Genomic DNA, 57,671 nt, shown 5'->3' on the forward strand with positions numbered 1-57,671 from the left:
GTTCGGGCCGTCGAAGCCGCCACCGATCGCGACCCAGCTGATGTTGAGCGGCCCGGTGTAGACACCGCGACGCACCAGCCGTTCCACGGTTTCGAGTTGGGCGCTGTGGGCGAGCTGGAAATGCGGTTGGATACCGGCCGCACGCAGTCGCTTGAGGTGTTCCTCGACCCAGGCGGGTTCGGCGGGGACGACCATGTTACGGAACGCCTCGTGCAGTGCGGGTCGTTCGAAGGAGGTGCCGGCGATGTCGTCGGCGGTCATCAACTCCACGATGTTCATCTGGCTGGTGTTGATGGCGATGGTGACCTGATCCGGGGCCGGGTCGAGGGTGGTCAGCAGGTGCCGGGCCTCGTCCTCGAGCCACTTGGCGGCCTCACCGTCGTTCTCCGGGGTGAACGAGATCGAGCCGCCGATCTGCAAAATCATGTCGGGTACGGCGTCGCGCAGCCGGCCGAGCAACTCGTTGAACATCGACATCCGCTTCGAGCCCTTGCCGTTGAGCTCACGAACGTGGATGTGCAGGACGGTGGCGCCGGCGTTGTAGCAGTCGACCGCGGCCTGAACCTGCTGGTCCATGGTGACCGGGATGTCCTCGGGGAAGTCGCCCGGCTCCCATTCCGGCCCGTAGGGAGCCGCGGTGATGACCAGCTTCTCCTGGGTTTCCGGCCACAGTGAATCGTCATGGAAATGCATGAGGGGGGTCTCCTGTCCAAGGGGGGAGGGAGGGGGTTTAGAATGTTTTGTCGCCGATGACCCCGGCGCGTTCCATCTTGCGGACGGCGGGCCAGTAGTCCTGTACGGCGTAGTGCTGGGTGCTGCGGTTGTCCCAGATCGCGAAGCTGTTGCGCGTCCACCGCCAGCGCACCTGATACTCCGGTACGGCGGCCTGACGGATCAGATAGTTGAGCAGTTCACTGCCGCCGGGGGTGTAGTCGAACCCGAACCGCACGTTCGCCGGCGTGTGGAAGTTGGTGAAATGCGTGGTGAACGCGTTGACGAACAGCACCTTCTCCCCGGTCTCCGGATGCGTGCGGACCACCGGATGTTCGGCCTCGGGGAACCGCTGGTGCAGGGCGAGACGCTGCTCGATCGGCATGTTCGCCCCGAAGGACGCCTCGATGCTGTGCCGCGCCCGCAACCCCTCGATCCGGGCCTTCACCTCGTCGGGCAGCCGCCGATAGGCCTCGGCCATGTTCACCCAGATCGTGTCACCACCCACCGGCGGGCCTTCGACCATCCGCAGCACACAACCCAGCGGCGGGGCTTCCCGCCAGGTCGCATCACAGTGGTAGGCGTTCTCGTAGTGTTCGGCCGGGCTGTCCAGGTCCTTGTAGATACGCACCAGACCGGGATGGTCCGGGTCGCTGCCGGCCACCGGATGGTCCTCCAGGGGCCCGAACCGTTCCGCCAAAGCCACATGCTCGGCCCGGCTGATGTCCTGATCACGGACGAACAACACCTTGTACCGCAGCAGCAGCGACCGGAGCTCGGCGAACAGTTCGTCGCTGCGCGAGACCTCGGCCAGATCCACGCCGCGCAGCTCAGCGCCGATGTGCACCGTCAGCGGATGCACCTCGAACGGGCTCTCGGGCGCTGCCACCGGCTCGACGGCCGCGGCGATGGTGTCCTGCATGGAATTCCTCCGATGTCAGTCGACGGTGAAGACCGAGGAGCCGATGCTGCGACCGGCCTCGAGGTCCCGGTGGGCGGCGACGGCGTCCTCCAACCGGAACCGCTGATTGATCTGGATCTTGATCCGGCCGGACGCGACGTGGTCGAACAGTTCGCCGGCGAGTTCGGCCCGCTCGCTCTCGTCCGCGATGTAGTCCGCCAGCGCCGGCCGGGTGACGAACACCGAGCCGTGGATCGCCAGCTGCATCGCGTCGATCGGCGGCACCGGGCCGGACGAGGTACCGAAACACACCAGCAGCCCGCGGCGCCGCAACGACCTCAGCGACTGGTGGAACGTGGTCGCGCCGATGCTGTCGTAGACCACCGGCACACCGGCGCCGTCGGTCAGTTCGCGGACCCGGGCGGCCACATCCTCACGCGGGTAGACGATGGTGTGCGCGCAACCGTGCGCCCGGGCGACCGCGGCCTTCTCATCGGTGGAGACCGTGCCGATCACGTTGATACCGAGCAGACTCGCCCACTGCGTGAAGATCAGACCGACACCACCGGCCGCCGCGTGCAGCAGCACCGTGTCACCCGGCGCCAACGTGGCGATACGCCGCAGCAGATAGGCCGAGGTCAGGCCACGCATGGTCATCGCGGCCGCGGTCTCGAACGAGATCGCATCCGGCAGCCTGATCAACGAAGCCGCCGGCATAACCCGGCTGGTGCTGTACGCACCGAGCGGACTACCGGTATAGGTCACCCGATCACCGACCGCGAAGGCCGCGACACCGGGCCCGACCGCCTCGACGACACCGGCCGCCTCCACACCCAGACCGGCGGGCAGTACGGCCGGGTAGAGCCCACTGCGGAAGTAGGTGTCGGCGAAATTGAGACCGACCGCGTGATGCCGTACCCGAACCTCACCCGGACCCGGCTCACCCACCTCCACCGACTCCCACCGCATGACCTCCGGCCCGCCGGACCGGTAGAAGCGGATGGCCTTCGCCACGGATTACCTCCAGGGGTAGCGTGCCGCCCACAGCAGCTGCGGTTGGACTCACAAACGGCGCTCGCAAGGGGCGAACGTCCTGTGACACCGGCAACAGTAGGCGTGACGCTCACCACATGCTTTACTCAGCGGGACATATTTCTTGCCCTACCGGGACACCACGGAGGGATGTTTGCGACCTTCTCTCAGATACGCGACATTGAGTGGCTATCTACAGCTCGCTCAGGCGTTTGACATCGATCCCGATGCCCTGATGCTCGCCGTCGACCTCGATCCGGCGGATCTGGCCACCCCTGACAAATGGGTGCCGGCAGTCCGTGTCGCCCGCCTGCTGGAGCTGTCCGCCCGAGCTTGCGGGCACGCCGATTTCGGGCTCAGGCTGGCCGAGTACCGCCGGCTGTCGACGCTGGGCCCGCTGAGTCTCGCCCTGCGCGGGGAGAGCACCCTGCGGGACGCGCTCAGTCTGCTGATCCGCTACGAGCACAGCTACAACGAGGCGATCCGCATCCGGCTCGTGGAGGCGGAAGGGCTCGCGTCCGTACGCCTGTGGTTCGAAATGGGTGAGCCGGCGCCGTCGGCGCAGGCCGAGGAACTCGCGGTCGGCGCCCTGCACGGCATCGTCCGCGAGGTCATCGGATCCCGATGGCAACCGCTGGCGGCGTGTTTCACGCACGACGCACCGGAGAACGTCGACACCTACCACCGGCTGTTCGGCGGGCGTGTGCATTTCGGCCACGACTTCACCGGCCTGGTCTTCTACGCCAAGGACCTCGGCTCGGCGAACATACTCGCCGGCGCGGAACCGGTCAGCCGCCATGACGGAATGTTCGATTCGCTGGCCGCTCCACGAGGTGTCACCACCACGGACCGGGTCAGGGACCTGGTGGAGGTGTTGTTGCCGACCGGCCGCTGTGGCGCCGAACAGGTAGCTCACAGCCTGGGCATGGACCGGCGGACCCTGCACCGGCATCTGGCCGCCACCGGGGAGACCTTCACCTCGACAGTGGACCTGGTCCGGGCCGGACTGGCCGAACGCTACCTGTCCAACAAGCGCTACCGTCTCACCGAGATCTCCGACCTGCTGGGCTTCGCCGCCCCCAGTGCCTTCACCCGCTGGTTCCGCCGCCGGTTCGGCGACAGCCCGAGCAAATGGCGGGCCCGCCGAACGGAGCTGCCGGCCGGCTGAAGAGCGACCAGCGGCTGCGAACATAAGGAAAAATCTTGCCAAAAGTGGCATCATCCGGTACGTGGCTGAGGAGCTGCTGTACCTGAGCGACCGGACACAGGTGACCCGCCACACCCCGTCCGACGGTCCCGCCGTGGTCTGCAAACACGCCACCGGGACCGGCGCGGCCCGTCGCATCGAGCATGAACGTGCCGTACTGGAAAAGCTCGCCGGCCTGCCCGGCGTCCCCCGCCTCGCCGCGAACCAGGCGCGCCGGACCCTGGTCATACAGGATGACGGCGGCGCTCCACCGCCGGCCGGGCCGATGCCCCTGCCCGACCTGGTCCGTACCGCACACGCCCTGGCCACCACGATCGCCGCGGTCCACCGTGCCGGCGTCCTGCACCGCGACATCGCCCCGGCCAACGTCGTGCTGCGCCCAGACGCTCCTCCGCTGCTCATCGACTTCGACCTGGCGCTCACCGGCGCCCCTGAACCGGACGAGGGCCCCGTCGGCACTCTCGGGTTCCTGGCGCCCGAACAGACCGGCCGTACCGGCCTGAGCACCGACCGTCGCGCCGACCTCTACGGCCTCGGCGCCACCCTGTACACCCTCGCCACCGGCACTCCCCCGGTCACCGGCCACGACCCTCTGGAGCTGGTACGCGGCACCCTGGTCGGCACCCCGTCCGCCTCGGGCCTGCCACCACGGCTGGGCGACATCATCATGCGGCTGCTGGAGAAGGACCCGGACCGGCGCTATCAGAGCGCCGAGGGCCTGGCCTACGATCTCGCCCGCTGGACGGCCGACCCGGACGGCGACTGGACGCCGGGCGACCGGGACTTCCCGCTGTTCCTGCCGGCGCCGCCGATCCTGGTCGGCCGGGACCCGCAGATCGGCGCACTGGTCACGGCCCTGGACCGGGCGCTGGCCGGCGACGGCCGGGCCGTGCTGGTCAGCGGGCCGGCCGGAATCGGCAAGAGCGCCCTGATACAAACGCTGCGACCGCTGATCGCCGCTCGCGGCGGCTGGTTTCTCGCCGGCAAGTATGAGCAGTTCCGCACCGGTGTCGACGCCGACGGCACGAGCCAGGTGATCAGAAACCTGGCCAGGCTGCTGCTCGCCCTGCCGGAGGCGGAACTGGCCGGCCACCGGGAACGGCTGGTCGCCGCGCTGAATCCGGTCGGCAAGGTGTTGTCCGGCGCGGTGCCCGAGCTGGACATACTTCTCGGCGGGCAGGAGGCGGCCGAGCCGCTGGACCTGGTCACCCCGCCGACCTGGGCCAGCGGGACCTCGGTCACGCTGCTGCGCACCGTGGCGGCGCACCGCCCCCTGGTCATGGTGGTCGACGACCTGCAATGGGCGACCAGCACATCGCTGCGGGTGCTGGACGGCCTGGTGACCGCTGGGCCGGTCCCCGGGCTGCTGGTCGTGTGCGCCTACCGGGACGAGAAAAGCGACGCCGGCCGTCCGCTCGCCGGCCTCACCTCGCGCTGGGAACGCGACGGACTCGCCGATCCGCCGTTGCGGCTGGCCGGGCTGGATCGGACCGGGCTGGCCGAGCTGACCGGGACGGTGCTGCGTCTGGAGCCCTCGGCCGCGGAGTCGCTCGCCGACCTGATCGGCACGGCGACCTCCGGGAATCCGTACGCCACGGTGGCACTGATCAACGGCCTCCGCGCAGAGGGTCTGCTGACACCGGCGGAAGGCGGCTGGGACTGGGACCCTGATCCGGTACGGAATTTCGTCACCCGCCACCGCCTGCCGCAACTGCTCACCGCCCGCCTGGAGCAACAGCCGGAGACGACCCGGCGCCTACTGGTCGCGCTGACCTGTCTCGGCAGCGACGTCCCCCCGGAGCTGCTCGCCACCGCCACCGCGACCCCGCCCGGAACCCTCCCGGCACACCTCGCTCCCGCCGTCACCGATGGCCTGATCAGCGCGGACAAAACCGTCAAGTTCTGCCACGACCTGGTCCTGCAGGCGGCCCGGGATCTGCTTCCGGCCGCCGAGATGGATCGATCGCGGCTTTCCATGGCCCGCCTCCTGGCCGCACACGGCGACTACGAACAGCAGGCCGCCGAGCAGTACCTCGCGGTCACCGGCCTCATCCGCGACGACGGCGAGCGCCGGACCGCATCGGCTGTGCTGCACCAGGCCGGCCGCCACGCCGCGCGGATGACCAACTATCCGAGTGCCGACGAACTGCTGACCGCCGCCGACCGGGTCCTCGCCCCCGGCGCCGCCGCGGACCGCGACGCGATCGCCGTGGACCGGCACACCGCGCTCTTCTGCCTGGGCCGGCACGCCGAGGCCGACCGGATCTACCACGATCTCGCCGCTCGCACCCCGGACCCACTCGTCCTGGCCACGGCCACCGCCGTACAGATCAACAGTCTGACCCAGCGCGACGAGTGCCACGCGGCGATCGCTCTCGGGCTCGACGCGCTGCGGCGGTTCGGCATCGCCCCGCCGGCCGATCTGGAAGCGGACAACCAGCGCGCCGTGCTCGAGCTCCGGGACTGGGTGGCCGACCGCGGACCGGCCTACCCGACGAGGGAGTCCACCGATCCGCGGATCATCGCGGTGGCCCGAATTCTGCAGCGGATGCTCGTGCCCACCTTCGTGGCCGACCCGAACCTCCACGCCTGGCTGGTGCTACGGACACACGTGCTGTGGCAACAGAACGGGGTGTGCTCGCCGCTGACCGGCACCCTCGGCGGGGCCATCCGGGTGACGAGCTGGCTCCTCGACGACCACCGCACCGGATACCTGCTGACCGGTCACGCGCTGCGGGCCGCTCGCGAGCACGGTTACCACGCGGCGGCGGCGGTGGCCGCCTACCAGCACCTGATGCTGGCCGCGCCCTGGTTCGAACCGCTCGAAGAGGTCGTCGAGGGCTGCTGGCAGGCCCGCGACGAGCTTCTCGCGGTCGGCGACGTGCAGATCGCCGGATGGCACTGGGCGCGGCTGCTGGTCCTGCTGATGGAGACCGAGGACTCGTTGCAGACCTGCGCCGAGGAGACCGCGGCGGTGCTGGCCTTCGCGGAGCAGACCGGCAACTGGTACGCCCGGATGATCGTTCTCGGACACCGGCAGCTGATCCGGGTGTTGCGTGGGCAACCCGCTGTGCCGGGACCGTTCGACGGCGAGGGCTTCGACGAGGCGGCCTACCTGGACGAAATCGGCGAAAACTCGGCCCTGGTGGCCGGCCATCACCTGGACCAGGCGCTGGCCGCGCTGCTCAGCGACGACACCGAGGCCCTGGAGAAGCACTCGGCCGCGGCGATGGCGCACTGCAAGGCGATCCGCGGGTTCTACGCCAGTGCGCTCGCCCGGGTCACCCGCTGCCTCAGCGACCCCTCCCCCGCAACGGCCGACGCTCGGGACTGGCTGGCCCGGCGGGCCGCCGACACGCCCCGCAACTTCCGGCCGCTGCTACTGCTCGTGGACGCCGAGATCGCCCGGGCCGGTGGCGACGCCGTCGCCGCGATCCGCCTGTTCGACGAGGGCCTGAACGAGGTGACGGGCCGCCCGTGGCATCACGCCCTGCTCGCCGAGCGGGCCGCCCGCCTGCATCTGGAGCAGGGGCTGACCCACGCCGGGCGCCGGCTGCTGGTCGAGGCGCGCGACGCGTACCAGGCGTGGGGTGCCGGCGGCCCGGTCGCACGCCTCGAGGCCGAGCACCCGTTCCTGCGGAACATGGCAGGCATCGGCCCGGGCAGCGGCGCCGACCGCCTGGACCTGAGGGCGATCCTGCGCGCGTCGCGGGCGCTCAGCTCGAAGACCACCCTCGCCGGACTGACCACGCAGGTGATCGATGTGCTGTGCGCGATGACCGGGGCCACCGACGTGCACCTGTCGCTGCGGGACCGCACCGTCTCCGGCTCCTCCACCAACGGCCTGCCGTCGTCCGCCGTCCGTTACGTCCAGCGCACCCACCAGCCGCTGCTGGTCGCCGACGCGACCCGGGACGACCGGTTCTCGCAAGATCCGTACCTGAACGGTCTCGAGGTCTGCAGCCTGCTGGTCATCCCGGTGCCCTGCCAGAGCACCAAGGACGCCGTCCTGGTCCTCGCCAACCACCGGCAGCCCGGTGTCTTCTCCACCGGCCGCCTGGAGACCGTCGAGCTGATCGCCGGCCAGCTGGCCGTCTCCCTGGACAACGCCCTGCACTACGACTCCCTGGAGAGCGAGGTCCGGGCCCGCACCGCGGAGATCGCCGACCGCAACCACGAGCTGGAGGCCGCCAACCAGCTCAAGGCCGACCTGATCGGCATACTCGGCCACGAGATCAACAATCCCCTGGCCACGATCCTCGGCATCCTCGACCTGGTCCTGACCGGCGATCCCCTGCCGCCGTCGGCCGAGCAACTGCTCGGCCGGATGCAGGGCGCCACCCGGCGGCTGGCCGGCATCGTCGAGGAGGTACTCGCCCTCGTCAGCATCGACGCCGGCCGACTCACCGCGACCCCGCGCCCGGTCCGGGTAGCCGACCACATCGAGGCCGTACTCGGCGCCACCGCCACCACCGCGGTCACCGTCTCCTGCCCGCCCGACCTCGTCGCCGCCGTCCAGCCCGGCCACCTCGACCAGATCCTCACCAACCTGATCAGCAACGCGGACAAGTACGGCGGCGGCGTCGAGACGATCGACGTGCACGGCTCCAACGGCGGCCCCGTGACCATCGACGTAGCCGACCGGGGCCCAGGCGTGCCGCCGGAGTTCCGCGACCGGCTGTTCGACCGTTTCGCACGCGCCGAGAGCACCGCCGGAAAGGTCGCCGGCACCGGCCTGGGCCTGTACATCGTCCGCGAACTGGCTCGCGCCAACGGCGGCGACATCCGCTATCGCCACTCACCCGAGCACGGATCGACTTTCGTCGTCTCCCTGCCACCGGCAACCGTCGTCACGGCGGGAACTCACCCGGACACGAACCGCCCCTGACCTCAGACGGCCAACGGCCCCTTTGCGGCGTGGTTCGAACCGGCCGAAGTCGTTGGCGCTGCTGGGCTCGGGCGCCATAACGTCGATGGACGGCTCGATACACGCCGCCGTAGCCACCATCGCAAGTGGACCTGACCCCGACGTGAACGCCCGCTACGGCGAGCTCGAGAACGGCACCCACGCTCGGATCACCAGGACCGATCAGTCTGGTCGCCTCCTGGGCGCGTCTGGTTGCCATCCGGGCTGAGGCATCCCAGAGCCGCCCGGTCCAGGGCGGGCAGCCCTGGCCGCCGGAGGCTTTCCCCGGGTGCAGGGCCGGGAGGTCCTGCCCGCCGGAGACACGGCTCTTGTCACTGATCACGCGAAGCCCCGGACGTTCCCGAGTGCGAACGTTCGGGCTTCGGCGTGTCCAGCGGTCGTCGCGCGGCTGGATGCCGGCTCGCGCTGTGGCCGCCCGCGGCCTAAAGCGCGAACGGCCGGCAGATCCCGGCTGGCGTGCGGGCCGAAGGCCCGCCTTGAAGATGTAGAGAAAAGTTCTCACCGTAGCGGCGATCCGTGCCCGCCCAGAAGAATGGCGAGGAACGAGGGGCAGGGTGTTCGGCCGCCGCGGTGGACTCCGAAGATCCCTGGTCAGGCCGCTGGCCGGTTCCTCGTCCTATAGGCAACCAATTCGGACTCGTCTGGGCGATCCTCGTAGTACGAGACCTGGACCGATTGGAAGCCCCCGGCAGGAGCACCGTTGATCGTGAAGCTGAAACCTCTGGTGGTGTCAATCGCAGTCCGGCACTCACTGTCCGCTCCGACCGGAATTCCTTCGCCGGTAGCATTCGGTCCGAAGTACGCGACAACGCAGGCGCGGGTTGTGACGTTACCGCCTGAAGCACAACAGAGGTCTTTGACCCAGCCGCTGATGCCAACCGAGCGGTTGTACCAAGTGACCTGAACCTGGTTGGAGCCCCAGGGGCCGCCAAACTCCGGGAACAGGGTGACCGGGTAGGCGGCGAGCGCAGGCTGTGCGGAAGTGGCCAACACTGCGACAGTGCTGATGGCTGCGGCGGTCACCGACCGTAGCATTTTCACGCGAGTCTCCCTTGTGTAGCGTCGAGATCATGATCATCGTATGTGAATGCTCCGATCTCTGCTGCCCCGTCGATTCGTTTCGTGCGCGGTAACGGGGCTGTCTACTGCCAATCCTCGGCGATCAGCTGCACCCCGTCATGGAGGCGAACCGCGACATTGGTGGTGTCCAGCGCGTCCAGGACGCGGACGGCGAATGTCTCGCTCATGTGCTCGGTGACCTCGTCGGCGGTCCACCAGGCGACGGCGGCGCTCTCGTCGGTGGGGCCGGGTTTGCCGCTGACGACTCGGGCGCGGAAGACCAGGGCAACAACGCCAAGCCGGAGGTTCTTGTAGACGCCGGTCAGGCACTCCGGCTCGATGCTGACGCCGGTTTCCTCCTCAACCTCCCGGCGTACGCCTGCGGGCACGGACTCGTTCAGTTCGAGGATGCCGCCGGGGATCTCCCACTTGCCGGTGTCGCGCCGCTGGACGACGAGTACCCGGGAAGCCTCGTCGGTGATGACTGCGGCGACGCTGACGGAGTGCCGTGGACGATCCACCTGAGTCATAGGTCGGGTCCGATCAAGAGGGCGCGGAGATGGCTCGCTGGAACAGGGCACCAGATCCGCGGTGCGGCAGGTCAATCGTCCGCACGTGCCGGAACCCGTGGCCTAGGTAGTAGGCGTGTAGGTGCGGGTTCGTGCGCCACGCGTCCAGCCGAAGCCAGTGCCGCCCCGCCTCGGCGGCTTTCTCTGACACCCACGCGAGCAGCTTGCCGCCAATGCCCAGTCCGGCATGGCTGCGCGCCACGATCATCCGAGGTACGTATAACGCATCACTACGTATAACGCATCACCGGGATCGTCCACGTCCAGCCAGAACTCCGGGTCGCCCGGTGGCGGATGAGTCAGGGTTCGCCGGTGGCCGTGCTGGATCGGCTGCTCCGCGCGGAAGATCGTCTCCCAGATTTCTCCCGAACGGGTGGGAGAAACAATTCAGGACCGGTCCGCGTTTCCGCGATACCGGCCCTGACCTGCTGATTTAATCGTCGGGCTGACAGGATTTGAACATGCGACCCCTTGACCCCCAGGCCGTTGGAGTCGACGTTTGCGCACGTCAAGCGCGATGCGCATCGTTCAAACGGGTGTCGAGTGTGGAGGTCCGTGTGCTGCCGCGCTTACCGTGTGGTCCCCAGATGGTTCCAGGCGGTTTCGAGAGGGCCAACGAGTGCAAACCGAACCCAGCCGCTCACGCCGATCGCGGCCGGACCTCAACGCCGGGGGTGGTAGAAGTCGTCCGCCGGCAGCAGCGAGAGCAGCCCTCGGGGATTCACCACATACCCACGCCGCCGCACCCCCGCTACAGTCGGCTACCGAAAGAGAGCGGAGCGTCCGCGGTGCATCTCTAAGCCGTACTACGAGCGAAGGACCCCAGGGCCCCGGCAAAGTCCTAAATGAGGCCGAGGAGTGTCAACGGGCGGTTGCTGTCGCGGGCGTGATGGCGGGTGGCGGCGGCGATGTTGGTGGTTCCGGCTGCCCGTAATGCGCTGATGGCAGCGTCGCGGAGGGCGGCCATGACGTGTGGTCCGGTGCCGGTACGGATTTGGCTGCGGTCTTCTGCGTAGGTGACGTCGCGAACCCAGTGGATCTTGTTTTCGATGGTCCAGTGCCCGCGGATCCAGGCTGCCAGTTGGGCAGGTTTTGCCTGGTGGACGTGTAGGTCGGTGATGGCGTAGACGGTTTGGGTGGTGAAGCGCCGTGGCTGGTCGAGGCGGCGTCTACGACGGCGGATCTGCAGGGCTTGGACGGCATGCGGGAAGTCGATGCCTGCGGCGACGGTCACGATCCTCAGGGTGCGGATCTCCCGGCGGCCGTGGCCGCGGTCATCCTGGCGGGCAGCTTGCGGGACTTGCCGCCAGGGCAGACGGGAGAGCTGTTTGTGCAGGTGCGGTTGGTTGCCTTTGACGGTCAGGATCCAATGGGCGCCCCGTTCGGCGAGGTAGTCGACGTGTTCGCGCTGGCAGTGCATCGCGTCGGCGGTGATCACGGCGTCTCGTAGGTCGCCGATCTGGTCCAGCAGAGGCGCGAATCGGGTGATCTCATTGGTCTTGCTGTCGATATCGGTGCTGGCCAGGACCATGCCGGCGTTCTGATCGCAGGCGGCCAGCAGGTGCCGGGCGGTGCTGTCGCCGGTGCGGGATCCGCGCAGTGTCTTGCCGTCGACCGCGATGGCCTGCCGGCTTGTCGAGGTCTCGGCCCGGCCTACGAGCCAGACAGCGATCGCCGTGGTCAGCAGCTGCGCATCGAGGGCCTGCAGCAATCGGCGGATCATCGCTTCAGAGGGGCGCCGGTCAGGGGCGATACCCAGGGCGAGAGCTGTCGAGGCCGGAACGTCGGCGACCCATTCGGCGATCGCCGTATAGGAACGGCAGCCGGCGATCACGGCACAGACTGCTGCGATCACTACCGCCGTCAACCGGTGCCGGACCCCACGACGTGCCCGCGGATCAGGCAGGCAATCGAGCACTGCCACCAGGCCGCCAGCGGTTTCGGGCACGGTCAGAGCCGGTGCGCAGGACAAAGAGGAGATCAGCGATGATGGCAGTGCGGGCATGACTCACTTCGGATAGATCATCGTGGCGTAGGAACCTTGATGATCTTTCGAACCGGTCATGCCCGTCTTGCTACACCCAACAGCGGCGCTTCTACTCCAGATCCCCCAAGTCGGACACCGTCACGACTTTGCCGGGGCCCTGCGAAGGACCCCGTATGACTACAGCGGCGAGGATCCCACTCCCCCCAGATGTTCTGAGCTACATACGAGAGGTGTTCGCCACCGCGAACGAGCGGGTCACCTCCCGCCTCGACCGAATGCCCACCACACACGAGGAAACTCTCGACTTCGCCTTCATCGACGCCTTGGTCGAAGCCAGGGGGCCGCACCTGACGATGTCTGGAACGGTGGTCGATATTGACGCCCACTTCGTGGGGGGCGGTTGGCACTGGCAGCGGTGGGAGATCGCCGACCTGGGCCTAATCATCAACTTCCGGCAAAGGGGCAACCTCCTGCGCACAAAGGTCGTTCTCCTGCAAAGCAAACGCCTGTATCCACGTGAAGCCGAATTTACAGAAGACTTAGGACTGGCCCGCCCTGGCGGATTTGGCTCCTTGATGGCGAAATCCCTGCCTGCCACGGTTGGCCCTCGAGTCTTCCGCTTCGATGATTCGTGTCGCTACCGCGCCCTGCAGGTGGGGGACGACCAATGGCAATCTATCGCGAAATACGAGACGACATTTGGACTGCCGATTCACTACATGCTATATCACCCTCGCGCAATGCCATCTCAGTCATCTATTCCCGTTCAGCTACCCTTCAATCCACCTACCATTCCGCTGGTGACAGGATCGCGAGTAATGTCCGCGAGCGCCATACGCGCATCAACCTCACATTTCAGTAGGAACTACGCGCCGGCTTTCGGTGAGCTTCGAGGCGGAAGTGCCGCACCAGGTGCTCCCATTCAAGACTTCATCGTGGACGAAGTACTCGCCTGCCACGAGGGGTATGTTGTAGATGACGGTGCTGAAAATGAGGGCCTAGTTCGCGTCTTCAGCCAACGTGGCGCGCCTATTGCAGCAGCGGTCCGCATCGACATCGACCTTCCGGGCTAGGAGCGCAGCGCCTCACTGTAGAACTCGCTAACCGTTTAAACGGCGTCGAGCATGATGCTCGAGTCCGCCGAACGCATGACCGACGCTGCTTGACCCGCGGTCAAGGTGCAGTACCGCGTAGCGCACTTGACCATCGCGGTCCCCAAGACACGCAGTATGCCGGCCCTGGAACCGGACCGGCATACTGACCTGCATCTTTGCACTGTCGGGCTGACAGGATTTGAACCTGCAACCGCTTGTTACCGACCACGACGATCCGAAGCTTGTCATCCATTGCCGAAACTTGCGGTTGACCTGCACCAATACCGTCAACCAGCGGTCATATTTGTCACTCGATGTCACTAGTCGGACGTAGTTTTCGAGGGGTAACCGGGGGCCAGATCGGCCGCCAATCGAACAACGACGGGAACTACCGGCCGTGACCAATGCCCATGCGGCCAACGGCAGGACCCGCACGGCCGAGGCCCGTTGGAGTCCGCGCTTCCGCACGTCAAGCCCGATGCGCGCTGTTCACCCCGATGCCAAGCGTGTAGACCAACGCAGTGCCGCGCATGGCGTGTGGTCTCCACATGGTCCCCACCACCTGCTCAGCCGCCGAACGAGGCCTAGTCTGACAGCCCTGTCCGCCTGTCACACACCGTTCCCGCAGGTGAGACGCCAGAGCAAAGTTTGCGCTTCACGAATGACCGTACTCAATACCGCCGAGTCGACCAACGGACAAATGATCGCCAAACTGAATGATTGCCGGTTCGAATCAGGGAGAAAGGCGCCTCATCGGCTCCGTCCCAGATAGCGAACCACCGTGAAATACCGAAGTCATCGTCGGCAACCTCACGCGCCAGTCGCTGGCAAACTTTCGCCTCATTTGATCCCGCCAGCACCTCTTCCGCGGCATATGCGAGCCTTCGAATTACACGGGAACGCCCCTCTTCGGCCGCCTCCGTCGAAAGAGTCTTTATAATTTTCAAAGTCTCCACTGCTCGTGGATCGAGCGTGCCACCAAGGTCCCTCTCAACGACTACACCGGTAGCTGTATCAAGAAACAGGAAGCGCCACGGATCACACCATGTTGGATTAATAAGTAGCGGCTTACCGAGGCTATCTACAGGGAATTTGTTGGACTTATATCTATTGCAGCCCGTACAGACATAGAGAAAGTTCTTCCACTTAAAAGCTTCTTCAGAATATCCCACAATGGGCTTGAAGTGTTCAATGTCTGTCCCCCGCGAGTCGCTACAGTAGTAGCAACGAGCGCGCGTACCGGCCATAAAAGCTAGCCTTTCGGCTACAGCATTTCCAGCAACCGTCTTTCTAAAATTTTCCCATTCCTTTGCGACGTCGCCCGTTGCCGCAGCTTGGATCTGTCGGCGAAATAACGCCTCGGTCAATGGTCGTGCGAGCTCTTCACGATGGATGAATCTCACGATCACACCGTCGTAAATAGTGACAACTGCTCCATCTCCTGCTCTTCCCCCTCGCTAAGCCTGCGCATACGCGCTTTCGCTCTGAGTTGAGCATGCCTCCGCCGAGACTCCACTGCCCGCGGCGACCGTGTATGCTCTAGCCCAAAAGCAGGAGTCAATAGGATCTCATCAGCCTTCCCTGCGATCACCTTATTGAATTCATCTTCAGTTAGGATGAACGGCTCGCCTACTCCAGGCTGCGGCAAGTGATAGATTCGACCGTTGTCCGCCGCCTGACAAACTAGAGGGCTGTGCGTAGTTACAATGAATTGAATCAACGGGAAGTGGCGCTTGAGCCAAAAGCCAATCTCACGCTGCCAAGCAGGGTGCAAATGTGCGTCCACTTCGTCGATAATGACCACTCCGGGCCTGCGGAGAAAGACGCCATTTGGCCCTTCCTCAAGAAGACCATCGGGTCCATACACATCCACCATATGGCGAAAAATATCCATCAGCATAGCCAGAGCCGAGCGATACCCTTCGCTCATATCGGTCAATGACATCCGGCGGCCGGCCTGATCCAGCAGCCAAATTCCATCCGAATTTACGTCCTTGATCGTCATCCCCTGCCGAAGGAAGTCATCCCTCAATAGAGTTAGAAGCATGTCGAGGGTTTTGCGCTCATGCTCACGCTGCTCAAGCTTGCGGTACATGAGCTGCTTCGCCCACTCTTCCACCTCACCGAGAGTGGCGTCTTCTTTGAACAGGGTGGCAAATCTTGGGATTCTACCGGGAATTACCATCAATCGCTGCGCATCCGGCGAGCTCCCATACAACCGCCGAAAAGGGCCGTACCCTAATGCAAACCACCCATTGGTTGACAACGACCATGGCCCAGTGAAAGCACCTTTCTTCTTATTGCGAAAGATATCTGTCGGCGCAAGGTCCCACGTCGGCCCATTCCGGGTCACTTCGACTTCAGCCCAGAAGGTCCCCTGTACAGGATTTCCCCCGCGAACCGTTTTGTCCCACTCGTGATTTGGCTTAATTTCTACCGAAATACTTCCAGACTCCTGCCCTTCGGTTACCCATCCTCGTAGGTCAGGGACAATACTCCTTGCCTGGTCGGGACCCAGGATCGCCAGCGAAATTGCCTTGATGAATGCAGTCTTACCAGCGCCATTGTCGCCTGTGACGACAGCCCAGCCGGGATACTCGTCGCCGTCCGGGCACAGGTCGATATCCGCCTGTTCAAAACCTTTGATGTTATTGAGAACCACGCGCTTTATATACATGTGCCCCTCGCTTGATCCGGGTCCTGTAAGAGTAAAGCAGCCGCAAACTGCTGGGAACCCTCCGACAACTCAGGTACTCCCCGGCTCGCAGAACATCCTGCTCCTTGAGTAGATCCTTGGCTTCGGAGGATCTGGCGCCTCAGCGCTTCCGCTATTTCCCTCATGGAGGTTACTACCGCATCGGCACCAGCAAGGGCTTCGACCTTCCAGAGCCGGTGAGAACCGATGCCGACGTCTGCCGCCAGAGCCGCCCCGATATCCGAAAGCAGGTCGCCGATCAGGGTGCAGGAGGAGGCGTGGACGGTTCAGCATCCTGGCAGCAGGCAAGGCAAGTTCTGACATGTGCCCGTGACGACGACATGTGAGCGGGGTCGCTGACGGGGTACAGCGGCGCGCCTATTCGGTCAGGCCGGCTGAACTCGCCCTGGTTACAATCAGTCGCAACGCCCCGCCGCCGTCGCTTGCGACACGTAGCGACGTCGGAGAATAGCCCGGACACAGGGCGCTTTGGCCCCGACGACGCAACGCGTGCTACGGGGCGACCTTGGGATGGCCTTGCCTGTCTCCACCCTGGACTGACGCGGCTGGCGGCCGAACAGCACTGCGGGTGCCGAAAGCTTCATCCGCCCTGGTCACGGCCACCCTGGTCGCCGACGCGTGCGACCGGGGCCGCAGCGGACACCAGCGGCAAGACCGCGACGGTGATCTCTGCAGAGCATTCCGTGAGGATGTTCTGTTGTGCTGCTGCGACTGACATACCTCGGCGTGACTAGGCCGTATCTGGCGGATCATGGACGTCGGTCGTTATACGAGTCGTGGCGCGTTTCGATCTGACGGACGACGAGTGGGCGATCTTGGAGCCGTTGCTGCCTCAGGGTGGTAAACGAGGAGGTCGTTGGCGTGATCACCGGCAGGTGATCAACGGGATCTGCTGAGTGAAACGGACCGGGTCGCCGTGGGCGGACATGCCGGAGCGGTACGGGCCTCACCAGACTGCTTATGACCGGTTCGCCAAATGGCGCGACGACGGCACCTGGGCCCGGCTTAAGCAAGCGGTGATCGCGTTGGCCGAGGCCGACGAGGACATCGACTGGAACGCGCAGGTCGATTCGACGGTCGTGCGCGCGCATCAGCACGCCGCGGGCGCCCGTAAAGAGGGCTGGACGCGAAGGAGTCGCAGGTACGTCAAGGTCTGGGTCGCTCCCGCGGGGGACTGACCACGAAGGTGCACACTATCGGCGATGGCCGGGGCCGGTCGCTCGCCACGCGTATCACCCCGGGTCAGGCTGCCGACACCAAGCAGCTCAAGCCGTTGCTCGACGATGTCGCGGTCCGGCGTCCTGGTGGGGTCGGTCGTCCTCGTAAGCGCCCGGACTCGGTCAGCGCGGACAAGGCGTACTCCAGCAAGGCCAACCGTGCTGACCTGCGCCGCCGGAGGATCACGACGGTGATCCCGGAGCGTAAGGATCAGCAGGCCAACCGGGCGAAGAAGGGTTCCGCCGGCGGGCGGCCGCCGAACTTCGACGCCGAGGCGTACAAGAAACGCAACCAGATCGAGCGGGGCTTCAGCCGGCGCAAGCAGTGGCGTGGGGTAGCGACCCGGTATGACAAGCGCGGTGATTCGTACAAGGCAGTCCTGGACCTTGCTGAAACCCTCGACTGGCTACGAGCCAAACCGGATCGCACCCGTTGATCCACCAGATACGGCCTAACACTCTTGCTCTGCTACGGCTGCCGCCGATGAACGACCGCGACAAGGACACCGAGATCCTCGCGTTGCGGCATCAGATCATGGTCCTGCATCGGCAGCTGCACGGCGATCGGGCCGGTTCACCTCGATCGACCGGGCCTGGCCAGCGGCCCTGCTGCACCCGCTACCACGAACCGTGCTGAACCAACTGCGGCTGCTCGTACGCCCGGAGACCGTACTGCGCTGGCACCGCGATCTGATCGCCCGCCGGCACGCCCGACAGCCCGTCCCGGACGGCCGCCGACGAACCGATCGATCCGCGCGCTGGTACTGCGCCTAGCATCGGAGAACACCGGCTGGAGATACCGGCGCATCCACGGCGAACTCGTCGTCCTCGGTGCGAAGGTCGCCGCCTCGACCATCTGAGAGATCCTCAAAGACGCCGGGATCGACCCGAGACGACACGGACCGTGGACGTATCACGCAGGTGGGTCCCAGGTACGGCATATCGATTCGTCGGTGAGCGTGGCTGGCCCGACCTCGACAAGCCGGGCTGCGCCATCCAGTGGGCGTATAAACCTGTGAATCAGGTCGACGCTGGGCAGCGTCGAATACGCGATCGTGCGGGTGTTTCCCGCAGACCGGTGGCAGGCTCAATCGGCTAGACCAGTCTTTGGATGTTGGGGTCAGCATCAAATTTTGAGGCGCCTGTATCCGATCAGGTGACAAGGCTATTTTGGTTCCGTGCCCCCAAGTTGCCCCCAAACAAGAAAGGGGCCTTACCCAGTGACTACCGGGAAAGACCCTCTGACCTGCGTCGGGCTGACAGGATTTGAACCTGCGACCCCTTGACCCCCAGCAGCTGAAAGGCCCAGCGACGTGCTCGACAACGTTTTACCAGGTCACCGATAAGCATACCAGGGCGAGTTAAGGTGTCGCTACCAGAAGCCTCGACCGCGCTCCAAACAAGGCATTCTAGCTGCGGTTATGCAGAGTGGATTCTCAGAGCGGCGATTCTCATAGATTATCAGCACGTTCCGGTGCCACCCTGCCACCTGACTCAACGGGGGCGAGCGGCGGGCTAGAAAGTTGATCAGTAGAACCCTAGGCCCGGGCCGTCCCCATAAGGCATATCTCCTCTATTTAGAGAACCAATATTTTGATGAGAATGTACCCTTTGAAGCTCCTCATTGACTCTCAAACAGGACCTCGGGATTCGGTTCCCAATCCCGGCCGCTCGATTCCGTGCGCGCTTTGTTCGATGCGTTATACGGCCATACGGAACCGGCGGCATCCTGTTGTACCGCTCCGGCGACATGCTCAGGCCGCGAGATGTCGTGTCGGTGGCGCCACCAAGTCGGCGATCTCGTGGGCGACTTGCAGGCGTCGAGCGGCGTCGACGCAGACATAGCAACGAATCAGGGTTGCGGCGTCGTGGCCGAGCCGTTCGGCGACCTCGTGGATGCCGCGCCCAGCGTCGATCAGGTTCGACGCGATCGAATGCTGGACCTGATGGGGGACGAGCTGCTCGATCATCACTGATCAAGCGGTCGACATCCAGGATCCCTATCCGACATTTCGCTACATAAACGGCAATCGGTCCGGCGCAAACCACATCCCGTTCCGTTCGGCAGCAGATCATTGAAGGGGCCGAGGTCGAGGCCGGTCGCAAACCTGCCGTCGCCAGTCAAACCGAAACGGGTCAATTGCTGAGCCGATCTCCCGTCGCCTATAGCGGTGAGCAACCTTGCCCAGGCGAATCCTGCACCTCGGTCACCCAGGTCTACGGCGCGCAGGTACATGGCCATAGCACCTGCCGGATCCCCTGCCTCTACCCGAACCTCAGCCAGCTCGTGGAGGGCATCCATGTCGCCATGATCGGCGGCAAGCAGACGTAGCTCATCGGCGCCGACATCGTCACCACTCCCCTCGCGCAGCCCAGCCAGCCAGAACAGCAAATGCGGCTGACCTCGGTGCGCAGCTTCCCGGCAGACCTCTTCGACGCCGGCCATATCTCCCGCGTCGAGCATCAGCCGTGCCAGTGGTCGCCAGGCCTTACCGGAACCGAGGTCGACTGCCTGGCGATACAGGTTGGTGGCCCCGTCGACGTCGCCGATCTCGGCATGCATCCTGGCTAAAGCGATCACCGCATCTGGCATGCCGTATATCGCAGCCTGACGGTAGTAGGCCTCAGCGCCCATGAAGTCATCGCACCGTTCCCGAAGGCCAGCCCAGACCATCCATGCCTCGCTAGACCCGCGCGCCGTGTAGGTCCGACACAGGCTCTCGGCTCCGGCAAGGTCTTCGCGCATCACACGACGGTGGACGAGAAATTGCAGTGCAAATGTCTCACCAGCGTCGGCACCCTGTTCCAGCAGGGCCTCACAAGCTGCATCGTCCCCGAGCCGATCACGGATACCCGCCAGCGCGAGTAGCCCACCGCTGACACGACGGTCAACTGCTTGTCGGCAAAGCGCTTCGGCACCGGTCAGATCGCCCGCGTTACGGCACAGGTCGGCGGCACGCAGCAGCGACGCTCCATCGCCGCGAGTAGCCGCCCGCTGGTACAACACCATCGCATCGTCAAGGTTCCCCGCACGTTCACACCGCTGGGCAAGCGCCACCGCTGCACTGACAGATCCGCCGTCGAGCGCAAGCTGATACAGCCGCTCGGCGCCAACTGTCTCTCCCGCGCCCTCGAGCACTCCGGCAATGCTGGTCAGGGCATCGGCATCGCCCAGGTCGGCCGCTTTGAGATACAGCCGGATCGCTTCCTGCAAGCGCAGCCGTGATCCCGCCTGATTGCCCAGCCGCCGTAGCACAACCGGGTCCACAGTGGCAGCCGGGTCAATGTCGGTGGTGCTGAACGCCTGCCACAGGCTGTCAGGCGGGTACACGCTGGCGCGCTCAGTGCGGCCAAGTTGTTCGAGGTAGTCGGCCAGCCGGTAGCAGGGCTGCCCGCCCGCCGACGGCGGTTCGCCGTGGCGGGGCCGGATCCGGGTCAGCGGACTGCGGGCGCCTTTGCACGGCTGGGCGGTGTAGGCCAGCGCCTGCTCGAGCCAGTCATCTCCGCATGCGTCCCAGTCGTGATCGGTGAGGTAGCCGGGGGCCGCCTGTTCCAGCAGAGCGTGCGGTAACGCGACCGGGTAACCGAGGCGGCGGGCGTCGATGGCCACCTGCAGGATCGCCCGGGCCGCTGGTGGTGCGGTGCGGTAACGATCTTCCAAGGCGGGAGCACCAGCCAAATACTGCGTAATCCGGCCGCTCTCGGCCTGCTTGGCGGCGTACCGCAGCCGCACGTCGACGCCTGGGCCAACCAGTCCCGCGAGTTCGGCGGGGGTGAACGTGTCGCCGAGGTCAACCTTGACGCTGAGGGCCAATAGCTCCCGGACCTGCCCATACACATCCGCTCCCGGCTCGGAAGGCCGGCTGGTCAGGGTATTCCAATAGTCCGTCCACATGGTGGACAGGACTAGCACCGGGCCCCGGCTCGGCTCGGTCAACAAGGTCCGTAACCCTGCGGCGATCCGCTCCCCCAGGGCGGTGTCGGGAGGCATCAGATAGTCCTGGGCCTCGTTCAGCCACACGATCGTCTCCGGGCCCGCATTCGCCAGATTCGCCAGGGCCGCCTGCGGGCGGGTCGGATCGAACGGATGCCACAACCGCCACCTGCCCGGCCGCTGGTTCTTCAAATACTGGGCCAGCTCCCAGCCGGTCCGGGTCTTGCCTGTCGACGACCCACCCACCAATGTCACCAGCCGCGACCGGCCATCGGCCAGCATCCCGTCGACCAACTCCCGCAGCCGTCCATCGTGGGCCCTCGGCATGTAACGGGGCAGCACATCGGCCGTAACCTCCCAGGGGACCTGGATCGCCGGGTGTACCCCCAACACGAGGGGGTCGCATTCACCGATCGGCCAGCCCAGCCGATCATAAGTCGTCGCGGAAGGCTCGGCCGTGGCGGCGGCTATCCACAGCTGGCGGACCTGCTCCGCGACATGCGCAACATCCCGGCACCCGGCGGCCCAGGCCAAAACGGTCGCGACAGTCACCGTGTCCTGCTGGCCCGCTAACCCGTCGCCACTGATGATTTTGCCGATCAGATCCTTGCCCGGCGAACCGGGTAGATCATTGTCCTCGGCGATCTTTCGGGCGAGTTCGGCCAACTGCGGCCGATCTGCCTCCGCGTACAACCGGTAGACCGCGTCTCGCAGGTCCCGGGCCAGCCCGGCAGGCAGCGGCTTCTTCTCCACGGGCCTCGCACGGCGGCCCGACAGCGGTCGGGACTCATCGGCACTCATCGCCGACCAGGATGCCCGAACCGACCCCGCCAGCACACCAATCGACACTCATCGGCACCAAGAATCGCCCATCAGGAAGGGATCGACCCTGGGATGCACAGCCGCGCTACCTCCCACATCCCAAGCACAGCAACCTGACGGAGCAACCCGATGACCCAGATCCAACAGACCCCTAACGGCCCGCAGAGAAACCGGATCCGCATCGCCCTGGCTGCCCTTACCGGCGTCCTTGCCGGCGCCAGCCGCGCGATCACTGACTGGCTACTGCACCACCTCGACACGTAACTCGCAGGGGCGGACCACCCAGGGTCGGGTCGCCCGAAGGGATTTCACCTCCGGGCTCCCACGGAACGGAGCGTGACAGTCTCCCGTCACTCCGCTCGTACCACCCTGGCCATCATCAGAGGATTACGGACCCAGGCCCAGTGTGCGAAGTAGCGCGGGTGTTGCGAGATGATGCGTTCCCACACGACTCGTGCCTTGCGTCGGGGTCGTAGCCGCCGGTACTTCTTGCGGATCCAGCGCACCAGGTAGGAATTGATACGCGCCAGGAAGGTGTAGAGCGCGGAGCGGTAGAACCGTCCGTAGTAGCTCATCCACCCGCGTACGACCGGGTTGATCATCTCGGCGAGTTCGGCCCAGCTCAGGTCCAACCGGCGGTGGATCTGCCAGCGCAGGACGGTACGGCTGAGTCGCTTGAGAGCGTCCTTGCTGACCGCCGGGAGGAATGCGATAAACAGCTCTCCATGGCGGTCCTTGGCCCCGCGCGGACGGAACGTGTATCCGAGGAACGTGAACGAGGTGTCCGGGTGGATGCCTCGCCGGTTGGTGTCCTTGCAATACACGATCTTGGTCTTGTCCGGGTGCAAACGCAGCCCGACCTCAACCATCCTGTCCTCGATCGCCTGGCGCACCACGTGCGCCTGGCGTTCGCTGGCGCAGTGCACCACCGCGTCGTCGGCGTAACGTTCGAACGGCACGGACGGAAACGTCCGGACCATCCAGGTGTCGAACGCGTAGTGCAGGAACAGGTTCGCCAGCACGGGTGAGACCGCGGACCCTTGCGGGGTTCCCCGGTCTCGGGGTTGCAGGCTGCCGTCGGGCTGCTGCATCGGGGCGGTGAGCCACCGCTTGACGTACAGCAGCACCCAGGGCAGGTCGGTGTTCGCCTCCACCGCTTTGATCATGAGGTCGTGGTCGATGCTGTCGAAGAACGCCTGGACGTCCAGATCGACGACCCAGTCGTAACGCCAGCACCGTTGCCGGCATGCCGCTACCGCGTCCAGCGCCGACCGTCGCGGCCAGTAGCCGTAGGAGTCGGGGTGGAAGATCGGTTCGACCTTCTCCTCGATCCTGCGGGCCACCACGGTCTGCGCCACTCGATCACCCACAGTGGGCACACCGAGTGTTCTGACCCCACCCTGCGATTTCGGTATCTGCACCGCTTTCACCAGAGGCGGGAAGTAGCTGCCCTTGGGTTCCTGGTCGGTGCGCGAGGTGTCACCCGGCCCGTCCCAGTCCGAACGCTGCCCCGATGGATGCCCTTGTGTGCTTGGGTCATTTTCGGGCCGCCCTCGGCGCGTGGGGCATCGAGGGCGGTCGGGCAGCATGGCCGTCGTTCAGCTGGCGATGATTCCGGCGGCGATGAGGATGAGCAGGATGATCAGTCCGGCGATGAGCAGCGAGGCATCGTCGCCGTCGCCGGTAGGGGTGGACTGGCTTGTGGTGACGGTGCGTTGGTGGCTGCGGACGTAGGTGCCGTCACTGCGGTAGTGGGCGCGGACGCGGGTGGTTCCGGCCGTTTTGGGTGTGGTGCGTCGGGTGTGTGGGCGGACGTAGCTGCCGTTTCGTCGGTAGTGGCCTCGGACGTGGGTCATGATCACCCTTCTGTGATCAACTTGTTACTTTCCGCCCAAGATGGTTACACCTACCTCCGACATGAACTGCGGCATGAAACTGAGTCGATCAATGCATTTACGGCTTCTGGTGCGCTCCTTGACGTTTCGTCACTCTGCGCACGGCCGACGACCGAACTGGTCGCCTACCGGCGAGCCCCGTGTTGGGAAGTGAGTGATGTCTCCCACCGACAACGTGCGGGACGGCCGCCTGGTCCGGCTACTCCGGTTTGGGCGTAGCAGCGCCAAAAGAAGCCCTGCCGGATGGTGCGGTGCAGCACGAGGGTGGCGTTCCCGCAGGCGCCGCATGTCGGTGGAGCGGAGATGGCGCGGGCTTGTTCATGGTCGAGCAGTTTGCGGGCGAAGTGTTCGCCTTCCATGACGAGCATGACTTCGCGGCTGCTGCTCTGCGACAGTGCGTTGAGGCTGCCGAAGAGCACGATGCGTTCGTCGATGACGATGATCTTCTGGTGCATCTTGAACACTTCCACCACGGCAGGCACGACCGTCCGAAGGACGGTGACCTGTTGTTGATATAGGGGTTGTCCTTGGTTGTGGTCGCTGGAGTCGCGGACGAAGACGACCGTCTTGACGCCGCGGCTGGCTACGTCGGCGATCGCCGGTAGGACTTTCGTAAGTCGGCTGGCGGTCCAGGTGGCCCAGATCCATAGGCTGTGCTGGGCGGATCGCAGGTGGGTAGTGAACGTTTCGTAGAACTGGCGCTCGTCCTGGATCGCGGTGATGCGCACGTGTTGGGCGAGGATGTCCGCGAGGTCCTTGCCGACCAGGCCCAGGCTGGCCTGTCGGCGTGTGTCGCGCGGGTCTGCTGGCAGACCGAGTAGGAGGCGGGCGGGGACGGTCCGCACGGTTGTGCCGAGAGCGGCAATGGCGCCGAGCGCGGTGCCGGGTGCGGCGTCGATGATGAGGTTGCGGCTACCGATCAGGTAGAGGCGGTGTTTGGTGCGGGTGATCGCGACGGTGAACAATCGCAGGCCGTCTCGGCCGAAGGAGCCTTCATGGGGGCCGGCTGCGGCCATCCAGCGGGGAGTGGTGCCGTCTTCGACGAGGTCGAAGACGGCGATATCGAACTGGCGGCCTTGGAAGCGGTGGGCGGTGCCGACGTCGGTGGGGTTGTTGTCGTCGTGTTCGCGGTCGCGGAAGGCTTCAAGGGTTGCTTCGGCCTGGTGCTTGTACGGGGTGAGGACGCCGACGTCCTCGCCTTGGCCGCGGTGGTAGTCGGCGAGAACCCGGGCGATGAGTACTCCGATCGGCCACCATCCGGTCCTGGGTCCGGTGGGTCGGACTTCGGCGAGGTCGTCAATGTCGTCGGTGTCGATCAGGACGATTTCGGGGTCGTTGGGGTCGTGGTCGCGGATCTCGTCGCCGGCGGTGAGTTGCCCGTCGTAGGCGATGGTGTTGGCCAGGTTCATGATCTGTGGGCCGAAGCGATGCTGGATGTCCAGGGTGGTGCAGCCGGGGTGGGCGCGTGCTTCGGCAGGGACGGTGATGCCGGTCAGGGCGAAGACGTCGCGGAACAGCCACCGGCGTACGTCGGGGTCTTTCGTGTTCTTGATGGGGCCGGTGATCACGGCGCCGAGTTGCAGGAAATCCCCCAGTAGGATTGCGGTCGTGCGGGCGCGAGAGACGGCGAGCAGGACTTCGGGCAAGGTAGCGGCGCCGACCTCGTCGATGAGGACGACGTCGTAGGGGCCGTCGAGCAGCGTTTTGCTGGTCCGCATTCGTGCGAGGGTGGTGGCTACCACGGTGGCTTTTTTGATCAGTTCGGTCTCGGCGTCGCGGCGTAGCCGGTCGAATTCGTCCTGGGCCTCGGCGTATTGCTGTTCGAGGCGTTGACGGCTGGCTTCGGCGGTGGCGGCATCGGCACGCATGATCAGCAGTTGTTCGTGCCGGCGTGGCAGGTCGTCACGGGCGGCGCGTTCAACGGCGGCGCGTTCGGCGTCGGTGGGTGGTGGTGTGGCTTCGGCTGCGGTCAGCTCGGCTTCGGCCGCGCGCAGGCGTTCGTCGAGGCCGGCTTCCTGGTCGGCGATGGCGTCGCGGTAGGCGCGTGCTTTTGCCAGAGCGGCATGCTTCTGGGAGATCTGTTCGTCGGTGTAGCGCACTCGCTGGCGCAGATTGGTGATCTGTTCTTCGGTCGATATGCGGACGCGGGCAAGAACCTCGCGATTGTGCTGGTCGCGGCGTTCGGCCTCGTCGGCGAGGCTGCGTTGAGTGCGTACGCCGGCCTCGAGAGCGGTAATGGTGTTGCGATTGCGCCATCGCTGCAGCTTGGTGCCGGCCATGGCGGCGCGTAGTTCACCGGCAAGGCGGTCGGCTTCAGCACGGGAGGTCATGGCGGTGACGCTGATCTGATCGCCTGCGTTCTGGGTAGCTGTCCATTCGCGGTTCAGGTCGGCGATAGAGCCGAGCGCCTGGAGGGTTTCGGCGGTGTCCGCGACCGCTGCTTCCGCGACGCCGATCAGTTCGTCGGCGCGGGCGAGAGCTGCCTGACCGGTTCGGTGCTCACGCCTCGCCTGTTGCAGCGCGGCGGTGAGGTGCGGGATCTGGTCGGTCTTGGCGATCAGCGTGCGGATGCGGATGTGTTCGGTGGGGTCGAACCCGGCCAGGGCGTTCTCGGCTGCGGCGAGGTCGTCGGCGGCGCGGCGAAGAGTAAGAAGGTGCTGGTTGAGCTGGTCGCGGCGTTGTTCGACCGTGGTGAGCCGGTTGCGGACGAGGTTGGTCAAGGACACGTCTGGGTCGGCGGCTATCGCGCGTAGATGCGGTGCGCCGACACGTACGAGCTCGCCTGGCCGGTGCCTGCGGTGGCGTAATACCCCCAGCAGGGCGTTGTCGACGGCCACGTTTGTGGCCGAGACCAGCAGTACGCGTTTGCCGGCGGCAGCCAAGGCGTTGATGGCCTCGCTGAGCACCCACGTTTTGCCGGTTCCAGGTGGCCCCCACACCAGCCGGACCCCGGGAGCGAGGCAGGAGGCGTATGCCTGACGCTGCGCGAAGGAGAACCCGGCAATCTTGGGCGGATCAGCTGGGGCGGCGGCGAGCCGGCCGGCGACGAGATCGTGGGCGAGGCTCGTGTCGCCGATGGCGCGCAGGCCGTCACGTAGCTGGGTCAACAGATATGTGGCCGGCTGGCGTTGCCGCCACAGATGCGCGTCCTTCAGGGCGACGAATTCGGCGACACGTACGCGTAACCGCCGGCCGTCGTAGATGACGTCCAGTGGTGCATAGCCTTGGCCGGGCTGGGGAGGGTTTCGGCCGGCCAGGCGGAGCCCTTCGGCCCGGTCGGGGTCGAAGGCGGAAGATCGAAGGTCGACCGCGTACCAGCCGGCTTCTGCTTCCCCGCAGGCCACGCCGACCAACGTAAGACCTGGTCGGCCAGGGCCGGAACGCCTGTCACCAGCGTCGCCGCCTTCCGTCTGGAGCCAGGTTTCGACTGCTGCGCATACCTCATCACGCCAGTCAGGCAGAGCACACCTCCAGCCAGACAAATCCGAATCAAGACAGAAAGTAATCCAGCAACCACCTAGAGCAATATATTGCTGTCGATGTTCTGACGGATGAATCACCAGGCGCCGAGGCGAATCGCTGACGACCACGGCCTACGCGACTACCCGACCCGCCGGATGCATGAAGAACAGAGGCACCCCGGGCGAGACCCAGCAGGCAGAGCGGCGGCCCGACTGCAACCCCTCACATATCTGAACTACTTCAGATATGCTGGTGGCATGTCGGTGCAAAGCTTCTCGTACAGCTCCTTTCTTCGAGGGCCTTCCCAGGTCCTGCCGTCGCTCACCGACGCTGACGTCATCCTTGAGCGCCGCGACGAGGAGAACCTCATACTCAGCCGCGCCGAGCGGTTCGAAGCCGTCGCCACCGGGCTTCGCATTGCCGCGCGATCGCTGGCGATCCTCGCCCGCCGCCACCGCGACCTGGCCGAAGAGGCACTCGCCGAAGAACTCCCCTGGCTGACCTGGCTCCCAGCCGAGGAACGCCTCACCTGTGTACGCGAGCTGCTCGCCGACCTCGTCGCCGGCGCCGACACCGGCCTTCTCATCCCCTTCGCCCGCAATCTCGCATCCTGGCGCTCGACCGCCGAAGCGTGGTCCGACCCCCAGCTCGCCCGCGAGCTCCAGGGCCCGTTCGACGGCGACGGTCCCACCCTCGACCGCCCGGCAGGAAACCTGGCATGAGCGGACGCGGCGCAGAGCTCCCCCGGCCCAACCCGTGGACCGTGCGAGCAGCGGACCGTCAGGCATATCAGGGCTGGCAGCGGCTCCTGACAGCGATCCCGGACAACCTCGACCGGGCCTGGACGGCGCTAACCAGCGACCCTCGTCACGTCGACCAGCGGCAACATCCATTGAAGGGCCAGCTCGGCGTCGTCAAGGTCGGTGGAGCACCCCTTGAGCAGTGGCAGTATGAGGTCACCGGCGCGGGCCGCATCTGGTACGCCATCGACGATGACGCCCGCACGCTCTGGATCACCCGAGCCGGCGCGGGCCACCCGAAGCAAACAGACACCCGCGGCAGATAGCCCCAGGCCAGTGCTGGGCGACCTCACGGCCACGAGGCCGTCGATTCGATCAAATCTGCACCCAAGATGCGAGAACATGCGCAGGAATGGATTCCTGCGCGACGCGCCCTCGCGTTTCTCGGACGGTGGCGGTCTGCTGCCAGAGGTGTTCTCCGAGCCATCCTCGACCGGGTATCGCTGACCAGTCGACGTTTCCGATGTTCTGGACGGGGCGCTCGGCCATGGCGGCCCACAGGGCCGCGGCAGGTTTGATGTCGGGCAGTCCGGCGGCGGCTGCGGCTGCTGCGGCGTCGGAGGCGATCGTGAGTCCGGCGGGGTCCAGGTCGCCCCAGTACCAGACGGTTCCGGTGACGGGGCCGCGGCCACCGATGTCGACGCCGAGGGCGGCAACCTGTGAGGGAAAGGCGTTGCCGCAACCCCAGGCGACCGCGCCGACGCGGTGGGTTTGGCTGTTTCGCAGAGTGTCGGCGGCGACCCAGTAGGTGTCGCTGTTCTCGACGACCAGAATGTCCGGTCCTGCGCCGACTACGACGGCGGGTATCGGCGGGGGTATGCGCACGCAGGCCAGCAGGTCGAAGCTGAGTCGGCCGGGGCCGAACAGGTTGGTCCGGGCCATGCCGTCCAGGCACTTCTCGTCGCCGAAGATTTCGGCCGATCGGTAGCGCACCGGGACAACCTCGGTTTTGCCGCCGTCGGTGTGTGCAAGCCATTCGTTGACGGCGATGAGTTCCCGCAGTCGCGCGTCGGAGAGTGTCAGCAGGGAGGCGATCCAGCCGAGTTCGTGGCGCCACGGGAACCTGATCCATTGCTTGGCGCGGAGGGCACGGCGGGCGGCCGGGATCGTGACCGACCGTGGCAGCGGAGGTGTCGTTGACGTGTCCCAGGCGGTAGTCGGCATTTCCAGCAGGCCGCGGGATTCGAGGTCGCGTAGGGCCGCTTCAAGGGCCGCGGCCTGGATCGCCTCGCCGATCAGACGTGGGGCGGCCGTGGTCCACAGAGTCCAGACCTGAGGCAGTGGCACGCGGACGGATCCGGTCCGGGCCAGCGCGTCAGCGAGGGCGTTGACTTCGGCCGGCCGGGTGAGGGTGGATGTCATCGGCGGATCTCGTAGGTGGTGGCGTCGACCCAGTTTTTCGGTTCGTTCGGGTCGCGGCCGGCGGTGAGGGTGGCGGCGATGTCGATGCCGTCGACGATGCGGGCGCGTAGTCGCAGGAAGGACAGGTTGCGTCGTAGGTCGCCGTCGTTGCGGAGTTTGACGACGACGGATCCGGGGCCGGTGAAGGCGGCGTCGACGCCGGCGTCGTGCAGGCCGGTGGCGCAGACCAGTTGCAGGCCGGTGTGGGCGGCGAGCCGGTGTTGCATGGCGATGAGGGTCTCGGCGGATGCGGCGCCGAAGGGGTTGTCCAGTAGCAGGGTGCCGGGTGGCCGGGCGCCGCCGGGGCGGTGTGTGCTGCGCACGCCGGACAGGGCGCAGTAGACGAGGACGGCGAGGGTGAGGACTTGGCCGCCGGAGAATTCCTGTGGGATGCGGTCGGGTGGGCAGTAGATGACTTTGCCGTCGATGCGGGGTTTGAGGATTTCGATGGACCAGGCGCCGGCGCGGAGGCGGTCGATGACGGTGTCGCGGACGGCGTCGGCGAGCCAGCGGGCGCGGACGTCGGCTGAGGAGGCGCGTTTGGGGTTGGCGGCAAGTTCGGTGGCCCACGCGTCGATGCGGTCGGCCAGCCGGACGGCTGATTCGTCGTCGGCGGCTTCCTCGAAGCGGATCTTGATGGCGGGGTGGTCGGAGAATTCGCCGAGTCCGGTGGGCAGGCGGGAGGCGCGGGTTACTTCGCGCAGCAGCCGGCGTTGTTCGCGGCAGAGGGTGAGTAGTCCGTCGCGGAGGATGGCGCGGTGGGTGTCGAGGTCGTTGAGGTCGGCGCGGGCGGATTCGGCCATGGATTGGATCCGGCGGGCGAGGGTGTCTGCTTCGGTGATCAGGTCGGTGTCGGGCAGGGTTCGGACTCGGGCGGCGGCTGGGGCGTCCAGGTCGCGCCAGCGGGGTTCGTTGGCGCCGGCGCGGACGTTGGTGACGGCTTCGCCCAGCAGGTCACGTGCGGTGCGTTCGGCGGTTTCGGCTTGGCGGTGGGCTTGGAACAGTGTTCGCATGTCGGTCCTGGCGGTGTCTTTGCCGCCGGCGTAGATGCGGCCGGTGTGCATGAGTTCGGCGGGCCACATGCCGATGGTGTCGCTGAATGCGCTGATGTCGGCCAGGACGGCGGCGTGCAGCTCTTCGGCGTCGTGCTGGGCTTGCTCGGCGGCTTCGCGGCGGGCGAGCTGTTCTGCGTTGTGGATCTCGAGTCGTTCCAGCAGGTGCGGGATGTCGGTGGGTGTGGCCGGTAGCCACTGCGGTGTGTTGGACAGGTCGATGTGGTTCTGCCGGTCGTTGGAGGCCGGTGCCGCCTCCCGTACCTCGGTAGTGGCGCTTTCCTGTTCAGTGGCTGCTCGAAGGTGGGCTTTCTCGGCTTCGGTCGCCTGGGCCCGGGCCCGGTTTTGCGCGGCGATCAGCGCGTCACGTGATGAGGCGGAGGTGGAGCGGGCCAGAACGTCGGCTCGCTGCACGATCGGCGGGGCGAACCGGTCACGGCGTTCGATGGCCTGGTCAAGATGTAGTTGCGCGCGGTTGAGGAATTCGGCCTCTCGCAGGCCTTGTTCGGCGGAGTTGAGTTCCCTGCGCAGTGAGTCCCAGGCGGCTTGGACGACAGCGAGGTTGCCGCCGGGGTCGGCTGCGGCGTGTTCGACGCCCAGTTCGTCGCGCGATGTCTGCCAGGTTCGGCGGTCCGCGCGGGCTTGAGCGGCGGCGCCAAGGCCGGCGGACATCCTGGCTTTGGCGGCGGCTCGGTTCTGTTCGGCGAGGGCGAGCTGGCGTACGGCGTCAGCCTCGGCCGTCACGATGTGTGTTCGCTGGTCAGTTGCGGTAGTGGCGGCGTCGGCGATGGCGACGAGTTGCTCTGCCTGTGTGGAGGTGTCTCGTGCCAGTTGGCGTTCGCGTCGTGCTTGGTCAGCGAGGCGGCGGTGTTGGGCGGCTGCTTGGCGTTGGCGGTCCCGTTCGATGCCCAGGGCGGTCTTGTGACGTACGGATGATTCGACTTGGTCGGCTGAGCTTGTCGAGGTTGCGAGCAGTGCGGATCGTGTGGTGGCGGGCCAGGTGTCGGTGAAGGCGGAGCATGATGCGGCTGCTGTCCGGTGTGCTTCGGCGGCGGTGCGGGCTTCGGACAGCTTCTTGGCCTGCTGTTGTTCGGTGGTTTCGAGTTCAGTGCGGGTGGCGCGGGCCCATTCACGGTCCCAAGTTGCGCGGTGCGGCACGACCACGTGCTGCGGTCCGGCGTTGGTTCGGGTGGTGGCGCTGTTCGTCGACGTGGGTGGGACGGTGACTGTGACCGGCACGCGGGTTCGTGGCTTCACCTGCGCGAGATGGGTGATGGCCGCGGCGAACCGGTTCGGGTCGGAGACGATGACGGCGCCGGCAATCTCCGGACGGGCGGTGATGAATGCGGGTCGATCGGTGGGCTCGATGATGTTGCGTTCGATCCAGTCCAGGCCGGTGACTGCTCCGATGCGCTCGGCCAGGAGGATGTCCAGGATGGCGAGTACGTCGGCGCCGGTGGGGGCGGTGCCTGTCTCGTCAAGGTGTGCCAGTTCGTCGCGGGCGGCTCGGACTTGGCGCTCGTGGTCGGCTGCGCGCTCGTCGGCACGCCGGGCGGCCTGTCCGGCCAGCTCGACGGCGCGGCCGATGTCGGCTACGTCGGCGGGCGCGCCGCCGAGCAGTGCGGTCACGGTGTCGTTCGCGGTGAGCGCGGCGAGTTGGGCGTCGAAGGCCTCCAGCTTGATGCGGTCGGCGTTGGCCGCGGTGCGCAGTCCGACAAGCTGTTCCTCACGGTCGGCCAGGTCTGTCTGAAGGTCGTCGAAGGCGGTCTCGGCGGCCTCGGCCAGGCCGTCTTGGCGTTCCGCCTCGGCGGCGGCCGTCCCGATCGCATCGTGCCACCGGCGCAGGCATCGCACGGGACGCTCGCCGGGTAGCAGCCACCCTGCTTCATAGGCTGCTTCGGTGGCCGTTTCGGCGGCTTGGACGGCGGCGTCGATGCGGGCCAGCTCCTGACGTGCCGCGTCGCGGGCGCCCTCTGCCTCCTTCTCGAGGTCGAAGGCTTTACCGAGGGCCTGCTCGCCCTCCCGCGCTTGTTCGTCGGCGGCTTCAGCGACGGCATCAGCCTCGGCGATCAGACCGTTCAGACGGCCCGCGAGTGCTGCCGCGGCTCTGGTGACTTGGTCGCGCAGGGGTGCCAGCTCCGCGTGAGCAGTTTCGTAGGCGATCTTCGCGGCGTCGCGTTGTTCACGGGCCACGTCCACCTCGAGAACGCGGTCGACCGCCTCCCACGCGTCTCTTTCCGAGGCGGCATCGGTGGCCAGGCCGGCGCGGTGCAGAACGGCGGCGTTTGCTTCAGCGAGCCGATGGCGTGCACGTTCCAGTTGCAACTGCAACCGGATGTCGCTGATCTGGCCGTACTCCCGGCGCGCAGCGGCCAGCTCCCGGACGGCGGCCTCGACGGCGTTGCTTAGATCGGTCAGCGCAGCGGTGTCCTGTGCCACGCGGTTGGACAGTGCGGCCGCGTGTTCGCCGCCGGCGACCTTGGCCTTGAGGGCCAGGGAAGCCTTCTCATCCAGCGCGGCTTTGCGTTGGGCCAGCAGTTCGACCCGTGGGGCGAGTTCCGTGCCGAATCCGGCGAGTGCGTCCAGGTAGGGCCGCTGGGCGGCGAGTTCGGCGTAGGGGCCGAGTTTGCCGGTGAAGTCGGCGATCTCCCGGTCGTCGTTGAGCGCGGCGATGAAGAACCGCACCACATTGTCCGGCGAGTCGAAGCTGGCGAGCAGTTTCTCGGCGCCGGCCTCGGAGTCGTTCATGCGCATCTGGTAGCTGAACAGCACCGGGTCGATGCTGGTGCGGTCCTGCAGCGCCTGCGTCCACTCGGTTTGGACCCGGGTGAGGACCCATTGCGTACGAGAATGGGCGGACATCAGCCCGGTCACCTGCGCAAGGTAGTTCTCCAGGCCCGTACGGCGACCGTCGGCGACAAACGGCAGGTCGTCGATGCCAGGCAGACCCGGCCCGGTGCGGAACAGGTACCAGGCCCGGTGCATGTTGGTGGTAGAGCGTTGTTTGTGGCCGGGCTGCCGGCGGCCGTCCTTCCATTCCATCACCGCGCCGGTGATGGTGCGGGTTCCGGTCGTGGCGTCCTCCCATTCGCAGAGGATGTGGGACGTGTCGCCAGTGAGGACGTAGTCGCCCAGGTTCTTCCCGCCGACCTGGGCCCGGGAGGCGGGTACGACCAGGCTGCACACCAACGTGATCAGCGTGGATTTCCCGCCGGTGTTCGTCAACGACAGCAACACCCGGGAGGCGGCGCCGTCGCTGGTGGTGAAGTCCAGATCGAGCGGGTCGAATCGGGCGCCGTCGGGTCCGACGCCGTGCAGGCGGATACGGCGCAGCCGCAACGGCGGAATTGGAAGCCGGTCTGCTGGTTGCTCGGCGGCCTGGGTGAAAAGGTCGGCAGCAGCGATCGTGTGGTGCGGGCCGAGGTCGGTCACGGGCGGTCCTCATCGACATCGGTGAGCTGGTTGACGATCGCGTACAGGTCGGAGTCCTCACACAGCACGGTGACCGCGTGCCGGAAACGTGGCCGGGCCAGCCAGGTGCCGCCGTCGGTGTCGCCGCGGGCGGTCAGGTATCCGGCGTCGGTCAGCATGCGGCACACCCGGTTCACGAGGCCCGGGCGGTCGTTGGCGGAGCGGCGTCGCGCGTTCGGGCGTGCGATCTGCAGGCCGGCCCATTGCCGCCAGGCCTCGACCAGGTCGTCGTCGACGGGGCCGTCCTCGCCGGTAGCCTCGGCGTGGGCCTGCACGGCACGGTCGAGGGCATCGACGACCGACTGGGTGGTGAACACGGCCACCCGGTCCGGGTCGTCGAGCATCGCAGCGTCCGGGTATGCGGTGCGGGCGATCGTGAGGATGACCGCTCCGATCGCCGCCCGGTGCGCTGGTTGTGCCCGCTTGACGACGTCGGACGCGGTGACTCGTAGCGGTGAGTCTGCGTTGGCGGTGGCCACGATCCCATCGCGGTCGTCGACCAGCAAGTAGAGGCCGGCGCCGGTGAAGACCGCGTCGACGGTGGCGGCGAAGTCCGGCTCGTTGCGGTACCGGGCCACTACCCGGTGGTAGTCGTCGTGGCGGCCCGGTGTTTCTCGCGGCCGGCCGGCCCATGCCAGCATCCGGCCGACGTCGACGCTGTCATTGTTGGCGCTCATGCTGCCTCCGCGGTGTCCGGGACATCGATGCGCCCGGCTGCCGGTTCCTCGATGTCGGCGGTGACCCATCCCGGTAGCAGCAGGAGGTCGGCCGTCCGGAGCAGGTCGGTGCTGAGTTGTTCGCCGGTGTCCACGGCGACGAGGACCCGGTCGCCGGCCGTCCGGCCTGCCAGCCGCGCCGCCCATGCCCGGTGGGCGGCGTGCACCATCGCCGCCGCGAGCAGATCGGCGTCCAGCGGCTCGCCGTCATCGTCGCTGACCTGCGCAGCAAGCTGATCGGCCCGGGCGATCAACTGGGACAGGCGTACCGGCTCTTCGACCGCCTCGAAGATCGCCTCGACGGTGTCCTCGTAGGTTTCCCACCACTCCGGCGTCTCATCGTCGTCGAATTCCGGCGGCTCGAACTGCTCCCCCGGCTCCGGCACCCGGACCGGGGCGCACAGCTCGTCGGTCAGGACGGCCAACGAGGGCAGCCACCGGGCTGTCAGCCCACCCACGACCGCCACCAGTCGATCGGCCAGCACGGCTGCCGTCCCCGTCGGTGCGGCCAGGTAGGGGTTGAGCAGGTCCCGGCCGAGGTCGGAACGGTGCGTCGAGCGCGGGGCACGAACGAATCGGTCGTCTAGCGCCTCCCGCAGACGGGTCCGCGCACCAATCAGGTGGGTGTGCAGCTCGTCGTGCCGGTGACGGCATTCGCGGAGGATCTCGATCAGCGTGTTCGCTGCCTGCACCTTGGTTCTGTCATCCAGTTCGAACCGTCGCTCGGCGACCGCCTCCAGCAAGGAGGACTCACCCGCCAGGCGCTCCCGGACGTGCAGCAGCGCTGCATCGAGCAGCGCCGGGACCTCGCCCACCCAGTCGTGGGTGTCCGGGTCGATGAGGGTGTCGGCGATGATCCGGCGGATTCGTTCCTGATACTGGATCGACTGGTAGCGGGCGTAACGGGCGATCTGCACCGCGGATTCGATCGCGCCACGGGCGATCAACGCGGTCAGCTGCGCTTCGGTGGCGATCTGTGCCGCCTCGATGTCCAGGTCCAACGCGTCGATGAAGATGTTGATCGCCTGCTCGGAGGCGCGCAGATACTCGGCCGCGTCACCACCGGCATGCACATACAGCAGCCGGAAACGCTGTGCCCGCCATTGCGGCCCCGCCTCGGTGTACGTCAGATAGGGGACGGTCTCGATGTCGGTGGTCACCAGCGACACGACGACACGCTCGGCCACCGCCGTCCATTGGCTGCCGTCGGCGTCCGGCGCCTGGCGGGCAGCCTGGCTCGTGGCGTAGTCGACCGTCTCGTCCCACGTCTTGCCGGCCGAGATCCCCATCGCGAGCGCTACCTGGTCGATCACGGCAAGCGCGATGGTGAACAGGTCGTAGCGGTGCCAGAAGTCGCCATCGAGGCTTGTCTTGGTCCGCTCGATGTCGGTCAGAACTTGAATCGGTGCGAGTGCGCGCCGGCGGCGGGCGATGGAGGTGTCATCGGTTGGGATCGTGATGTCCCAGTCGATGGGCTCCACCGGCACGTCCCACTCGGTTGGCACTCGAAAGTCTCCTTCCCAGCACGTATCTACGGCGGCATCTGGCCTGACACGCCGTCATTCTAGGAGAGGGGTCCGACACTGTTGGTGAGCAAACCGGTCGATCTGGAATCCCCGGATGAGTGAATCAGCTAGCCCCTGGCCCCTTTACTTCCAGCCGACTCGCGGATAGAGCAGGGCATCCATTTCCGGACTCAGGTGATAGAAGACGACGGTGCTGAACATACGCTGCGGGTAGCCGACCGAGGCTGGACGCGGGCTGGCTGCTGGGCGATGTGTCCTCGATCGGCGAGGTGACACACCGCCCAGCAGCGAGTCGAAGATGCCGAGGTAGATGAGGTGAACGGGCGGCGAATCGCCGTCAGGCGGCTCTGCGGGGTGTATTCGTGCTGCGCGTTCTCAGATCCGCAAGGTCGGATACTTCCGCTTCCAGCCATGCCGCGCAGTCGGCTTGCCGGGTATGTTCCGTATTTCGTCTGACGTCCAGTAGGACCGGGCGGGCTCCGGGCAGGCATTGCGTCATGGCTCGCCGCAGCAGATGGAGGGTCGCGGCCGTGGCGCGGGCGGTGGGTGGGTCGAGGCGTAGGTAGAGCTTGACGGCGTCGTAGGTTCCGTTTTCGCGGCGGATGGCGAGGTCGGGAGTTACTCGTACGGTGAGGTCGGATACATGCCATCGGCCGGTCGGGAGGTCGATAATCGTGTCGGCGTTGCATGATGCGACGTAGCGCAGCCAGCCGTCGGCGAGTTCTTGGTAGTTCTGTTTCTTGTTGCGGGGGCAGGACGCGAGGACGCCGTCCATCGCGAGGTGGTCTTTGTTCATGCGCCGGCCGGATTTGATGGCGGCGCGGATCTGGCGGTAGAAGTCGCGTTCGGGCTCGTAGTCGTCGTCGATGCCGGCGGCCAGGGCGTTGCGTTTCTTGGTGGAGGTGGTGTCGACGAAGGCGATGAGCGTGCTCATGCTGATCGTCGTCGGTGGGGTGGGTGGGGTCGTTGGTTCCGCCACTGCCGGTGCCCTTTCGTGGCCCTGTCGTACAGGGCAGTCCGGCGCACGGCGCTGGCGGGTGTCGATCGTGTCACGACCCCCGTTCGTGGGGTCGCGCTGATCCACAGCAGCCAGTAGGGTCGAATCCAGCGACTGATCGAGCCCCCAGTGCGACGTCCTGCCCCGAGGCAGACGGTCTGCCTGGGGCCGTCTGCTGTCAGCAGGCGACACCGGTGACGCATTCCCGGGCGCTGATCTCTTGAAGTGCGGCCGCGCTGCTCATCGGATACGCAGGCGTCACGGTGAGCCGTTCGCGTTTGAGGGCTTTCGGCGCTTGCCGGCTGCGGCGCGTCCGCGGTCTCGCCAGTGGCGGGCGCGGCATCGTGCCGAGCAGAACTCGGCCGAGGGATCTCGGTCGTCGCTTCCCCAACATCGATCGCATCCCCGGCAGCGGATCATGAAATCCGATGAGGTCGGTCTTTCAGAGTCGCTGCGGCGGCTGCGGTAGGCCCTTGTTCGGCATTTCGGCGAGCAGTAGACGGCGTCTCTGCGCTTTCGAAGAGGCATGGGACCGCCGCATTGAGGGCACACCACCACCGCCGCCACAAACCGAAAGTATCTGAACGAGCACCTTATGTCACCATCGCGATTGCGGTGATCACCGCGTCGGCGGGCAAGAGCCCCGCTCCTCACCTCACAACGCCGGACTCGCCCCGAGGCCCTGCACTGCCGGCGGCGTCAGCCGTTCGAGGACTGACTCCCTCACCGTGGACACCACTGGCCGCCGAAAACGGGCAAGCCCTGCCCCATGGCTTCGATCGAATTGCGTAAGATATCGTTCTGCGTCCGCTGGCAGGCAGGCCGAGCCGGCCGACGGCAGTCCTGCACGTTCCGCGGGCCGGCGGCGGATATGGCGCTCGCGGCGAAGACGCTCGCCGAGCCCCGGCATCACCTGGAGCGGGTGCCGAAAGCGCGACCACACTGCGACCACAATGGCCCAAATACAGAACAGCGGATATTCCCAATCAGGAATATCCGCTGGTCAGATTGGTCGGGCTGACAGGATTTGAACCTGCGACCCCTTGACCCCCAGTCAAGTGCGCTACCAAGCTGCGCTACAGCCCGATCCCGCCCGGAACCTCAGCCCCGCGCGACATCTCCTAAAGACTACCAACCTCACCCGTGGGCTTTTCCGCGACCCCCCGGCCCTGTCTTCTTGCGGGGCTTCACCGAGACCTCCACCGGCGTACCCTCGAAGCCGAACTCCTCGCGCAGCTTGCGCTCGATGAAGCGCAGGTAGCCGGCGTCGAACGGGCCGGTCGTGAACAACACGAACCGCGGCGGTGCCACTCCGGCCTGCGTCGCGAAGAGGACCCGCGGCGCGCGACCTCCACGAACGGGGTGTGGTGTGGCCTGTGTCAGCGCGGTCAGCCACTGGTTGAGGGCGCCGGTCGGGACCCGGGTCTCCCACGACGCCAGGGCACGGCGGATCGCCGGGGCCAGCTTGTCGACGGCGCGGCCGGTCTTCGCGGAGATGTTCACCCGGACGGCCCAGGTGACCCGCTTGAGGTCCCGGTCGATCTCCTTGTCGAGGTAGAACCGGCGCTCCTCGTCCACCAGGTCCCACTTGTTGAAGGCGATGACGAGGGCCCGCCCGGACTCGATGACCTGGGTGATCACGCGCTGGTCCTGCTCGCTGATCACGTCGCCGGAGTCGAGGAGGACGACCGCGACCTCGGCGGCCTCGACGGCGCCGGCGGTGCGCAGGGACGCGTAGTACTCCGTACCGGAGGCCTGGTGCACCCGTTTGCGGAGTCCGGCGGTGTCGACGAACTGCCAGATGTCGCCGTCCATCTCGACCAGGCTGTCGACCGGGTCGACAGTGGTGCCGGCGACCGAGTCGACGACCGCCCGCTCCTCCTTGGCGACCCGGTTGAGCAGGCTCGACTTGCCCACGTTCGGGCGGCCGACCAGCGCCACCCGGCGCGGACCGCGGGGGCCACCTTCGGTGACCGGCGGCGTCGGCGGCAGCGAGTCCAGGATCTGGTCCAGCAGGTCGCCGGAGCCACGGCCGTGCAGAGCCGAGATCGGGTACGGCTCCCCGAGCCCCAGCGACCACAGCGAGACGGCCTCGAGCTCGAGGTTCTGGTTGTCCGCCTTGTTGGCGACCAGGATGACCGGCTTGTGGCTGCGCCGCAGCATCTTGACGGCAGCCTCGTCGACATCCGTGGCGCCGACCGACACGTCGACCACGAACACGACCACATCGGCGGTCTGCACCGCGATCTCGGCCTGGTTCGCGATGGCCGCGGCACGGTCCTTGGCGTCGGGTTCCCAGCCGCCGGTGTCGACGACGGTGAACCGCCGCCCACTCCACTGGGCGTCGTAGGGCACCCGGTCGCGGGTCACGCCGGGCTTGTCCTCGACGACCGCCTGGCGGCGGCCGATGATCCGGTTGACCAGCGTGGATTTGCCCACGTTGGGCCGCCCGACGACGGCGACGACAGGCACCGGGCCGGTGAATTCCTCGGACGAGGAATCAGGAGACGAGGAGTCGGAAAACTCGAACCCGCCCTCGAAGTCGTTGAGATCGAGGCCGGCGGGAAGTTCAGTCACTTACTTACCTTGCTGTTGAGTAGACCGAGAAGATGCTGGACGACCTCGTCGATACCCATACCGGTGGTGTCGACCTCAATGGCGTCGGACGCCTGCTTGAGCGGGTCGACGGCACGGCTGGAGTCGAGCTTGTCGCGGCGGGCCAGGTCGGCCTCGGTCGCGGCGACGTCGGTGGCGTTCTCGGCGCTGCGGCGGGCGGCGCGGGCGGCGGCCGACGCGGTCAGGTAGACCTTGAGGTCGGCGTCGGGGGCGACCACGGAGGCGATGTCGCGGCCCTCGACGATGATCCGCGGGTGGGCCGCGATGATCGCCCGTTGGAGCGCGACCAGGTGCTTGCGGACCGCGGGAACGGCGGCGACCGCGGAGACCGCGCCGGTCACCTCGGAGCCGCGGATGGGTTCGTCGACGTTGATGCCGTTGGCGGCGAAGTGCGGGGCCGTCGGGTCGGTGCCGATCGACAGCTCGGTCTCCAGCGCGATCTTGGCGATCGCGTCGGGGTCTGCCAGGTCAGCGCCACCCTGGAGGACCGCCCAGGTGATCGCCCGGTACATCGCGCCGGTGTCGAGGTAGACCCCGTCGACAGCGCTGGCCAGTCGCCGGGAGACGGTGGACTTGCCCGATCCGGACGGGCCGTCGACGGCCACCACGCACTTCTCCGGCCGTTCCGAAAGCGCCACCGTTCCTCCTGAGGGGTTCTCATGGCAAACCAACCCTCCCATTGTGCCGGGGCTCGGAGCCATCGACGAACCGGGGCCGGTCCGCTATGTTACCGACAGGTAACTAAGGAGGCCCGACATGCCGACCCTTGACCGCCACGACGACGTCTACGTCCTCGACCTCGGCGACACCGAGAACCGGCTCCATCCCGACATGCTCACCGCGCTCAACAAACTGCTCGACGAGATCGAGGCGGACACCCGGAACGCGCCACGCCCGGTAGCCCTGGTCACCACCGCGAGCGGCCGCCACTACAGCCTCGGGCTCGACCTCGACTGGCTGGCCGGCCACCCCCAGGAGCGCCTGGCGTACGCCATCTCCGTACACGATCTCCTCGCCCGGATCCTGACCCTCCCGATGGTGACCGTCGCCGCGATGCCCGGCCACGTCTTCGCCGGAGGCGCCATGCTCTCGCTCGCCCACGACCTGCGCGTCATGCGCGCCGACCGCGGCTTCTGGTGCCTGCCGGAAGCGGACATCAACCTGCCCTTCACCCCCGGCATGAGCGCTCTCATCCAGGCCCGCCTCACTCCGCAGACCGCACACGAGGCGATGGTCACCGCCCGCCGCTACGGCGGCCTCGACGCTGCTGAGCTGCGCATCATCGACCAGGCCGTCCCCGCCGACGACGTCCTGCCGACCGCGGTCTCGCTCGCCGCGTCGCTGGCGAGCAAGGCCGGCCCCGCGCTCGGCACGATCAAAACCCGCCTGTACCCCGACGTCCTGCAAGCGTTGCGCTCACCCCAGCTCTAGACGTACGCCCCAAGCGCACCGCCCCGCGAAAAGGCAGGGTCATCCACCGGCTTCCCGTCAGCCAGGAAGCCGGTGGTGGTCCACCGGCCGGATCGGCTCACCGCGCCCGGATTCAGCCACGGGTCGCCTCGGCGGGCTCGGGATCGTGGGCCCGGGTTCAGCCGCGGGTCGCCTCGGCGGGCTCGGGGTGACGGGCTCGAGTGGGGCGGCTGCGGGAGACGGCCACACCGGCCAGGCACAGGGCGCCGCCGGCCAGGGTCAGCCAGCCGGGCACCTCGCCGAGGATCAGCCAGGACATCAGGACGACCACGGCCGGGACCGCGTATGCGGCGGAGCCCATCTTTCCCGCGGTGGTGCGGGCCAGGGCGTATGCCCATGTCGTGAACGCGATCGCGGTGGGGAAGACGCCCAGGTAGACGACGTTCAGGGTGATCGCGACGGGGGCCGCCCGGACGTCGGCGATCAGCTGGCCGGCGAACGGGAGGCAGGCGAACGCGCCGATCACGCAGCCGAACGTGGTCGCCTGCAATGCTGACGCGTGCTTCAAGGCGGGCTTCTGGGCCACCACCCCGGCCGCGTAGGTGACCGCTGCCACCAGGCACAGGACCACTCCCAGGACCGAGGAACCGCCGCTGCCGGACATCGAATAGCCGACGATGACCGTTCCGGCGAAGGACACCGCCATTCCGGCCAGCAGGCGTGGCGGGAAACCCTCGTGCAGCAGCCATCCGGCCAGCAGGGCCATGATCGCCGGGCCGACGTTGACCAGCAGGGCGGCGGTGCCGGCGTCGACGAGTTCCTCGCCCCAGTTCAGGGCGACCATGTAGCCGCCGAACCACACCACCCCGGAGATCACGATGCCCGGCCAGGCGGCCCGCGGCGGCAGGCCCTGGCGGCTGATCAGCAGGAAGATCAGCAGGGTGACGGCGCCGGCCAGCAGACGGCCCAGGGCCAGCGAGCCGGGGGCGAAATGTGGGGCGGCCGCCCGGATTCCGACGAACGCGGACGCCCACAACACCACCGTCACGGCTGCGGCTATGACGGCGGAACGCTCCGGGCGTACAGAATCTGGTGTCACGTGGGACAGCTAAGCGTGCCGCGCGGCACGCGGCTAGCGAGAATCGGACGTCGCGTTGAACACAGCCTCGCGTCCGGCAGCGGCGTGCGGATCAGGGTGCGGTCAGGAGGCCGAGGGACTGGATCGCGTCGAAGGCGTCTTTACGGACCGCGTAGCGGGTGATGCCCCAGCGCTTCTCGTGGCGTTCGATCGCGGCGCGGATCTCGGCGGGCGTGCCGATCAGCACGAACGGCGCGGCCAGGACGTCGGCGACCGTCATGCCGATGCGTTCGGCGTGGGGTGCGGCTTCGGCCTCGGCGTCGTCGGTGACCGCCACGATCTGGACGAGAGCCTCCAGGGCGGGCGGGGTGTCGCGGCCTGCCGCACCCGCGGTGACCTGCTCGATCTGGTGGTCGATCTGGTCGGCCAGCCAGCGGGGCTCATGGCGGTGGCCGTCCTCGAGGGTGCGGCCCAGGCCGCTCAGGCCCACGATGTCGGCGTGTTCGCCGGCCCAGCGCAGCATGCGGGAGTTGGCGGTGCCCAGGAGCAGCGGGATCCGTTCCTGCACCGGGCGGGGCTTGGCGAGATGGGCCTCGTGCATGTCCAGTCCGGCCTGGTGGACGGTGACGGTGTCGCCGGCGAGCAGGGCCTGGGTGGCCTCGGCTACGGCCAGGCAGCGGTCCACCCGTTCGGTGACGCCAGGTCGTTGCCGGCCGATCGCCTGCCATTCGGCGGGGGTGTGCCCGGCGCCGAGGCCGAGCCAGGCCCGGCCGCCGGAGACCACGTCCAGGGTGGCGGCGTCGACGGCCAGGTGGATCGGCTCGCGTACGCCCGCATTGGACACATACGCGCAGAGGGCGATCCGTTCGGTGACCGCCGCCGCGGCGGCGAGGGCCACGCTCGGGGCGGCGCAGGATCCGGGGTGGTCGGGCGAGTAGAGGGCGTCGAATCCGGCGGCCTCGGCCCGTCTCGCCAGGGCGAGCCAGGAGGCGGCATCTTCGGGTACGGCCTGGAGCGCGAAGGTCGTCACCCGTTCGAGCCTGGCAGCGCGCCACTCCCCCGGGAACCCGATTATGCGGACGGCAGACGATGTTGCGGAACTGCGTGCGCTCCTGATCGCAGCCGGAAAGCTGACACGCGGACGTACTTCCTGTCAGTTTGACAAGAAGCTACATTGCATCCATGGACGACGATTCCTGGGTGCCGCCGGCCGTGCTCATCGCGGTCGATCTCGTCATCTTCACGCTGCGCGAATCCCGCCTTCAGGTGCTCCTCGTGGAGCGCGGCGTCGACCCGTTCCGCGGCGCTCTCGCCCTGCCCGGCGGCTTCCTCGCCCACGCCGAGGAGGATCTGCTCGCCGCCGCCCACCGAGAGCTGGCCGAGGAAGCCGGGTTCGCCGCCGACCAGCTGCATCTGGAACAGCTCAGCGTCTACGGGACGCCGGGCCGTGACCCGCGCGGCCGGGTCGTGTCGGTGGCGTACCTCGCCATCACACCGCGCCTGCCCGAGCCGGTCGCCGGCACTGACGCGTCCGACGCCTGGTGGATCCCCACCGACCGGGCGCTGTCACCGGACACCCGGCTCGCCTTCGACCATCGACGGATCGTCGCCGACGGCGTCGAGCGGGCACGCACCAAGCTGGAGCACTCGGCTCTGGCTACCGCGTTCTGCCCGCCGCTGTTCACGATCAGCGAGTTGCAGGAGGTCTACGAGGCGGTGTGGGGCGTCCGCCTCGATCCCCGCAACTTCTACCGCAAGGTTCAGAGCGTCAACGGCTTCATTGAACCGGCTGGTCCCGTCCGCAAGACGGAGAACGGGCGGCCCGCGCGGCTGTTCCGGCCCGGCCCACGCCAAGCGCTGCATCCCCCGATGAACCGGCCACCCGAGCCGGGCGCCAGCGAGAGGAGACCCATATGACCAGCGACCTCGTCGTCATCCTCACCGCGCTGAACCTCGAGTACGAGGCGGTCCGCGGCAAGCTCGACAACCCACGGGTCCACTGGCATCCGGCGGGCACCCGCTTCGAGACCGGGCGGCTGGGCCGCGACGGCTGCCGCGTGGCGCTGGGGCTCGTCGGCAAGGGCAACCATCCGGCGGCCGTGCTGGCCGAGCGTGCCATCGCCGAGTTCTCCCCCGCCGCGGTGCTCTTCGCCGGCGTCGCCGGAGGACTGTGGCCGAGCATCAAACTCGGCGACCTCGTGGTCGCCTCGCAGGTGTACGCGTACCACGGTGGGACCAGCGAGGACGACGGACTGAAAGCGCGGCCGCGTGCATGGGAGATCCCGCATCGGGCCGGGCAGATCGCACAGCATCTGATCCGCAGCGAGGAGTGGCTGGACCCGTCGGTCGGCGGCGAGCGGCCGACCGTGCACTTCGGGCCGATCGCGGCCGGTGAGGTGGTGCAGGACTCCAGCGTCTCCGAACACGCCCGGTGGGTGCGGGAGCACTACAACGACGCGCTCGCCATCGAGATGGAGGCGGCCGGGGTCGCTCAGGCGGCGCATCTCAACGAGGCGCTTCCGATCGTGGTGATCCGCGGCATCAGCGACCGGGCCGACGGCACCAAGTCATCGACGGACGGACAGAACTGGCAGCCGCGGGCCGCCGCGAATGCCGCCGCCTTCGCCGTCGCACTGGCTCAGCAACTGGTCACCGACAGCACCGCTGGACAGGAGAGGAACTCCGAGATGGGACCGAGCTTCCGCAACATCGCCACCGGGAACGCGCGAGTGGGCGTACAGGCTGGGCAAATCTTCGGTGGGGCGCACGTCGGGGATCGTGCGGATCAGCCGGTCGACATCGTGGCGGCGATCGCGGAGCTGCGCCGGCTGGTGCGGGCCGCACACCAGGACGGGCGGCTCGACGACGACACGTACAAGGCCGCGGAGGCGGAGCTCGACGACGCCACCGACCGCGCCTCGTCCGGGCGTGGCGGCCTTCTGGTGACGCTCAAGCGGCTCAGCGGACTGGTCGCCGACGTCGCCGAGGTCGCCGCGCGCCTGTCAGCGGTGATCGTCGCGGTCCGGGACCTGTCATGACCATGACGGATTTCACCAACACCGCCTCCGGCGACGCGCGGGTCGGCTACCAGGCCGGGATCGTGGTGAATGTGAACGGCAGCTACAAGGTGCCGCCGGGCGCCACGCCGGAGGAGATCTTCCGGATCGGTGTCGAGTTCTTGAAGGCCCGGATGCCGCTCGAAGCCCGGAAGCTGATCGCGAAGGCGATCGCGCTCGGCCACGCCACCGAGGAGGTCCACTTCTACCGGCTGCTGGCGCAACTCAGCGGCAAAAATCTGCGCGAGCTGAACAGCGACGACATGGAGGGTCTGAAGACGATCTGCGCGGAACTTCCCACGCCGCACGGCAACGACGACTGGACCGTAGGACTCCGGTCGGTGGCGTCGATGCTCACCTACTTCTCCGGCGCCGACGAGCCCGCGTTACTGGACAAGGAACTGGCCGGCCTGCCTCCGCTCCAGCGGGAACTGATCGTCGACCACCTCGGCGAACTGCTCGACGGATCGGTTCAGGACCGGATGTGGCTGCGGTCCGTCGAACGCGCCGGCCAGTTGCAGCTGGCGAACGACCGGGAGAACCGGGTCTGGATCTTCTTCGAGCCGGAGCCCCGGCGCCCCCGGCGGCGGTATGCCGGACGCCCCAGGTTCCGCTTCGCTGATCTACTCCTGGCGATCATCAGCGGCGGGGCGTTCCTGTACGCGGTCGGCAGCATCGGCTGGCTGCTCGCCCAGGGCGGCAAAGCCACGCTCCTGCTCGCCTATGCCGCCGCCGTCGCCGGAACCGCCGTGTCCCTCTGGTCCGGCTCGGCATGGCACTTCCGGGCGCAACGGGTGCGGGCCAAGGACGCCGAACTCGTGCCGTCCCGGCGTCGCCGCCGGGACGCTCCGGCGGGTGGTTTCGCCCGCAAGGTGGACCAGATCTTCGACGACTGTTTCGGTCGCTACGTGCCCCGCGACACCGACCGCTCCTACTGGCTGAAACAGACCCGGGGCCTCCGGGAGCGCCTACGCGACGAAGTGGTGGACATGTACCGGGACCAGCCGGTCAAGGCCGACGAGATCGCCTGGTTGATCCGTCACCTCGTCGCCGACGTCAAACAGCGATGGCAGAAGGACACGCTGACCGCCTACCGGCAACGGTGGCGCACTCCGGCACGAATCCAGGCGACCTGTCTCGCCGGGTTGCTGGCCCTCGCCGGCGGTTGTTTCCACATCGTCCCCGCCATCGTTTCCGAGTCGCCGATCGCTGGGACGGGCTGGGTAGCGCTCGCTCTGATCGCAGCGGTGATCTGTGCCCCCGCGCTGTTCGCCATCCTCGGCGAGTACCGGCGGATCCCAGCCGACCAGACCGAGTACGACGAGCAGTACCGGACTCGCTCGCTGGCCTATCAACGGTGGGCGGACAAGCTGGCGCCCCGGCCCTCGGATCGGGAGATGGCCGACTGGCTGGAATGCGATCGCAAACTTCTCGTCGACAAGGCCCTCCGGCAGTACCGGCTCAGAGCCAGTCAGGTGATCGCGCACGCCTTCATCGAGGCGCCGCAAAGGGGCACCAAACGGGCCCGGGTTCAGCACGGGCCGTTGCGCTACTCGAAATACCAGATGCTGCTGTTCCTGTTGACCGACGACGGTGTCCGGCAGGTCAACTTCCTGCACGACTTCGAGAATGCCGACTCCTTCCCCATCGTGCGCCTGAACTACCGCTTCGACGCGGTCGCCGCGGTCCGGGTCCACGGCTCACCGACCAGCCGCCAGCACTTCGAACTGACGCTCGTCAACGGTGCACCGATCACCGCCCTGATCAGCGAGACCATCGACGAGAACATCCGGCCCGACGAGGACGTCACCGCCCTGTCCGAGGCCACGCTCGATGCCTCGGGTCTCCCGCGCACCCTCAACGTGCTGGAGGGCGTCGCCGCCGAGGGAAAGGAGTGGATCAGGTACCAGCAGCGGCGGATAGAGCACCGCTTGGAGGTTCTCGGCGACATCCTCGGACCGTTCCGGAGTACACGGAGATGATCGCGGGTGGGGAGTGAGGGCCGACCGGATTCGAACCGGTGTCCTCCGCCTGTGCAGGGCGGCGCGACGACCTCTGCGCTACGGTCCCCACTCGCGCGACAGCCTAGCGGCCACCGGGGTCGAAGTGTTCGGCCAGTTCCCGTAGGACGGTTGAGCGGTGGCGCAGCGTCTCGTCGGCCGTCTGGTCGGCGGCTGCCCGGCACTGCGCGGCCTGCATTCGCAGCCGGGGGCCGTGGTGGCGCATCTCCTCCGACGGTTCCAGGGACGCGGCCAGGAAGGTCACCAGGTCCATGTCCTCGCTCTCGACGACGTGGCCGAACGCTTCCGGGGTGATCAGCGCGCCTTCCGCGGCCAGGCGGCGGGCCAGGTGGGCGTCGGCCGCGTGGGCGCCGACGCGCAGGGTGTTCGTCACCGGGACGCGGCGGGTGAGCAGCCACTCGACGGCCGGGAGATGGCGGTTGGCCAGTGCGATGTCGATCGGGGTGAGGCCGTTGCGGACCGGTTCGGCGACGTCGCAGCCGGCCGCGGCCAGGCGGTCGAGCAGGTCGATGTCGCCGGTCGCGGCGGCGCGGTCGAGGCCGATGCGCCGCATTCGGGGCTGTGCGGCGATCTCGGCCCGTGCCAGCGCCGCGCGCCAGTCGAGAATCGTCGAGCGGGCCAGATTCCGAAGTTTCGCGGCCACGTCCGGTGATTCTTCGCCGAGTTCGTCGATCGCGTCGCGTAGTTCGATGCCGGAATCGCCGCCGTTCCACGGGTCGTCTTCGAGGGCCAGTCGTCCGAACAGTTCGCCCAGTCCGGGCGCCAGCGCCGCGGCGTGGTCACCGGTTTCGAGTTCCCATCCGGGTGGGAGTCCCTGCTGCCAGTAGACGACGGCGCCGTCGCCTTCGGTGTCCACATAGAATCGGTCGAGGTATTCGAATCCGCCGAACGGCAGGTACCGCAGCTTTGCCGATCCGGCCAGCTCGGTCTCGTGGTCGATCCATCCCCACAGGTCGTGATAGCCGTCGTGGGAACCGAACACCTCGCTGAACGAGACGGGCGCGTCCAGGTCGTAGTCGAGTCGGCCGCCGAATGCGCTCCGCCACAGTGCGACCAGTTCCACCGGAATGGTTCCGGAACACCGGGCCGCCACGGCCGCGAGGGTTTCGGCGTCGATCGGCGGTTCCGCTTCGGTGATGATCCGGTTCGCGAAAACCACGATCCCGGCTTCGGCGGCGGTTTCTTGGTCTCTTTCGCTCAGCACGGGGCCACTCTCTCAAATTCATCACCCCTTTTCTGGTACGGGACTGGCAATTCCGCCATATTTGCCCCGTTCCCGGAAGCTCCCGGCGATCATCTGCCGGGGCGCGCCCGTGCGGCCGCATCCGGGCTCAGCTGCCGAAACAGGCCGCGAAACAACGGGCCGGGCTACCTCAGCAGGCCGCGATCACCGCGGCCGGCAGTCCGGAGGCCTGGCAGCCGTACCATCTCTGCTGGTATCCGTCGACCTTGACGGTGAGGGAGTCGGAGGAGTCGGCGTACCGGAGCAGTTCGATGGTGCCGGTGGTCCCCCAGACCGGATATTTCAGGTTGATCGTCGACTCGGACACCTCGAAGGTGAAGGTTTTCTGGCTCTGTACCGGCCACGCGGTCTGGCTGGGTAGATAGCTTGTCGAATACCCGCTGCCGGTGTCGGAGTCGAAATGCCAGATCAGCGACGGGGTGAACTGGTCGCCTCCCGGCTGGTACCAGGTTTCGCTGTCGCTGTCGGCGCTGGCCGGTGCAGCGATCAGCAGGCTCGCGAGAAATCCCGCCAGAACCGCCATCCGCCTGATCGTCGCCGTTCCCATGGCATCCCCGCCTTCCGTAGCCGATGCACACCACGGTATTCGCAGCATTACCGACGGTGAACGGAATTCATTCCGGGGAGCGGTTCACGACCGTCCACCGGGTTACCGGCATTGCGATCACCGACCCGGATGTGGTGGCCGTTGCCGCAGCCGGGCCCGCAGCGGGCCTACGGCCTTGACCCGGCAGACGGCCGCCCCGAACCGGCGGGGCGGCCGTCGTTGTGGTTGTGGCGCGCGGTCACCCGTACCGGAAAGGGGTGGTTTTCTACAGGCCGTAGGTCTTGCCGATGATGTCGCGCTGGATTTCGCTGGTGCCGCCGTAGATCGTCGAAACCAGGGTGGCGCGGACGTGGCGTTCCATGTCGTATTCGGTGGCGTAGCCGTAGCCGCCCATCATCTGCATGCCGGCCAGCGCCACCTGGCGGGCGACCTCGGTGGTCTTGAGTTTGACCATGGAGCTTTCGCGCGGGAGGACCTTGTGGGGGTCGCGGTCGGCGAGGGTGGCGACGCGGTGGACGAGCAGGCGGCAGCATTCGATCTCGGTGGCCAGATCGGCGACGCGGTGGCGCAGGGCCTGGAAGGAGCCGACCGGGCGGCCGAACTGTTTGCGCTGCTTGATGAAGTCGAGGGCGTCGTCGAAGGCGCGCTGGGCGGTGCCGAGCATGAGGGCGGCGAGGATGAGGCGCTCGACGTTGAGGCCGGCCATGAGTTGCTGCCAGCCGCGGTCGACGGTGCCGACGACGGCGTCGGCGGGGACCACGACGTCGGTGAAGTAGAGGTCGTTGACCTCGCGGCCGCCCATCGTCTCGATGCCGCTGATCCGCAGGCCGGCGGCGTCGGTGGGGACCAGCAGCATGGTGAGGCCGTGGTGGTCGCCGGGGTGTCCTCCGGTGCGGGCGACCAGCAGGATGGCGTCGGCGATGTGGGCGTTGGAGCACCACGTCTTCTGGCCGTTGATGACGTAGCCGTCGTCGGTGAGCACGGCGCGGCAGGAGAGGTTGGCGACGTCGGAGCCGGCTTCCGGTTCGGACATGGCGATGGCGTAGACGCGGCCGGTGGCGAGGCCGCCGAGGACGGTCTTCTTCTGGGGTTCGCTGCCGGAGCGTTCGACGGCGGCGGCCACGATGGCGCTGGTGGTGAAGCCGCCGACGGGGGCCTGGCCGTAGCCGACCTGTTCGAGGAAGAGGCAGGTGTCGACCATGCCGGCGCCGGCGCCGCCGTACTGGTCGGGGACGGTGACGCCGAGCCAGCCGAGGTCGGCCATCTTGCGGTAGATGTCGGGGTGGTGGGGGCCGTCGCCGCGCTGTTCGCGGGTGCCGGTCTCGCGCCGGCAGAAGTCGGCGACGGCGTCCACGAAAGCCCGCTGCTCATCCGTTAGATCGATGCTCATGTCGTCACCTTCCGATGGTTTGTGCAGGTGGGGCGTAATGTTGACAGCGACCGTAACATATCAAATATCAAATTTTCAGCGTCGGGAGTTCGCCATGGGCACTGTCTTGCGCTCCTACTCACCCGGCACCACGGACGTCGTCGGGGAGTACCCGTTCGCCGATTCCGAGGCTGTCCGGGCCGCCGTCGACCGGGCTCGGGACGCCGCCCGCTGGTGGGGTGGCCTGAGCTTCAAGGAGCGCCGGGTGCGCCTGCTCGCCTGGAAGCGGGCGATCGCCACCCGGATCGAGGAACTGGCCGCACTGGTGTCGGCGGAGACCGGGAAACCGGTCGACGACGCCGTCCTGGAGGTGATGCTCGCGGTCGAGCATCTGGACTGGGCGGCCCGCAGCGCCGGCAAGGTGCTGGGCCGGCGGAAGGTGCCGTCCGGGATGCTGGCGGCCAACCATGCGGCGACCCTGGAGTACCTGCCGCTCGGTGTGGTCGGGGTGATCGGGCCGTGGAACTATCCGGTCTACACGCCGCTGGGCTCAGTGTCGTACGCGCTGGCCGCCGGCAACGCGGTCGTGTTCAAGCCGAGCGAGCACACCCCGGGCACCGGGCAGTGGCTGGCCGAGGCGTGGCCGGGTGAGCAGCCGGTGCTCCAGGCCGTGGTGGGCGACGGCACGACCGGGGCGGCCCTGTGCTGGTCCGGAGTGGACAAGATCGCGTTCACCGGGTCGGCGGCGACCGCCCGCAAGGTGATGGCGGCCTGCGCGGAGACGCTGACGCCGCTGGTGGTGGAGGGCGGCGGCAAGGACGCGCTGATCGTGGCGGCCGACGCCGACCTGGACGCGGCGGCGCGGGCGGCGGCGTTCGGCGGGTTCGGCAACTCCGGGCAGACGTGCGCGGGCGTGGAGCGGGTGTACGTGGTCCGGTCCGTCTACGAGGACTTCCTGAACCGGTTACAGAAGCTGGCCGAGTCGGCGTCGTACGGCCCGATGACCACCCCGGAGCAGCCGGCGATCGTCCTGTCGCACGTGGAGGACGCGCTGGCCCGCGGCGGCCGGGCCATCGTCGGCGGGCCGGAGTCGGTGCAGGGCGCCCGGATCGCGCCGGTCGTACTGGCCGACGTGCCGGAGGACTCGACGGCGGTGACCGAGGAGACGTTCGGCCCGACGCTGGTGGTGAACCCGGTCGCCGACCTCGACGAGGCGGTCCGCCGGGCGAACGCGGTGAAGTACGGCCTGGCCGCGTCGATCTTCTCGAAGGACGGGCACGCGGCGGCCGGCATCGCGCGGCGGCTGCGGACCGGGGCGGCGTCGATCAACGCGGTGCTGGGGTTCGCCGGGGTGCCGTCACTGCCGTTCGGCGGGGTGGGCGACTCCGGGTTCGGCCGCATCCACGGGGCGGACGGGCTGCGCGAGTTCTCCCGGGCGCAGTCGGTGACCCGGCAGCGCTTTCACGCGCCGCTGGATCTGATGCGGCTGGACCGGGATCCGAAGGTGATGGCGCGGGCGGTGAAGCTCTTCCGGATGCGCCACGGACGTTAGCCGCCCCAGATGCCCAGGCCGTCGAGGTGTTTGACCAGGCGCTCCGCCCCATCGGTGAAGTGCCTGGTCATCGCGGTGCGGGCGCCGGCCGCGTCGGCTTCGGCGAAGGCGGTGAGCAGCGCCTCGTGGTCGGTGCGCATGCCGTCGCGCCAGCCGGGGTCGGCGGAGTAGACGCGGGCCGGGGTGTAGCGGGTGGCGGTGCGCAGGAACCAGCTGAGCTTGCGGGAGTGGGCCATCCGGTTCACGGCGCGGTGGAACTCGTACTCGTACGTCTCGACGTCGGCGGCGCGGCGGGCGCGGGCCACCTTGGCATGCGCCACCCGCAGCTCGGCCAGCTGGGCCTCGCCGATCGCGACGGCCACCCGGGCGGCCAGCTCACCGGCGATGTCGCCCTGCAACTGGAAGACGTCGAGAATGTCCTGCCGGGACAGTGGGGCCACCACATATCCTTTGCGCGGCTCCAGGATGACCATGTCCTCGCCGCGCAGTGTCAGCAATGCCTCCCGGACCGGGGTGATACTGACCCCGAGGCCGGCGGCGACCTCCTCGAGCCTGATGCGGGCGCCGGGGCGAAGGTCTCCGGACATGATCCTGGTCCGCAGTGCGGATGCGACCTCTTCGGAGAGCATGTCCGTCTACCTCTCGCTTTATCAGGCTTCACCGTATCAAATATCAAAAAACACGGGAGGTTCGACGATGCGCCTGGCAACGACACTGATGTATGCGGGAGACCCGCGGACGACCGCGGACGAGGTGGCCGGCTGGGAGCGGGCGGGCCTCGACATCCTGTGGGTGGCGGAGGCGTACGGGTTCGACGCTCCCACGATCATGGGCTATCTCGCGGCGAAGACCGAGCGGGTGCAGATCGGCTCGGCGATCCTGCCGATCTATTCGCGTACGCCGGCGCTGCTCGCGCAGACAGCGGCCGGTCTGGACGCGATGTCCGGCGGCCGGGCCATCCTCGGCCTGGGCGCGTCCGGGCCGCAGGTCGTGGAGGGCTGGCACGGCGTGCCCTACGACAAACCGATCGGCCGGACCCGGGAGATCATCGAGATCTGCCGGGCGATCTGGCGGCGCGAGGTGATCGACCACGACGGCCTCTACCGGATGCCGCTGCCCGGCGGCCTCGGCAAGCCGCTGAAGATCCTCACCCACCCGGTGCGCGACCGGATCCCGGTCTACGTGGCGTCGCTCGGCGCGGCCAACGTACGGATGACCGCCGAGCTCGCCGACGGCTGGCTGCCGTTCCTCTACATCCCGGAACGCGCCGCCGACGTGTGGGGCAAGCCGCTGGCCGAGGGCACGGCAAAACGAGACGCCGACCTGGCGCCGCTGGAGGTGGTGGCCGGCGGCCCGCTGGCGATCGGCGACGACGTCACCGGTCTGCGGGATCTGGCCCGGCCGATCGTCGCCCTGTACGTCGGCGGGATGGGCGCCAAGGGCCGCAACTTCTACCACGACGTGGTCAGCCGGTACGGGTTCGAGGCCGCCGCCGACCGCATTCAGGAGCTGTACCTGTCCGGACACAAACAGGAGGCGGCGGCCGCGGTTCCCGACGAGCTGCTGGAGCTGACCAGCCTGATCGGCCCGGAGTCGTACGTCCGGGACCGGATCGCCGCGTACAAGGAGGCCGGAGTGACCGTGCTGAACGTGATCCCGTTCGGTGACCCGCTGCGCCAGATCGCCCGTGTGAAGGAGTTGATCAGCTGAGATGGGCCGTTTCGACCTGGCGAGACGCATCGCCGCGCTGGACCCCGAGAAGGACCACCTGGAGATCTACCAGATCTCCTCCGGACAGGAGTTCCCCTGGGACTACACCCGGGCGCTGGAGTTCGCCCTGTTCCGCACCTACTGCGTGCCGAGCATCTCGAAGCTGCTCGCGGCGACCGGCGAGTTCCGGGACAGAGCACAGCGACGGTACGACGACACGGCGCTGCTGATGGCGGAGATGGCGGCGCACGGCTACGACTCGGACCGCGGCCGGGAGGCGCTGAAGGTGGTGAACCGGGCGCACGGCCGCTATGCGATCAGCAACGACGACATGCTGTACGTGCTGTCGACGTTCATCTACGACCCGATCGACTGGATCACCCGCTACGGCTGGCGGCCGCTGCACTCCAACGAGAAGCTGGCGGCCTACTTCTACTACCGCGAGGTCGGCAAGCGGATGGGGATCAAGGACATCCCGCAGACCTTTCCGGATTTCCGGAACTTCAAGGATTCGTACGAGGAGAGGCACTTCGTCTATTCGGACACCAACCGTGAGATCGGGGAGTACACGGTCGGCCTGTTCGCGGGCTGGTTCCCCGCCCCGATGAGGCCGGCCGTGCGCCTGGGGGTCCGCGGGATGCTCGACGACCGGATGCTGCGGGCGTTCGGGTTCGAGCCGGCGCCCGCGTGGGTCGGCGCCCTGGCCGGGGCCGGTCTGAAAGCCCGCGCCGGGGCGCTGCGGTTCTTCCCGCCGCGCCGCGAGTCGGTGCTCGGCAACCCGAAGAGCAACCACACGTACCCGGGTTATCCGACCGGTTACCGGCCCTCGGACCTGGGTGCGCCGCCTCCGCCGGACGATCTGCCGGAGGAGCTGCGGCGGCCATCACGTCAGGACCAGGGGAATATTGACATGGCCTGACGCATTGCTGACCTTCGATCCCTGGGGGTTTGCTGTGAGCACTGTCTTCCCCAGATCCGGAGGTCGTTCATGAGACGACGGTCCTTCGCGGTGCTCGCCGCGGTCGCGATGTGCGCGACCGCGGCGATCAGCGCCTCCTCCCCCGCCACCGCCGAGACGGTGCCCGACCCCGCCGGCGAGTACGAGATCTACGACGTCCGCACGCTGGCCCAGCGCAACACGATCACCCGTACCGGTGTGGCGATCGACGACATCGAACACGGTGTCGCGACGGTGACCGCCACCGGCGCCGAGGTGTCCCGGCTCAAGCGGCTCGGCTTCACCATCGAACCGGTGCTGCGCACGCTCGACTTCCCGCCCGCCGACTCGGCCTACCACAACTACGCCGAGACGATCGCCCAGATCAACTCGGTGGTGGCCGCGTACCCGGCGATCGCCAGCAAGCGGGTGCTCGGCACGTCGTACGAGGGCCGGCAGATCGTGGCCGTGAAGATCTCCGACAACGTGGGCACCGACGAGTCCGAGCCCGAGGTGCTGTACGACGCCAACCACCACGCCCGTGAGCACCTGACCGTGGAGCAGGCGCTCTACCTGCTCGGCCAGTTCACCGGGTCGTACGCCACCGACACCCGAATCAAGAACATTGTGGACACCCGGGAGATCTGGATCGTCCCGATGGTCAACCCGGACGGCGTCGAATACGACATCGCCACCGGCAGCTACCGGTCGTGGCGCAAGAACCGGCAGCCCAACAGCGGTTCCAGCTACGTCGGCACCGACCTGAACCGCAACTACAGCTACAACTGGGGCTGCTGCGGCGGCTCGTCCGGCACCACGTCGTCGGCCACCTACCGCGGTCCGTCCGCGTTCTCGGCGCCGGAGACCCGGGTCATCCGGGACTTCGTCAACAGCCGGGTCGTCGGCGGGGTGCAGCAGATCAAGGCGGCCATCGACTTCCACTCCTACTCGCAGCTGGTGCTGTGGCCGTACGGGCACACCACGGCGAACACCGCCACCGGCATGAACGCCGACCAGGCCAACACGTTCGCCACGCTGGGCCGGCAGTTCGCGGCCACCAACGGCTACACCCCGCAGCAGTCCAGCGACCTCTACATCACCGACGGTGACTCGCTTGACTGGCTGTGGGGCGTGCACAAGATCTTCGCGTACACCTTCGAGCTGTACCCCGGCAGCTCCGGCGGTGGCGGCTTCTACCCGCCGGCCAGCGTGATCCCGGCGCAGACCTCCCGCAACCGGGAGGCGGCGCTGCTGCTGGCGGAGGCGGCGGACTGCCCCTACAAGGTGATCAACAAGCAGTCCACGTACTGCTGAGCCTCGCACGTGCGGGCGGTTCCGGCTCCGGCCGGGACCGCCCGCTCGCGATATAAGCGAGCCGGGATGTTTATATCGATGTACATCAATGACAAACTCGGTGCACCCCAGAATCAGAGGAGAACCGAGATGCGCAGATGGCGAACCCTTCTGGCGATACTGGCCGCGGTCGTCACCGCCGCCACCATGTCCCCCAGCCCGGCGGCGGCCTCGGACCCCGTCACCCCGTACGTCGTCGGCGGCACCCGGGCCGCCCTGGGTGAGTTCCCGTTCATGGTCCGCCTGTCGATGGGCTGCGGCGGCGCACTCTACAGCCCGACCCTGGTGCTGACCGCGGCACACTGCGTCAGCGGCACCGGCACCAACACGTCGATCACCGCCACATTCGGCGCCGTCGATCTGCAGTCTTCCACCCGGGTCACCCGCAAGTCGAACTACGTCTACCGGGCGCCGGGCTACAACGGCAACGGCGACGACTGGGCGTTCATCCGCCTTGCCAGCGCGGTCACCCTCGGCACCAACATCGGCACGCTGCCGATCACCACGTCCACCACGTACGACACCGGCACGTTCACCATCGCCGGCTGGGGCTCGGCCAGCGAGGGCGGCTCCCAGCAGCGCTACCTGCTCAAGGCCACCGTGCCGTTCGTCAGCGACGCCACCTGCAACTCCTCCGCCATGTACGGCGGCGACGTGATCGCCGCCGAGGAGATCTGCGCCGGCTACACCGCCGGCGGCGTCGACACCTGCCAGGGCGACTCCGGCGGCCCGATGTTCCGCCAGGGCGCGTCCGGCTGGGTCCAGGTCGGCATCGTCAGCTGGGGCGAGGGTTGCGCCCGCGCGAACAAGCCGGGCGTCTACACCCAGGTCAGCTACTTCTCCGCCGCCATCCGCTCCGCCGCCACCAGCCTCGGCGGCTGACCGGCCCTCCCGTTCCCCACGCTCCGGGCGCCCGCCGTTCATCCGGCGGGCGCCCGGGTGTTTGCTGGGGGGATGACGATCAAGCCCACCCGGACACTGGAGCCGGACCGGCTCGCGGAGCGGGTCCTCAATCTGTTCGCGTCGCTGAACATGTGTGTGCTGGCCACCAGTGACCCGGACGGGGCGCCGCACGCCACCCCGGTCCGCTACTTCTCTCGGGACTTCACGCTGGTCTTCACGGCGCTCGGCAGCTCGCCGAAGATCCGGAACCTGCGGGCCGACCCGCGGATCTCGGCCGGGGTCTTCGCGCCGCTCGCCGGGCCGGAGAGCAGCCGTGGGGCGCAGCTCTTCGGGACCGCGCGGGTGCTGGCGCCCGGCGATCCCGGCTTCGACGAGCACTG

Annotated in this window: 44 protein-coding genes, 2 tRNA genes and 1 pseudogene (2 of these 47 only partly in view); 18 read left to right on the top strand and 29 right to left on the bottom strand. The window is 67.4% G+C overall.

What is annotated here, in order from left to right:
- The 3 genes in view from BJ964_RS46390 to BJ964_RS46400 are tightly spaced (at most 37 nt apart) and all read right to left on the bottom strand, a layout consistent with a single transcriptional unit that may run on beyond the window.
- On the bottom strand, window positions 1-693 hold the 5' portion of the coding sequence (locus tag BJ964_RS46390) for a BKACE family enzyme (protein ID WP_188126611.1). The gene continues 360 nt to the left of window position 1, outside the view; 693 of the gene's 1,053 nt are visible here — the first part of the coding sequence; its start codon is at window positions 691-693; the stop codon falls past the left edge of the window.
- Between the two features lie 37 nt (window positions 694-730).
- Window positions 731-1,633 (bottom strand): TauD/TfdA dioxygenase family protein, encoded by a 903-nt coding sequence (locus BJ964_RS46395; RefSeq protein ID WP_188126612.1) that lies wholly within the window; start codon window positions 1,631-1,633, stop codon window positions 731-733.
- 15 nt (window positions 1,634-1,648) lie between these two features.
- A complete protein-coding gene (locus tag BJ964_RS46400) occupies window positions 1,649-2,626 on the bottom strand; it encodes a quinone oxidoreductase family protein (RefSeq protein WP_188126613.1) in 978 nt (325 codons plus the stop codon).
- A 199-nt stretch (window positions 2,627-2,825) separates the two neighbouring features.
- On the opposite strand from BJ964_RS46400, the gene BJ964_RS46405 reads away from it, so the two are divergent.
- Together BJ964_RS46405 and BJ964_RS46410 are read left to right on the top strand one after the other, a co-directional pair.
- Window positions 2,826-3,812, top strand: a complete 987-nt coding sequence (locus tag BJ964_RS46405; protein ID WP_262480344.1) for an AraC family transcriptional regulator — start codon at window positions 2,826-2,828, stop codon at window positions 3,810-3,812.
- A 61-nt stretch (window positions 3,813-3,873) separates the two neighbouring features.
- Window positions 3,874-8,739 carry a GAF domain-containing sensor histidine kinase gene (locus BJ964_RS46410; RefSeq protein WP_188126615.1) on the top strand — a complete coding sequence of 1,622 codons (4,866 nt, stop codon included), beginning with the start codon at window positions 3,874-3,876 and terminating at the stop codon, window positions 8,737-8,739.
- Window positions 8,740-9,369: 630 nt separating this feature from the next.
- On the opposite strand, the gene BJ964_RS46415 is transcribed toward BJ964_RS46410, so the two are convergent.
- The 4 genes from BJ964_RS46415 to BJ964_RS46425 all read right to left on the bottom strand — a co-directional run bounded on the left by BJ964_RS46415 (window position 9,370) and on the right by BJ964_RS46425 (window position 12,411).
- Window positions 9,370-9,801, bottom strand: a complete 432-nt coding sequence (locus tag BJ964_RS46415) for a hypothetical protein (protein ID WP_188126616.1) — start codon at window positions 9,799-9,801, stop codon at window positions 9,370-9,372.
- Between the two features lie 119 nt (window positions 9,802-9,920).
- A complete protein-coding gene (locus BJ964_RS46420; RefSeq protein WP_188126617.1) occupies window positions 9,921-10,367 on the bottom strand; it encodes an NUDIX hydrolase in 447 nt (148 codons plus the stop codon).
- 13 nt (window positions 10,368-10,380) lie between these two features.
- A complete protein-coding gene (locus tag BJ964_RS49475) occupies window positions 10,381-10,644 on the bottom strand; it encodes a GNAT family N-acetyltransferase (RefSeq protein ID WP_328515441.1) in 264 nt (87 codons plus the stop codon).
- Between the two features lie 603 nt (window positions 10,645-11,247).
- The gene (locus BJ964_RS46425) at window positions 11,248-12,411 is read right to left on the bottom strand and encodes an ISAs1 family transposase (protein ID WP_239163898.1); all 1,164 of its coding nucleotides are present in this window, start codon (window positions 12,409-12,411) and stop codon (window positions 11,248-11,250) included.
- A gap of 212 nt (window positions 12,412-12,623) precedes the next feature.
- On the opposite strand from BJ964_RS46425, the gene BJ964_RS46430 reads away from it, so the two are divergent.
- Window positions 12,624-13,466 carry a hypothetical protein gene (locus tag BJ964_RS46430; RefSeq protein ID WP_188126618.1) on the top strand — a complete coding sequence of 281 codons (843 nt, stop codon included), beginning with the start codon at window positions 12,624-12,626 and terminating at the stop codon, window positions 13,464-13,466.
- A 692-nt stretch (window positions 13,467-14,158) separates the two neighbouring features.
- On the opposite strand, the gene BJ964_RS46435 is transcribed toward BJ964_RS46430, so the two are convergent.
- On the bottom strand, window positions 14,159-14,890 hold the full coding sequence (locus BJ964_RS46435; RefSeq protein ID WP_188126619.1) for an HNH endonuclease family protein: 732 nt from the start codon (window positions 14,888-14,890) through the stop codon (window positions 14,159-14,161).
- A 2-nt stretch (window positions 14,891-14,892) separates the two neighbouring features.
- Complete coding sequence (locus tag BJ964_RS46440; RefSeq protein ID WP_188126620.1) at window positions 14,893-16,149, bottom strand: AAA family ATPase; 1,257 nt, start codon at window positions 16,147-16,149, stop codon at window positions 14,893-14,895.
- A gap of 131 nt (window positions 16,150-16,280) precedes the next feature.
- Between BJ964_RS46440 and BJ964_RS46445 the strand changes: the two genes are divergently transcribed.
- Together BJ964_RS46445 and BJ964_RS46450 are read left to right on the top strand one after the other, a co-directional pair.
- Complete coding sequence (locus BJ964_RS46445) at window positions 16,281-16,529, top strand: hypothetical protein (RefSeq protein WP_188126621.1); 249 nt, start codon at window positions 16,281-16,283, stop codon at window positions 16,527-16,529.
- A gap of 450 nt (window positions 16,530-16,979) precedes the next feature.
- A pseudogene (locus tag BJ964_RS46450) lies at window positions 16,980-17,857 on the top strand (IS5 family transposase).
- 1,317 nt (window positions 17,858-19,174) lie between these two features.
- On the opposite strand, the gene BJ964_RS46455 reads toward BJ964_RS46450, so the two are convergent.
- Both BJ964_RS46455 and BJ964_RS46460 read right to left on the bottom strand, forming a co-directional pair.
- Window positions 19,175-19,390, bottom strand: a complete 216-nt coding sequence (locus BJ964_RS46455; protein WP_188126622.1) for a site-specific integrase — start codon at window positions 19,388-19,390, stop codon at window positions 19,175-19,177.
- On the bottom strand, window positions 19,390-22,155 hold the full coding sequence (locus tag BJ964_RS46460; protein WP_188126623.1) for a tetratricopeptide repeat protein: 2,766 nt from the start codon (window positions 22,153-22,155) through the stop codon (window positions 19,390-19,392). The genes BJ964_RS46455 and BJ964_RS46460 overlap by 1 nt, the downstream gene beginning before the upstream one ends.
- A 150-nt stretch (window positions 22,156-22,305) precedes the next feature.
- Here BJ964_RS46460 and BJ964_RS48925 point away from each other — a divergent pair, with 150 nt between their 5' ends.
- On the top strand, window positions 22,306-22,440 hold the full coding sequence (locus BJ964_RS48925; protein ID WP_262479444.1) for a hypothetical protein: 135 nt from the start codon (window positions 22,306-22,308) through the stop codon (window positions 22,438-22,440).
- An 86-nt stretch (window positions 22,441-22,526) separates the two neighbouring features.
- On the opposite strand, the gene ltrA is transcribed toward BJ964_RS48925, so the two are convergent.
- From ltrA to BJ964_RS46475, 3 genes are all read right to left on the bottom strand, one after another.
- A complete protein-coding gene (gene ltrA, locus BJ964_RS46465) occupies window positions 22,527-23,765 on the bottom strand; it encodes a group II intron reverse transcriptase/maturase (RefSeq protein ID WP_188126624.1) in 1,239 nt (412 codons plus the stop codon).
- 9 nt (window positions 23,766-23,774) lie between these two features.
- Window positions 23,775-24,032 (bottom strand): hypothetical protein, encoded by a 258-nt coding sequence (locus BJ964_RS46470; RefSeq protein WP_188126625.1) that lies wholly within the window; start codon window positions 24,030-24,032, stop codon window positions 23,775-23,777.
- A gap of 164 nt (window positions 24,033-24,196) precedes the next feature.
- Entirely contained in the window at window positions 24,197-27,415 is a 3,219-nt protein-coding gene (locus BJ964_RS46475) for an AAA domain-containing protein (protein ID WP_188126626.1), read from the bottom strand.
- A 375-nt stretch (window positions 27,416-27,790) separates the two neighbouring features.
- Between BJ964_RS46475 and BJ964_RS46480 the strand changes: the two genes are divergently transcribed.
- Window positions 27,791-28,255 (top strand): hypothetical protein, encoded by a 465-nt coding sequence (locus BJ964_RS46480; RefSeq protein WP_188126627.1) that lies wholly within the window; start codon window positions 27,791-27,793, stop codon window positions 28,253-28,255.
- A 41-nt stretch (window positions 28,256-28,296) separates the two neighbouring features.
- On the top strand, window positions 28,297-28,599 hold the full coding sequence (locus tag BJ964_RS46485) for a hypothetical protein (RefSeq protein ID WP_223149728.1): 303 nt from the start codon (window positions 28,297-28,299) through the stop codon (window positions 28,597-28,599).
- A gap of 49 nt (window positions 28,600-28,648) precedes the next feature.
- Here the strand turns inward: BJ964_RS46485 and BJ964_RS46490 are convergent, their stop codons facing one another.
- The 8 genes from BJ964_RS46490 to cmk all read right to left on the bottom strand — a co-directional run bounded on the left by BJ964_RS46490 (window position 28,649) and on the right by cmk (window position 40,750).
- Complete coding sequence (locus tag BJ964_RS46490; protein WP_188126629.1) at window positions 28,649-29,695, bottom strand: hypothetical protein; 1,047 nt, start codon at window positions 29,693-29,695, stop codon at window positions 28,649-28,651.
- Window positions 29,692-34,218, bottom strand: a complete 4,527-nt coding sequence (locus tag BJ964_RS46495) for a coiled-coil domain-containing protein (RefSeq protein WP_188126630.1) — start codon at window positions 34,216-34,218, stop codon at window positions 29,692-29,694. Before BJ964_RS46495 ends, BJ964_RS46490 begins: the two co-directional genes overlap by 4 nt.
- The gene (locus tag BJ964_RS46500; protein ID WP_188126631.1) at window positions 34,215-34,934 is read right to left on the bottom strand and encodes a hypothetical protein; all 720 of its coding nucleotides are present in this window, start codon (window positions 34,932-34,934) and stop codon (window positions 34,215-34,217) included. The genes BJ964_RS46495 and BJ964_RS46500 overlap by 4 nt, the downstream gene beginning before the upstream one ends.
- The gene (locus BJ964_RS46505) at window positions 34,931-36,478 is read right to left on the bottom strand and encodes a hypothetical protein (protein WP_188126632.1); all 1,548 of its coding nucleotides are present in this window, start codon (window positions 36,476-36,478) and stop codon (window positions 34,931-34,933) included. Before BJ964_RS46505 ends, BJ964_RS46500 begins: the two co-directional genes overlap by 4 nt.
- A gap of 358 nt (window positions 36,479-36,836) precedes the next feature.
- Complete coding sequence (locus BJ964_RS46510; RefSeq protein ID WP_188126633.1) at window positions 36,837-37,433, bottom strand: hypothetical protein; 597 nt, start codon at window positions 37,431-37,433, stop codon at window positions 36,837-36,839.
- Window positions 37,434-38,505: 1,072 nt separating this feature from the next.
- Window positions 38,506-38,582, bottom strand: a tRNA-Pro gene (locus tag BJ964_RS46515).
- Between the two features lie 51 nt (window positions 38,583-38,633).
- The gene (gene der, locus BJ964_RS46520) at window positions 38,634-40,073 is read right to left on the bottom strand and encodes a ribosome biogenesis GTPase Der (RefSeq protein WP_188126634.1); all 1,440 of its coding nucleotides are present in this window, start codon (window positions 40,071-40,073) and stop codon (window positions 38,634-38,636) included.
- The gene (gene cmk, locus BJ964_RS46525; protein ID WP_188126635.1) at window positions 40,070-40,750 is read right to left on the bottom strand and encodes a (d)CMP kinase; all 681 of its coding nucleotides are present in this window, start codon (window positions 40,748-40,750) and stop codon (window positions 40,070-40,072) included. The genes der and cmk overlap by 4 nt, the downstream gene beginning before the upstream one ends.
- Window positions 40,751-40,868: 118 nt before the next feature.
- Here cmk and BJ964_RS46530 point away from each other — a divergent pair, with 118 nt between their 5' ends.
- Window positions 40,869-41,543, top strand: coding sequence for an enoyl-CoA hydratase-related protein (locus BJ964_RS46530; RefSeq protein ID WP_188126636.1), 675 nt, complete (start codon window positions 40,869-40,871; stop codon window positions 41,541-41,543).
- Between the two features lie 157 nt (window positions 41,544-41,700).
- Here the strand turns inward: BJ964_RS46530 and BJ964_RS46535 are convergent, their stop codons facing one another.
- Together BJ964_RS46535 and BJ964_RS46540 are read right to left on the bottom strand one after the other, a co-directional pair.
- Window positions 41,701-42,621: a DMT family transporter gene (locus tag BJ964_RS46535; protein WP_268248040.1), complete on the bottom strand. Its 921-nt coding sequence runs from the start codon at window positions 42,619-42,621 to the stop codon at window positions 41,701-41,703.
- 91 nt (window positions 42,622-42,712) lie between these two features.
- Window positions 42,713-43,630 (bottom strand): LLM class flavin-dependent oxidoreductase, encoded by a 918-nt coding sequence (locus BJ964_RS46540; protein ID WP_188126637.1) that lies wholly within the window; start codon window positions 43,628-43,630, stop codon window positions 42,713-42,715.
- Window positions 43,631-43,782: 152 nt separating this feature from the next.
- Here BJ964_RS46540 and BJ964_RS46545 point away from each other — a divergent pair, with 152 nt between their 5' ends.
- The 3 genes from BJ964_RS46545 to BJ964_RS46555 are packed head-to-tail and all read left to right on the top strand — an operon-like array spanning window position 43,783 to window position 47,638.
- A complete protein-coding gene (locus BJ964_RS46545) occupies window positions 43,783-44,517 on the top strand; it encodes an NUDIX hydrolase (RefSeq protein ID WP_188126638.1) in 735 nt (244 codons plus the stop codon).
- Entirely contained in the window at window positions 44,514-45,638 is a 1,125-nt protein-coding gene (locus BJ964_RS46550) for a 5'-methylthioadenosine/S-adenosylhomocysteine nucleosidase family protein (RefSeq protein ID WP_188126639.1), read from the top strand. Before BJ964_RS46545 ends, BJ964_RS46550 begins: the two co-directional genes overlap by 4 nt.
- Entirely contained in the window at window positions 45,635-47,638 is a 2,004-nt protein-coding gene (locus tag BJ964_RS46555) for a hypothetical protein (protein WP_188126640.1), read from the top strand. The genes BJ964_RS46550 and BJ964_RS46555 overlap by 4 nt, the downstream gene beginning before the upstream one ends.
- A gap of 14 nt (window positions 47,639-47,652) precedes the next feature.
- On the opposite strand, the gene BJ964_RS46560 is transcribed toward BJ964_RS46555, so the two are convergent.
- The 4 genes from BJ964_RS46560 to BJ964_RS46575 all read right to left on the bottom strand — a co-directional run bounded on the left by BJ964_RS46560 (window position 47,653) and on the right by BJ964_RS46575 (window position 50,857).
- Window positions 47,653-47,727, bottom strand: a tRNA-Cys gene (locus BJ964_RS46560).
- 14 nt (window positions 47,728-47,741) lie between these two features.
- A complete protein-coding gene (locus BJ964_RS46565) occupies window positions 47,742-48,881 on the bottom strand; it encodes an ankyrin repeat domain-containing protein (RefSeq protein ID WP_188126641.1) in 1,140 nt (379 codons plus the stop codon).
- Between the two features lie 169 nt (window positions 48,882-49,050).
- Window positions 49,051-49,443 (bottom strand): hypothetical protein, encoded by a 393-nt coding sequence (locus tag BJ964_RS46570; protein ID WP_188126642.1) that lies wholly within the window; start codon window positions 49,441-49,443, stop codon window positions 49,051-49,053.
- 289 nt (window positions 49,444-49,732) lie between these two features.
- Entirely contained in the window at window positions 49,733-50,857 is a 1,125-nt protein-coding gene (locus BJ964_RS46575) for an acyl-CoA dehydrogenase family protein (RefSeq protein WP_188126643.1), read from the bottom strand.
- A 94-nt stretch (window positions 50,858-50,951) separates the two neighbouring features.
- On the opposite strand from BJ964_RS46575, the gene BJ964_RS46580 reads away from it, so the two are divergent.
- Window positions 50,952-52,388, top strand: a complete 1,437-nt coding sequence (locus BJ964_RS46580; RefSeq protein WP_188126644.1) for an aldehyde dehydrogenase family protein — start codon at window positions 50,952-50,954, stop codon at window positions 52,386-52,388.
- Here BJ964_RS46580 and BJ964_RS46585 read toward each other — a convergent pair.
- The gene (locus BJ964_RS46585; RefSeq protein WP_188126645.1) at window positions 52,385-53,017 is read right to left on the bottom strand and encodes a GntR family transcriptional regulator; all 633 of its coding nucleotides are present in this window, start codon (window positions 53,015-53,017) and stop codon (window positions 52,385-52,387) included. The two genes, BJ964_RS46580 and BJ964_RS46585, sit on opposite strands and share 4 nt — an antisense overlap.
- 67 nt (window positions 53,018-53,084) lie before the next feature.
- Here BJ964_RS46585 and BJ964_RS46590 point away from each other — a divergent pair, with 67 nt between their 5' ends.
- The 5 genes from BJ964_RS46590 to BJ964_RS46610 form a co-directional block, all read left to right on the top strand.
- Window positions 53,085-54,098, top strand: a complete 1,014-nt coding sequence (locus BJ964_RS46590; RefSeq protein ID WP_188126646.1) for an LLM class F420-dependent oxidoreductase — start codon at window positions 53,085-53,087, stop codon at window positions 54,096-54,098.
- Between the two features lies 1 nt (window position 54,099).
- Window positions 54,100-55,017 (top strand): oxygenase MpaB family protein, encoded by a 918-nt coding sequence (locus BJ964_RS46595; RefSeq protein WP_188126647.1) that lies wholly within the window; start codon window positions 54,100-54,102, stop codon window positions 55,015-55,017.
- A gap of 69 nt (window positions 55,018-55,086) precedes the next feature.
- Window positions 55,087-56,349, top strand: a complete 1,263-nt coding sequence (locus BJ964_RS46600) for a M14 family metallopeptidase (RefSeq protein WP_188126648.1) — start codon at window positions 55,087-55,089, stop codon at window positions 56,347-56,349.
- Between the two features lie 129 nt (window positions 56,350-56,478).
- On the top strand, window positions 56,479-57,270 hold the full coding sequence (locus BJ964_RS46605; RefSeq protein ID WP_188126649.1) for a S1 family peptidase: 792 nt from the start codon (window positions 56,479-56,481) through the stop codon (window positions 57,268-57,270).
- A 72-nt stretch (window positions 57,271-57,342) separates the two neighbouring features.
- Window positions 57,343-57,671, top strand: partial view of a pyridoxamine 5'-phosphate oxidase family protein gene (locus BJ964_RS46610; RefSeq protein WP_188126650.1) — the 5' portion only. 163 nt of this gene lie beyond the right edge of the window; the window shows 329 of its 492 coding nt (coding positions 1-329); it begins with the start codon at window positions 57,343-57,345; its stop codon lies beyond the right edge, outside the window.

Origin of the sequence: Actinoplanes lobatus, from assembly GCF_014205215.1 — a bacterium.
Classification (GTDB): domain Bacteria; phylum Actinomycetota; class Actinomycetes; order Mycobacteriales; family Micromonosporaceae; genus Actinoplanes; species Actinoplanes lobatus.

What these genes read in the sequence shown, in the direction of transcription:
- BJ964_RS46460 (WP_188126623.1), bottom strand. Translation starts at nt 22,155, where the DNA reads ATGAGTGCCGATGAGTCCCGACCGCTGTCGGGCCGCCGTGCGAGGCCC.
- BJ964_RS46455 (WP_188126622.1), bottom strand. Translation starts at nt 19,390, where the DNA reads ATGATCGAGCAGCTCGTCCCCCATCAGGTCCAGCATTCGATCGCGTCG.
- BJ964_RS48925 (WP_262479444.1), top strand. Translation starts at nt 22,306, where the DNA reads ATGACCCAGATCCAACAGACCCCTAACGGCCCGCAGAGAAACCGGATC.
- BJ964_RS46550 (WP_188126639.1), top strand. Translation starts at nt 44,514, where the DNA reads ATGACCAGCGACCTCGTCGTCATCCTCACCGCGCTGAACCTCGAGTAC.
- BJ964_RS46570 (WP_188126642.1), bottom strand. Translation starts at nt 49,443, where the DNA reads ATGGCGGTTCTGGCGGGATTTCTCGCGAGCCTGCTGATCGCTGCACCG.
- BJ964_RS46490 (WP_188126629.1), bottom strand. Translation starts at nt 29,695, where the DNA reads ATGACATCCACCCTCACCCGGCCGGCCGAAGTCAACGCCCTCGCTGAC.
- BJ964_RS46500 (WP_188126631.1), bottom strand. Translation starts at nt 34,934, where the DNA reads ATGAGCGCCAACAATGACAGCGTCGACGTCGGCCGGATGCTGGCATGG.
- BJ964_RS46425 (WP_239163898.1), bottom strand. Translation starts at nt 12,411, where the DNA reads ATGCCCGCACTGCCATCATCGCTGATCTCCTCTTTGTCCTGCGCACCG.
- BJ964_RS46605 (WP_188126649.1), top strand. Translation starts at nt 56,479, where the DNA reads ATGCGCAGATGGCGAACCCTTCTGGCGATACTGGCCGCGGTCGTCACC.
- BJ964_RS46580 (WP_188126644.1), top strand. Translation starts at nt 50,952, where the DNA reads ATGGGCACTGTCTTGCGCTCCTACTCACCCGGCACCACGGACGTCGTC.
- BJ964_RS46575 (WP_188126643.1), bottom strand. Translation starts at nt 50,857, where the DNA reads ATGAGCATCGATCTAACGGATGAGCAGCGGGCTTTCGTGGACGCCGTC.
- ltrA (WP_188126624.1), bottom strand. Translation starts at nt 23,765, where the DNA reads ATGCTGCCCGACCGCCCTCGATGCCCCACGCGCCGAGGGCGGCCCGAA.
- BJ964_RS46420 (WP_188126617.1), bottom strand. Translation starts at nt 10,367, where the DNA reads ATGACTCAGGTGGATCGTCCACGGCACTCCGTCAGCGTCGCCGCAGTC.
- BJ964_RS46600 (WP_188126648.1), top strand. Translation starts at nt 55,087, where the DNA reads ATGAGACGACGGTCCTTCGCGGTGCTCGCCGCGGTCGCGATGTGCGCG.
- BJ964_RS46530 (WP_188126636.1), top strand. Translation starts at nt 40,869, where the DNA reads ATGCCGACCCTTGACCGCCACGACGACGTCTACGTCCTCGACCTCGGC.
- BJ964_RS46545 (WP_188126638.1), top strand. Translation starts at nt 43,783, where the DNA reads ATGGACGACGATTCCTGGGTGCCGCCGGCCGTGCTCATCGCGGTCGAT.
- BJ964_RS46590 (WP_188126646.1), top strand. Translation starts at nt 53,085, where the DNA reads ATGCGCCTGGCAACGACACTGATGTATGCGGGAGACCCGCGGACGACC.
- BJ964_RS46470 (WP_188126625.1), bottom strand. Translation starts at nt 24,032, where the DNA reads ATGACCCACGTCCGAGGCCACTACCGACGAAACGGCAGCTACGTCCGC.
- BJ964_RS46510 (WP_188126633.1), bottom strand. Translation starts at nt 37,433, where the DNA reads ATGAGCACGCTCATCGCCTTCGTCGACACCACCTCCACCAAGAAACGC.
- BJ964_RS46480 (WP_188126627.1), top strand. Translation starts at nt 27,791, where the DNA reads ATGTCGGTGCAAAGCTTCTCGTACAGCTCCTTTCTTCGAGGGCCTTCC.
- BJ964_RS46585 (WP_188126645.1), bottom strand. Translation starts at nt 53,017, where the DNA reads ATGCTCTCCGAAGAGGTCGCATCCGCACTGCGGACCAGGATCATGTCC.
- BJ964_RS46555 (WP_188126640.1), top strand. Translation starts at nt 45,635, where the DNA reads ATGACCATGACGGATTTCACCAACACCGCCTCCGGCGACGCGCGGGTC.
- BJ964_RS46395 (WP_188126612.1), bottom strand. Translation starts at nt 1,633, where the DNA reads ATGCAGGACACCATCGCCGCGGCCGTCGAGCCGGTGGCAGCGCCCGAG.
- BJ964_RS46595 (WP_188126647.1), top strand. Translation starts at nt 54,100, where the DNA reads ATGGGCCGTTTCGACCTGGCGAGACGCATCGCCGCGCTGGACCCCGAG.